This window comes from Leifsonia sp. TF02-11, from assembly GCF_017565305.1.
In the GTDB taxonomy this organism is placed as follows: Bacteria; Actinomycetota; Actinomycetes; order Actinomycetales; family Microbacteriaceae; genus Leifsonia.
Window position 1 is genome coordinate 555,775 of sequence record NZ_JAGEKP010000003.1, and the last position, 57,171, is coordinate 612,945.

Sequence of the window (57,171 nt, forward strand, 5' to 3'; positions counted from 1 at the left end):
TGTTCCGTCCTGATAGAGCAGCTGCTGGACGACGCCTAACCCCGTCTTGGCAGGAAGGCCTTTCGTGAGTTTGGCGAACTTGGTCGCGTCTCCGGTGAGCCATACCGTTCCATCCTCGAGGGTCCAGACGAGCATGGCGTCGTTGCGGAAGAGCGAGACCCACGCCGGCTTGCCGGGCAGGCTCCCGCCGATCCGCGTGAACTTGTTGATCACCTTGTTGATCGTGCTGTCGCCGGGGATGGCGAGGACGTTCGCGTTCTGTCTCCCTGCCGCCCACCAGTCGCCCGCCCTGTCCTCGATCACGTAGAGGGGATGGTTCGCGCCGCTCTGGGAAGCGATGCACCTCGCCGCGTCGGTGAAGGGCGAGCCGTCGTCCTTGAGCCCGCTCTGCGGTGCCAGCGTCGAGTTGACGTTGGTTCCCATCCCGAGCTCGGTCCCGCCATTGGCGCCGCCTCCGAGGACGGCGCCGGTTGCCGTGATGGCCAGAACGGTGCTCTGCGAGGCGTAGACGCCGGCGACCGGTACGTCGATCATCCACGGCGTCGGGTAGGAGAGCGCGCCGAGCTGTGCGCCGTTCATCGCCTGCCCTTGCGCGGTGCGACCGCCGATCGTGTACACGCCGCCGAACCGGGTGGCCAGGGTCGCGGTCGCTGTCGAGCCGTTCGCGGTCGCTGTGATGGTGGCGACCCTGTCGCCCATGCCGAAGGGCGGGATCGCGACGTGGAACAGTCCCACTCCGTCAGGCCCCGTCAGGATCATGATGCTCTGCACCGGCGTGAACGCGGTGTTGTTCCCCATTTTGTAGAGAGCGAACCCGGCGCCGGTGATGGTGATGGAGACATTCGTCGCCTTCGCGGGAGACACGGTGACGGGCACGGAGGTCGCGGTCGCGATGGCGGTTCGCGCTTGCCCGCTGGGCAGGCCCTTCGCCGCATCGAATCTGGTCGCGATCGACCATCCGCCGCCGACGATGCCCGTCAGCTGCGGAGGGATGAACACAGGTCCGCCCGGAACCGCGGACGCGGCGGCGGCGGGTGTCGATGTGACGGCGACGATTGCGGGCACCGCCCAGGCGGAGGCCCCGATGATCGCCCGCCGCGAGATCCCCTCCCGGGTGCCGGTGCGGCGCAGCTCCGCTTCTCGTTCACCCATTGCCTCATGCCCTTCGCCGGATGCGTGGAGATGCGGCGGGATCCCGCCGACTCGCTCGGCATCGTAATGCGTGCATTACGGTGTCGACGTCGTCCGCGGGTGAAAGAGGCCGGACTTCGCCAGGTGCTTAACCCGCTGGGTTCAGAGCAGGTTCGACGCTCCCTGGCCGACATAGAGTGTGTTCTTGAACTCGCGCGCCTCCTCGGCGGCGATGTCCCGATCGATGCCGGCGCGTACATCGCGCATCAGCTTGTGCAGCTCCTCGTGCTTGCCGGGGACGCGTGCGTGACCGGTGCTGTCCCACAGGTTCGAGACCGGGAGGGCCTCGCCCGCCTCGGCCGCGAGCGTCCACTCCTCGGTGGTGGCGACGGCAGCGAACTCGGAATCCATCGTGACCAGCACGCTGATGTGCAGGGCGTCCGCAGAGATCGAGCCGGCCGGGTTGACCAGGTCGAGCGTCCCCGTGGCGTCGGAGAGGAACTCGACCGTGAAACCGAGCGCCGCCGCATCCCGGGCGGTGCCCGCACAGCAGTGCTGGGTCATGTAGCCCGCGATCGCGACCGTGTCGATGCCCTCCGAGCGCAGCCACTGCTCCAGCTCGGTGCCGGCGAACGCCGAGACACCGGACTTGGTGACCAGAAGGTCGGGGGTGCGGTCGGCGACGGAGGAGTGCAGCGCGGCACCCTCCGAGCCCCGGGCGAAGACGGGCGAGCCCTCGTCTTCGATGTGCTGCACCAGCACGAGTTTCACGCCCTGGTCGGCCGCTGCATCCATCGCGACCTCGATGTTCGGGATGGACGTCATCAGATCCGGGTGGCAGATCTTCAGGTTGCCGGTGACGTACTCGTTCTGCACGTCGATCACGATGAGTGCACGCTTCATGACCGCACTCTAGCGCTGCGGGCACCCGTCCCGGCTGGCACGACATGACAATGAAATACGGCATCGACGCGAAGTAGGCTGGTGCGCGGCCTCCCGCCCACAAGGCGATGGATGCCGCGCAACGACGCACACCGCACGACCCCACGAGGATGGCGAACATGAGAGCCCTGTACAAGAGCGAGGCCGGCCCCGGGCTGGCCCTCGTCGAAGTCCCCGAGCCGCAGATCGGCCCGGAGGACGTCAAGATCCGGGTGCTCCGCACCGGCATCTGCGGAACCGATCTGCACATTCTGCGCTGGGACGACTGGGCGGCCTCCGCCGTCGCCGCGCCGCTGGTCCCCGGTCACGAGTTCTACGGCGAGGTCGTGGAGGTCGGCGACCTGGTGCACGACGTGGAGGTCGGCGACAAGGTCTCCGGCGAAGGCCACATCGTCTGCGGCACCTGCCGCAACTGTCGGGCGGGCCGCCGCCAGATGTGCATCCGCACGAAGGGTGTCGGCGTGCAGCGCGACGGCGCCTTCGCCGAGTATCTCGTGCTGCCGGCGACGAACGTGTGGGTGCACCACACCGGAATCGAGCCGGAGGTCGGCGCGCTGTTCGACCCGCTCGGCAACGCCGTGCACACGGCGCTGGCGTTCCCGGTGGTCGGGGAAGACGTGCTCGTCACCGGCTGCGGTCCCATCGGGTTGATGGCGATCGCCGTCGCCCGGCACGTCGGCGCCCGCTTCATCGTCGGCACCGACGTCAGCGCGCAGCGGCTGGAGTTGGCGAAGGGCATGGGCGCGGACTTCACCGTCGACGTCTCGAAGCACGACATTCGCGAGGCCCAGCGGGCGCTCGGCATGCGCGAGGGCTTCGACGTCGGCTTCGAGATGAGCGGCGCACCGACGGCGCTCCCCTCGATGATCGAGAACATGAACCACGGCGGCCGCATCGCGATGCTCGGGCTGCCCTCCCAGACCATCGCGATCGACTGGGGCATCGTCGTCACGCACATGCTCACCCTCAAGGGCATCTACGGCCGCGAGATGTTCGAGACCTGGAACGCGATGGGCGCGATGCTGCAGACCTCCAAGCCGCTGCACGACTCGATCGCCTCGATCGTGTCCGACCGTTTCCCTGCGCGCGACTGGGAGAAGGGGTTCGCCGCGGCAGCAGCGGCCGGCGGCGGCAAAGTCATCCTCGACTGGACGGAGCTCTGATGTACGGGACGTTTCGCGAGCACCTCGCAACGCAGCTGGCAGAGATCGAGGAGGCCGGGCTCACCAAGCGGGAGCGCAGCATCCACGGCCCGCAGGCGGCGCTGATCACCGCAGACGGCGCGGAGGTGCTGAACTTCTGCGCCAACAACTACCTGGGCCTCGCCGACCATCCCGTCCTCCGCGATGCGGCGAAGTCGGCGCTCGACGAGTGGGGCTACGGGATGGCGAGCGTGCGCTTCATCTGCGGAACGCAGGAGCAGCACCTCGAGTTGGAGCGCCGGGTCTCCGCGTTCCTCGGCACCGAGGCGACGATCCTGTTCTCGTCGTGCTTCGACGCCAACGGCGGCGTGTTCGAGACCCTGTTCTCGGCGGAGGACGCGATCGTCTCCGACGAGCTCAACCACGCGTCGATCATCGACGGCATCCGGCTGTCGAAGGCGCAGCGCTACCGCTACCGCAACCGCGACCTGGACGATCTGCGCGCCCAGCTCACCGCGGCACGCGATGCCGGAGCCCGGTACACGGTGATCGTCACCGACGGCGTGTTCTCGATGGACGGCTACATCGCGCCGCTCCGCGAGATCTGCGACCTCGCGGACGAGTTCGGCGCGCTGGTCTTCGTGGACGACTCGCACGCCGTCGGCTTCGTCGGCGAGCACGGCAGGGGGACGCCGGAGTTCTGCGGCGTCGCGGACCGCGTCGACATCTACACGGGCACGTTCGGCAAGGCGCTCGGCGGCGCGTCCGGCGGCTACGTGTCGTCGCGGAAGGAGATCGTCGACCTGCTGCGCCAGCGCGCCCGCCCGTACCTGTTCTCGAACACGCTCGCTCCGTCGATCGTGGCGGGCACGCTGGCCGCGCTCGACCTGTTGGAGCAGTCCGACGAGCTGCGCGCGCAGCTGCTGGGCAACGCGGTGCTGTTTCGCGAGCTCATGACGGAGGCCGGATTCGACCTCCTGCCCGGCGAGCACCCGATCGTGCCGGTGATGTTCGGCGACGCCGCGCTCACCGCCCGCATCGCGGACGAGATGCAGAAGCACGGCGTCTACGTCACCGCGTTCTCGTTCCCGGTGGTGCCGCGCGGCAAGGCACGCATCCGGGTGCAGCTGTCGGCGGCGCACACCGACGAGGAGATCCACCGCTGCGTCGACGCCTTCACCGCGGCACGGGAGGCCGTCGGCGCCTGAGATTCGTCACGAATGTCGCTTTTCGTGCCACGAATGTCGGCATTCGTCACGAATCTCGCTTTTCGTGCCACGAATGTCGGCATTCGTCACGAATGTCTTTCGTGCCCCGAAGGTCGAGATTCGTCACGAATCTCGCTTTTCGTGCCACGAATGTCGGCATTCGTCACGAATGTGGCGTCTCGGGCTTACTCGGCGTCGACGGCGGCGACTGCGCGGCGGCGCGTGAAGAACAGGAGTAGCTGGACCCCGAGGAAGGCCGCGAGCGCGCTGAGGTCGACGATCGTCACCGTGCCGGCGACGGCAGCCGCCTGAGTCAGCCCGCACGCGCGGGCGGTCTGGTCGGGCGTGCACAGGAAGCGGTCGTTCGACGGGATCGCGCCGGAGGCGAGCCAGCGCGGGATGAGCTGGTTGTAGGCGGTGGCGAGCCCCGGCTCGAGGGCTTGGGTGTGCGTCGCGTCCGGAACGGCCCAGTAGGTGACCTTCCAGCCGGCCTTCTCTGCGGCGGTCGCCGTGGCCTCCACCTGGGGCCGGAAGTGCGGGTCCAGTGCCCCGGCGACGAAGATGCCTGTCATCGGCTCGGGATACGTGGACGATGCCAGGATGTTCTCCGGCCAGGTGGCCTGGTACGCCGCCGCGCTGCCGCCGTAGTAGGTGTTCTGCGTGAACGTCGGCCGGTGCTCGCCCGGCTTGTCAGGCCCGGAGATGTCGACGACGTTGCCCCAGGTGCCCGGATGCTTCGCCCCGAGGTAGGCCGCGCACTCGCCGCCGTGCGAGTAGCCGGCGATCACCCAGTCCTCGCGGTCGCCGCTGGCGGGGAGGTTGGCGTGGATCCAGTCGGGCACGTCCTTCGACAGGTAGGTGTCGAGCTTGCCGCCGACGGTGTCGCTGCACGGCGGGTTCTTGTCGATCGCGCCGATCTGGTCGACGACGAGGATGAACGGGGCGTCGTCCAGGCGCTCGGCCCCGAGGCTGTGCAGGGCGTCGAGGGTCGCGCCCAGCGTCGGCCTCCCCGGCTGGCCCATCATCATCTCCACGACCGGGCGGGTTGTCGCGGGGTCGCGCAGCCACCCGGAGGGGACGAACAGGTGGGCGTCGCGCGCCGAGAAGCCGGAGGCGGTCGGCGGGATGTGCACGGTCAGTTGCGCGCCGTTCGCGAGGTTGTCCGGGGTGAGCGGCACGGCCTTACCCGCGATGGTCGCCGTCGCCAGCGTCGGTCGCAGCGTGAGGCCGGTGGCCGCGACCCCGGCCAGTCCGGTGACGACCGTGAGCGCGAGCGCGATGTTCCGGGAGCCGCCGCGGGACTGCAGCACATCGCCGAGGGCGAGGGGCAGGGCCAGCGACGCGAGCGCGATCGCGAACCAGCCGACTCCACCGAGGTCGGGTCGCGGCGCGAGCAGGCACCACAGCAGGACGAACACGAGCCCGGCGACCTGGCCGATCAACACCGCCTTGACCGTCAGTCCCGCGCGGAACCGCCACGCGCGCACGCCGAATCGCCAGGCCGGGTAGGCGGCGAGCAGGCCGAGTGCGAGTGTGAGCCAGGCGAGAGTCCCCACGCCCTCCACCCTAACCGGCCGGGCTATCCCCGATCGCCGCTGGGCACCCCCGCAACCGGGGGCCCACTCGACTCCCGCGCGATCATCCGCACCGGTGGAGCGTCCAGCCGCTCGACGCGTTCGCCGGCCCGCATCCGTGCGTAGGCCTCGAGGAGGGTTGTGGCGAGCGTCTCCGCATCGAACGTGACGGTGCTGAGGCGGGGCACGAAGTCGGCGCTCGCCGTGTGGTCGTCGGCGCCGACGACGGCGAGGTCGGCGGGAACGCGCAGACCCGCGTCTGTGAGCGCCCGGATCGCCGCCATGGCCAGGCCGTCGTCGGCCGCTGCGACCGCCGTCGGTGCTGCGGGGTCGTAGCGGATGCCGTGCGCCCAGTCACGCAGGGTGCGCGCGGAGGCGGCCGCGTGGGCGATGTCGAGGCGTACGCGCAGGCGGGCGGCGGCTTCCCGTGCTCCGGCGAGACGCTCTGCAGCGGCGGGGCTCGGCCCGGCCGGCGTCACGTAGACGATGTGCCGGTGGCCGAGTGCGGCGAGGTGTTCGATCGGGAGGCTGCCGAACGGGCGCTGCGGGATGACGAGCGACGGTGCGTAGTCGACCGCCATCGGGCCGTGCACGATGAGAGCGCGCACGCCGGCGAGGCGGAGCACCTCCGTGGCCGCCTCGTCGCACCGCTCGGCTTCGGCGAGCACGGCCTCCGGCCGCAGCTTCGCCCAGAGCTGGCCGGCCTCGGCGCCGGTCGACGCGGTGTCGGCGTGCCGGAGCGCGTCGGTGCCGTCGTCGACCGTGCGGCAGAGCAGGGCGTCGAACGTGCGCTCGACCGTCGCGCCGTGGTCGGACGTGGAGGCCGCGAGCAGTAGCCCGGCGACGGCCTCGCCGCTCGCGAGCGACCGGGCGGCGGTGTTCGGGGTGTAGCCGAGCAGCCGCGCGGCCTCGAGCACGCGGTGCCGGGTGTCGTCGGAGACCCGCGAGTTCGGCTTGTCGTTGAGCACGAACGAGACGGTGGCGCGGGAGACGCCGGCCGCGAGGGCGACATCGGCGCTCGTCGGGGCTTTGACGACCTGCGGCGTGAACATGGTGTCTTCAGTCTAGGTCGAGGCCGCCCAGGTGATTACGCGTGTTAGCAAAAACCGACCAATGGCTTGTATTCGAGAAGGGCCTGCCGTATGGTTACGCGTGTTAGCACGCAACGTCGCCTGCTCTGAAAGGACACCTCCCCGTGACAACGCCGTCTGATGACTTCCCCGAACAGCCCCGCCCGGTGCAGCCCACCCTCCCGCCGAACCTCTCCGGCGCGCCCGACAGCGTGGCGCTCGGTTCGACCCTGACCACCGCCGACTCGGCGTTCTCGGCAGCCCCCACCTCCGCGCTGTCGGCCCAGGCCCCGCAGAAGGTCAAGGTCCGCGGCAAGCTCCTCAAGCTCATGCTGTCGATGTCGGTCGCGAACCTCGCGATCTTCAGCATCTGGGGAGCGGTGCCCGGCATCCTCCTCCCGCTGCAGGTGCAGGGCATCGTCGGGGACGGCGCCAAGGCCGGGACGCTCGCGCTGGTGTCGACCATCGGCGCCTTCGCGGCCATGGTCGCGCAGCCGATCGCCGGCATGGTGTCCGACCGCACCCGCAGCCGCTTCGGGCGGCGCGCGCCCTGGATGGTCGGCGGCGCGCTCATCGGCGGGCTCGCGCTCCTCGGCATGGCTGCGGCCAACTCGATCGTTCAGATCGCCATCGCGTGGGTCATCGTCCAGATCGCGTACAACTTCGCGCAGGGCCCGCTGAGCGCCATCCTGCCCGACCGCGTCCCGAGCGCCGTCCGTGGCACGTTCGCCGCACTCAGCGGACTCGGCCTGATGCTCGGCGCCCTCGGCGGCCAGATCGCCGGAGCGGCCTTCGCCTCGTCCATCCCGACCGGTTACCTGGTTTTCGCGGGCGCCGCCCTCATCGTCATCGTGCTCTTCATCGTGCTCAATCCCGACAAGTCCAACAAGGGGGAGCCGAAGCCGCCGTTCAACTTCGTCGCCTTCCTGCGGACGTTCTGGGTCAGCCCGGTCAAGCACCCCGACTTCTTCTGGGGATTCACGGGCCGCCTCCTGCTGTTCGCCGGCTACTTCATGGTGACGGGCTTCCAGCTGTTCATCCTGCAGGACTACATCGGCCTCAAGGGCGGCGCCGTCGCGATGGTGCCGGTGCTCGGTCTGCTGAGCCTCGCCGGAACCCTCATCTCGACCCTCGTCGGCGGCCCCCTCTCCGACAAGATGGGACGTCGCAAGCCGCTCGTGATCATCGCCGGCGTCATCCTCGCCGTCTCGCTCCTGTTCCCGCTGGTGATGCCCACCGTGACCGGCATGATGATCTTCTCGTTCGTCTCCGGCCTCGGCTTCGGCGCGTACCAGTCGGTCGACACCGCTCTCATGAGCGAGGTGCTGCCGTCGAAGGACGACTTCGCCAAGGACCTCGGTGTGCTGAACATCGCAGCCACCCTGCCGCAGACGCTCGCCCCCGGAATCGCCGGTGCGATCGTCGTCGCGTTCGGCAACATCTACACCCCGCTGTTCCCGATCGGCATCGTGATCGCCCTCCTCGGCGCCTTCGCGGTCCTCCCGATCAAGTCCGTCCGCTAGGAGAATCACCCCATGACCGACATCACCACCGCCACCGACGTCTCCGACGAGTTCCTCGACGGCCTGCTGGGATCGCTCTCCCTCGAGCAGAAGGTGCGCCTGCTCACCGGTGCCTCGTTCTGGACCCTGCACGACGAGCCGCAGATCGGCCTCGACACGATCGTCGTCTCCGACGGCCCCGCGGGCGTCCGCGGGCAGCTGTGGGACGAGCGCGACTCCTCCGCGAGCCTGCCGTCGCCGACCTCCCTCGCCGCATCGTGGGACGTGGAGCGGGTGCACAGGCTCGGACAGCTCATCGCGGCGGAGGCGCGCCGTAAGGGCGTCGGCGTCGCCCTCGGCCCGACCGTCAACATCCAGCGCTCGCCGCGCGGTGGCCGCCACTTCGAGGCGTACAGCGAGGACCCGTGGCTCTCGGGCGTCGTCGGCACCGCGTTCGTCAAGGGCGTGCAGTCCTGCGGTGTCGGTGCGACGCCCAAGCACTACGTGGCGAACGACAGCGAGACCGACCGCATGACGGTCGACGTCCACGTGGACGAGCGCACCCTGCGCGAGGTCTACCTCGCTCCTTTCGAGCGCATGGTCATCGAGGGCGGCGCGTGGTTGGTGATGTCGTCGTACAACTCCGTCAACGGCGTGACGATGACCGAGAACGACCTGCTGCACTCCCCGCTGAAGGAGGAGTGGGGCTTCGACGGCGTCGTCGTCTCCGACTGGATGGGCGTGCGAGACACCGTCGCCGCCGGCCGCGCGGCGCAGGACCTCGCGATGCCCGGTCCGGAGGGCGTCTGGGGCGCCGCACTGGTGGAGGCCGTGCGCGCGGGTCAGGTCGACGAGGCCGCGATCGACGAGAAGGTGCGCCGCATCCTCCGTCTCGCCGGCCGCCTCGGCGCGCTCGAGGGCGTGGAGGCCGCTGCGCCGCTCGCGCAGCCGTGGCCGCAGGAGAGCATCGACGCGCTGCTGCGGGAGGCCGCTGCCGACGGCATGGTGCTCGTGCGCAACGACGGCGTGCTCCCCCTCGACGCGTCCGCGAATTCGTCCGTCGCCGTCGTCGGCGAGCACGCCCGCATCGCCCGCACCCAGGGCGGCGGTTCGGCGACGGTGTTCCCTGACCACGTCGTCACGCCGTACGACGGACTGGTGGAGACGTTCGGCGCCGACCGCGTCCGGTACGCGGCGGGCGTCAAGTCGTCCGAGTCGGTGCTGCCGATCGACGGCCGCGTCGCGACCGACCCGGTCACCGGTGAGCCCGGCCTGCACGTGCGCTTCCTGACCGAGGCGGGCGACGTTCTGCTCGACGAGCACCGCACGTCCGGCAAGCTCGCCTGGCTGGGCGACCCGATCCTCGGCGACACCGCCGTCGTGGAGGCCGTCACGTCGTTCACGGCGCCGGAGGACGGCGAGTACGCGGTCGGCTTCGCCGGTCTCGGCCTGTTCCGGTTCGAGGTGGACGGCGAGCTGAAGAGCGACGGCCTGTTCTTCCCCGAGGGCACTGATCCGTTCATGGCGTTTCTGAACCCGCCCAAGCAGTCGTTCCCTGTGCGGCTGAAGGCCGGTGAGAGCGTGGCGTTGCGTCTGGAGCACCGCCCGCAGCAGCAGGCCGGTCTCGCGGCCGTGATGTTCACCTTCGGCTACGAGGAGCCGTTCGCCGACCCCGAAGCCGAGCTGGAGCGCGCCGTCGAGCTGGCCGCGTCCTCCGACGTCGCCGTCGTGGTCGTCGGCACCACGGAGACCCTCGAGTCGGAGGGCTTCGACCGCGCGGGCCTGCGCCTGCCCGCCGGACAGGACGAGCTCGTTCGCCGCGTGCTGGCGGCCAACCCGCGCACGGTGGTCGTCGTGAACTCCGGCGGACCGGTCATCCTCCCGTGGCTGGAGGAGGCGCCCGCCGTGCTCCTCACCTGGTTCCCCGGGCAGGAGACCGGAGGCGCGCTCGCCGATGTGCTCTCGGGCGCACGCGAGCCGGGCGGCCGCATGCCGACCACGTGGGCGGCGAGCGAGGAGGACGTGCCGGTCTGGCAGGTCGAGCCGATCGACGGTGCGCTGTTCTACGACGAGAAGCTGAACGTCGGCTACCGCGAGTGGCTGCGTCGCGCGGCACTCGGCGGCCCGGCCGCGGCCATCCCGTTCGGCCACGGCCTCGGCTACACCGAGTGGGAGCTCGGCGAGGCGACCCTCGACGGGCTCACCGTGAGCGTGCCCGTCACCAACGTCGGCGCGCGTGCGGGCAAGCAGATCGTGCAGGTTTACCTGTCACGCGTCTCCGAGTCGTCGATCGAGCGACCCGTGCTGTGGCTCGCGGGCTACGCACTCGTCCGCGCGGAGGCCGGCGAGGCCGCTGTCGCGACCGTCGAGCTCGAGCCGCGATCGCTGCAGTACTGGTCGGTGGACGACCACGCGTGGCGCACCGAGCCCGGCGAGTACGCCGTGCAGGTGGGCACGTCCGTCGTGACGCTGGGGGAGCAGCTCCGGTTCACCGTGTGAATGCGGGCCGGGTTTCCGGCCGCCTGAACCCGCCCCCTCGACCGTGATCGCTCCGGTCGAGGGGGCGCACCATTTCCGCCGCGGGAGAGTGCCCTCTCCCGCGGCGTTGCTTTGTTCACAACTATGTTCTATGGTTTATTTAGTTCTGAACAAAGGAAGGCAATGGCGCTCTCATCCCCCTCGCGCACCGACGTCAATCGCACGGCGATCCTCGCTCACCTCGGAGCGCACGGACCGGCGTCGCGCGCGGACCTCGCAAGGCGGCTCAGCGTCTCGCCCGCCCTGATCACCCAGCTCTCCCGCGATCTGCTGGCCGACGGCCTCATCGAGGAGCTCGACCACGCGAGCTCGGGCGGAGGACGCCCCGCACGGATGCTGGGGCTCGTCTCGCGCACCGCGTCCTCCATCGGGGTCAAGGTCGCGCCCGACCACATCGCGTTCGTGGAGGTGGGCATCGACGGTTCGGTGCTGCGCTCCGCGACGGAGGCGTTCGACGCGGTCTCGCCGTTGGCCATCTCCGGACTGGTCGAGCGCGTCGGCGCGTTCATCGACTCCGGTGACGACAGCCGCGTCCTCGGCGTTGGAGTCGGACTGCCGGGCACCGTGCTCGAGCAGGGCGTCGGCGTCGTCGACTCCACGCAGCTGCGCTGGAACCAGGTCCCGCTCGGCGCGACCCTTCGTCGCGCCCTCGACCTCCCGGTGGTCGTCGAGAACAACGTCAACGCCCTGAGCGTCGCCGAGAAGCTCTTCGGCCAGGGGCGCGACTCCGAGGACTTCCTCGTCGTCACCATCGGCAACGGTGTCGGAGCCGGCGTCGTCGCGGGTGGATCGATCCTCCGCGGCTCGGCGGGGGGCGCAGGCGACATCGGTCACGTCCCCGTCGTCGAAGACGGCCCGCTCTGCCAGTGCGGCAATCACGGCTGCCTCGAGGCCGTCGTCGGCCAGGGCGCACTGCTCGCAGCGGGACGCGCCGCCGGGGTCCTCGACGCCGCCGACGGCATCGACCGGCTCCGCGCAGCAGCCGACTCCGGTGACGAGCGGGCGCAGCGGATCTACGCCGACGCCGGCCGGATCCTCGGCCGGGCGCTCGCCGGGGTCGTGAACGTCCTCGATCCCGCGCTGGTCGTCCTGCTCGGCGAGGGCGTCGAGGCTTGGGCGCACTGGGCCGCAACGTTCGAGCCCGCCCTCCGCGCGTCGCTCGTGCCGGGCAAACGCGGCGTCGCCGTGGTCGTCGAGAGCTGGCAGGACGACCGCTGGGCGCAGGGTGCGGCGGCGCTCGTGCTCGCGACGCCGTTCGACTCCGACGGGGTCGCCGGCGAGCAGGGGCGGCTGGTGCGCGAACGGCTCGTCTCGACCGCGGGGGCGCGCTGATGGTCATGTCGGACGTGCGGGCGGACGACGTCGCGGAACGCGGTCTCGGCGGCTCGAGACCCTCGCGCAAGCGCCCGGTCAAGCGGCGGCTGGCCTACGCTGGCACGGTCGCGGTCTTCCTACTGCCCAGCCTCATCCCGCTCCTGGCCTTCGTGATCGGACCGATGATCTCAGCGGCGTGGACGAGCCTCCACGAGTGGAACCTCATCGGAGACATGAAGTGGGTCGGGTTCGACAACTACGCCCACCTGATCTCCGACCCGGCCACCCAGCAGGCCTTCCTGCACACCGTCTACTACATCGTCGGCTACCTGCCCCTCGTGTACGTCGGCGGCCTCGCGCTCGCGCTGGCCCTCAACTCCAAGCTGAAGGGCCGCGCCTTCCTGCGCGGCATCTACTTCCTGCCGGTCGTCACCAGCTGGGTCGTCGTCGCCCTGGTCTGGCGGTGGCTGCTCAACCCGAGCGTCGGCGTCGTGAACTACCTGCTCAGCCTGGTCGGCATCCACGGTCCCGGCTGGTGGGCCGACCCGGCGTGGTCGATGCCGTCGATCATCCTCGCGTCGGCCTGGAAGGACCTCGGCTTCGTCATGGTCATCCTGCTGGCCGGCCTGCAGACCATCAACCCCGACCTCTACGAGGCGGCCGAGATCGACGGCGCGGGCTGGTGGAGACGACTGTTCAGCATCACCCTCCCGATGCTCTCCCCCTCGACGTTCTTCGTGATCGTGCTGTCGCTCATCAACGGGTTCCAGGTCTTCGACCAGGTCTACGTGATGACGGGAGGCGGGCCGAACAACTCCAGCCAGGTAGTGGTCCAGCAGGTCTACGACCTCACGTTCCGCTACGGGCAGGCGGGGATGGCCTCCGCGCTCTCGTGGCTGCTGTTCCTCGTCATCCTCGTGGTCACCCTCGTGCAGTTCTACGGCCAGAAGAAGTGGGTGAACTATGCGTAGCCCGCTCGCCAAGACGCTTCTCTACATCGCCGTCGGCGTCGGCGCGTTGGTGATGATCTTCCCCTTCGTCTGGACCGTCGTCACGTCGATCAGCCCGGGGGCGAGCCTCACGACCACCCCGAAGCTCATCCCGGACAACCCGTCGCTCGCTCCGTACGCGGAGCTCTTCCAGCGGGTCCCGTTCGCCCAGGTGATCGTCAACTCGGTGGTGATCGCCACGATCAGCACGGTGTTCCAGCTCGTGACCAGTGCGATGGCCGCCTATGTGTTCGCCCGGCTCCCGTTCCGCGGGCGCGGTGCGATCTTCCTGCTCTACCTCGCGACCATGATGATCCCGTTCCAGGTGCTCATCGTCCCGCTGTTCGTGGAGATGAAGTCGCTCGGGCTGATCAACACCTACGCCGGCGCCATCCTCCCTACGATCGCGTCCGCGTTCGGCGTCTTCCTGCTGCGCCAGGCGATCGGGACGGTGCCCTACGAACTCGATCAGGCGGCCACGCTCGACGGCGCCGGCCACTTCCGGGTGTTCTTCCAGATCGTCCTCCCGCTCGTGCGTCCCGCCCTCGCGACGCTCGCGGTGTTCGGGTTCCTGAACACCTGGAACAGCTTCCTCTGGCCGCTCATCATCCTGCGCGACCCGCTCATGCAGACGCTGCCCGTCGCGCTGTCGAGTCTCCAGGGCCAGTACTCCACGCAGTGGGACGTGCTGTTGGCCGGCTCGGTCATCAGCATCCTCCCGATGTTCGCCCTCTACGTCTTCGCCCAGAAGTACATCGTGCAGGGCGTCGCCGGCACCGGTCTCAAATAGGCCGCCCGCCCCGTCAATCCCATCTGTCACACAGTCACCACCCCCACCCGAAACACCGCATCGAAGGAGATCGCACTCACATGAAGAAGTCACTCGTCGCCGGCATCGCCGTCGCAGCGCTCGCCGCGGTCGGCCTGGCCGGCTGCTCGTCCTCCAGCGGGTCCGACGGCGGCAAGACCACCGTCACCTACTCCGACTTCATCTCGAACGGAGGCAACGAGAAGAACCTCCAGGCCATCGTCGCCGCCTTCGAGAAGGCCAACCCCGACATCACGGTCAAGGTCACCACCACCGACTACGCCAACTACTTCACCAAGCTGCAGACCGACCTCTCGGCCGGCACGCAGTCCGACGTCTTCGACGTCGACGCGGGCAGCTACGCCACCTACCAGGCGGATGGCGTGCTCGCGCCGCTGGACGGCGTCGACGCCGCCAAGTACCGCACGTCGGTGCTCGACACCTACCAGACCGACGGCAAGCAGTACGGCCTGCCGACGTCGTTCTCGAACGTGGTGCTGTTCTACAACAAGGACCTCTTCGACAAGGCGGGCGTCGCCTACCCGACGAAGGACTGGACGTGGGCCGACGAGAAGGCCGCGGCCCAGAAGCTCACCGACAAGGCCGCGGGAGTCTGGGGCGACTACCAGCCCGTGAGCTACAACGAGTACTACAAGGCGGTCCAGCAGGCCGGCGGCGAGTTCCTGAGCAGCGACGGCAAGAAGGCCGCCTTCGACGACGCGGCGGGCAAGAAGGCCGCCGACTGGATCGCGGGCAAGTCGGGAACGGTCATGCCGACCGCTGCCGACGGAGCCGGCACCCCCGACTTCGACAGCAACCTCTTCAAGTCGGGCAAGCTCGCCATGTGGCACACCGGCATCTGGATGTTCAGCACCCTGGGCACGCTGCCCTTCGGCTGGGACGTGCAGGTCGAGCCGGGTGACACCCAGAAGGCGAGCGCCACGTTCTCGAACGCGGTCGTCGTCTCGAAGGACGCCAAGAACAAGGCGGCGGCACAGAAGTGGGCCGACTACCTCACCAGCTCCAAGGAGATGGTGGACGTGCGCCTGAAGTCCGGATGGGAGATCCCCGCGATCAGTGACGACTCCCTGCTGAAGCCGTACCTCACGGCCGGCACACCGGCCAACCGCCAGGCCGTCTTCGACTCCCTCGACCACGTCGCCGCCGCTCCGCAGCTCGGCGCGAACTCGCAGAAGATCCAGGACGACGTGACGAACGCCCTCGGCGAGATCGCGGCCGGCAGGCAGACCACCTCGTCGGCCATCCCATCGACGGCCGACCAGGTCACCTCGCTGCTGAAGTGACGATCGTCCGGCCGCGCCGGGACCCCCACCCGCGCGCGGCCGGACCCACCATCCCCACCACGGAAGAACCCACGTGCATCGCTACACCGATTCCCCGCTCGCCGAGCACAGCAGGGCGTTGATCGCCCGCCTCCAGACCCCGGAGGGCGCCTACCCCGCCAGCCCGACGTTCTCGGCGTACACCGGCTACAGCTGGTTCCGCGACGGAGCGTTCATCGCCGACGGGATGTCGTCCGCGGGCGAGGCGGCCAGCGCGGAGCGGTTCTTCGACTGGTGCGCAGGCGTTCTCGACGCGCGGGCGGAGCAGATCAGCTGGATCGTCGCGGAGACCGCAGCGGGCCGGCCTCCGGCGGGCGCGCGGATGCTCCCCGCGCGCTTCACGTTCTCCGGAGCGGACGGCGACGACGAGTGGTGGGACTTCCAGCTCGACGGCTACGGCACCTGGCTCTGGGCCGTCGTCGAGCACGCCGCCCGGCACGGCGCCGACCCCGGCCGCTGGCTTCCGGCGATCGCCTCGACGGTCGACTACCTCGTCGCCTCGTGGGACCGCCCCTGCTACGACTGGTGGGAGGAGCACAGCGAGCACGTGCATGTCTCCACGCTCGCCTGCGTGGCCGCCGGGCTCGACGCGGTCGCCCGAGCCGGGCTGGTCGACGCGCGGCGGGCGGAGGAGGCGCTCGCCGCCTGCGCCGCCATCCGCACGCTGGTCGCCGACCGCGGGACGGGCTCCGGCCACCTCGTGAAGTGGCTCGGCAGCACCGCCGTCGACGGGAGCCTCGCCGCGGCACTGGCCCCGCTGGGCTTCGTCGCACCGGCCTCGCCCGAGGGTGCCGCCACCATCGACCTCCTCGAACGGCACCTCACCGTCGACGGCGGAACCCACCGCTACCTCGGCGACACGTTCTTCGGCGGTGGCCGGTGGCCGCTGCTCAGCTGCTTCCTCGGCCTGGCGCAGCTCGCAGCGGGGAATCGCGCCCGCGCCGTCGAGCTCTACGACTGGGCGGCCTCCACCGCGACGCCGCAGCTCGACCTCCCGGAGCAGGTGGGCGGCCACCTGATCGCCCCGCGCATGCGAGCGGAGTGGGTCGAGCGCTGGGGCAGCGTGGCGACACCGCTGCTCTGGAGCCACGCCATGCTGCTCCGCCTCGGGGTCGAGCTCGACCGCGACGCCGACTCCTCCCATTCAGCACCGACGACCACCTCCGTCCTGGAAGGACTCGCACGATGATCCGTCACCGGCCATCCGGCTCCGGTCACCCGTACTCCGTCGACACCGAACAGCGCTGGCCCGTCGTCCCCGAGGCGGGAGGCTCCGCCACGCTCGGCGTGCGCGCCGACGCCTCCGTCGACGGTGTCACAGTCGAATTCGAGCGGACTGCCGACGGCGGCGGCGCCGCAGAGACCGTGGAGCTCCCGCTCGAGCGGGTCGCGACGACCTCGCGCGGCCGCGTCACCGACGGGGGCCACCTCGCGTCGGCGCAGGCTCGACTCGCGCGGGCCGTCGGCGGCTGGCAGGTCACCTCGCCCGAGCTGACCTCCGGGGCCGAGTACCGCTACCGGTTCACCGCCCGGCATGAGGACGGCCGTCTCGAGCGCACGCGCTGGTTCGAGTTCCGCGCTGCGGTCTGGCGTCCGGCAGCCGACGCGATTGTCACCTCCGGCGACTCGCGCGTGGTCCTCGGCTCGGTCCGGGTCTTCGACGACGGCGCCCGGATCCACCGGGTGCGGTTCTCGCTGCGACTCGCGGAGGGCGAGCGCGTCACCGGGTTCGGCGAGCGCTACGACGCCCTCGACCACACCGGCACCGAGCTCGACTCGGTGGTGTTCGAGCAGTACAAGAGCCAGGGCGCCGAACGCAAGACCTACCTGCCGATGCCGTTCGCGCACGTCGTCGGCGGCTCCGGCTGGGGATTCCACGTCGACACCTCCCGCCGCGTCTGGTTCGACCTCGGCGCCGCCGACCCCGCGCTGATCGAGGTGGAGGCGCAGACCGGGCCGGACGGCGAGCTGACCGTCCGCTTCTTCGACGGCGACCCGACCGCGGTCCTCCGCGGTTTCCTCGACGGCGTCGGCCGCGCAGAGGAGCTTCCCGACTGGGTGTTCCGACTGTGGGCGAGCGGCAACGAATGGAACACCCAGGCCGAGGTCATGCGGCAGATGGACCTGCACCGCGAGCACGACATCCCCGTCGGCTCGGTGGTGATCGAGGCCTGGAGCGATGAGAGCACCTTCACGGCGTTCCGGGACGCCCGGTATGCGGTGAGCGAGGGCGGCGGCCCGCATCGACTGGCCGACTTCGACTTCCCCGCCGACGGTGCGTGGCCCGACCCGAAGGGGATGACAGACGAGCTGCACGCGCGCGACATCAAGCTGCACCTCTGGCAGATCCCGCTCATCAAGATGCGGCCGCATCCCGCGGGCCAGGCCGCAGCGGACGCGAGCGGCGCCATCCGCGAGGGCGTGCTGATCGAGGAACCGTCCCCGGGCGGAGGAACGCGGCCCTATCGCAACCGGGGCTGGTGGTTCCCGCTCGCCCTCATGCCCGACCTGACCGATGAGCGTGCGGCCGCGTGGTGGACCGAGAAGCGCCGCTACCTCGTCGAGGAGGTCGGTGTCGACGGGTTCAAGACCGACGGCGGCGAGCACGCCTGGGGCGATGAGCTCGTCTATCTCGACGGCCGCCGCGGCGACGAGAAGAACAACACGTTCCCTGTGGCGTACGCAGCCGCGTACGGCGAGCTGCTCCGCTCCTCCGGCAAGGCGCCCGTGACCTTCAGCCGCGCCGGGTTCACGGGATCCCAGGCCCACGGCGCCTTCTGGGCGGGCGACGAGAACTCGACCTGGGACGCGTTCCGCTGGTCGGTCAACGCCGGCCTCTCCGCCGCTGCGAGCGGCATCGTGTACTGGGGCTGGGACATCGCCGGGTTCTCCGGCGACATCCCCGACGCGGAGCTCTATCTGCGAGCCACCGCGGCGAGCGTGTTCATGCCGATCATGCAGTACCACTCGGAGTTCAACCACCACCGCACGCCCTCCCGCGACCGCACGCCGTGGAACATCGCAGTGCGCACCGGAGACGGGCAGGTGATCCCGGTCTTCCGCGAGCTGGTCCGGCTGCGCGAGCGGCTCGTTCCATACCTGGCGGCGTCGGCGGCGGAGACCGTCCGCACCGACCTCCCGCTCATGCGCCCGCTCTTCTTCGACCACCCGGCCGACCCCGCGGCCCTGAGCGGCACGAGCTGGATGCTCGGGAGGCACCTGCTCGTCGCCCCCGTGCTCGAGCCCGGCGTCCGCACCTGGCCGGTCACGCTGCCGGCGGGCGAGTGGATCGACGTCTGGACGGGTGACACGGTCGCGGGCGGCCGGACCGTCGAGGTGGAGGCTCCGCTTGAGCGCATCCCCGTCTTCGCCACGGCCGATGCGCCCGCCGAACTCCTGGCGCTGTTCCGCTGATGGGAGCGGCGCTCGACTCCTTCGACGCCTACACGCGGCGAGTGGCGGACTGGGCCGCGGCGGACGGCCGCGTGCTGGGTGTCGCTCTGCTGGGGTCGGGAGCCGACCGCTCCCGCATCGACGAGTGGTCGGATCACGACCTCCTGGTGCTGGCCGTCCCGGCCGCCGTCGAAGAATTGCGAGCGGATCTGTCCTGGCTTCCCGATGCGGACCGGCTCGCGGCGGTCGGTCACGAGTGGCACGACGGCGTCAAGGCCCTGTTCGACGACGGCCGGGTGTTGGAACTCGGGATCGCCGACCCGGCAGGCCTGCGCTCCTTCCCGCTCACCGCAGCGCTCGTGGTCTACGACGCGGGTCCCCTGGCGGACGGTCTCGCGGCTGCGCGCGCCGGCACGCGGACGCGGGAACGGACTAGGGAGGCCGACGCCGCGGCGGTCCTCCTGGTCGAGTTGGTCGTCGGCGTGGGACGCGTCCGTCGCGGCGAGCGGCTCAGCGGAGGTCAGGTCATCCGCAGCGAGGCGGCGCTCACCCTCGCCGACCTCATCGTCAGCAGGAGCGGCCGCGAGCATCCCGATCCGTTCGACGGGTGGCGCCGGTTCGAGAGCGTCCGCCCCGAGGCGGCTGTGCGTTTGGACGCGATCCTGGCGCGACCGGCCGAGGAGGCCGCCCGTGGCATCCTCGACCTCGCCGAGGAGCTCCTCGCTCCGGGCTGGGCGGAGTGGCCGGCGGCCGGCGTGAGCGCCGTGCGGCGCCGACTCTGGCCCTGAGTCGCCCGTGCGGCTTCCCGCTGTCGGACGCCGCGAGTACCGTCGCACCTGACGCGAAAGCGGAAAGCGAAGGGGGAGCAGATGACGACACTGCACAACCGCGAGGGGTCTGCGCTGCTCGTGATCGACGTCCAGAACGGGGTGATCGGCGGCGCCTACCGCCGTGACGAGGTCGTGGAGAACATCCGCACGCTGGTCGAACGCGCGCGGGGCGAGGGCGTGCCCGTGGTCTGGATCCAGCACTCCGACGAGAACGTCGAGTACGGCAGCGAGGCGTGGGAGTACGTCCCCGAGTTGACGCGCGACGACGGCGAGGCGCTCGTGCCGAAGCACTACGCCGATGCGTTCGAGGAGACGGAGCTCGAAGACGTGCTGGCCGCGGCCGGCGTCGGGCACCTCGTGGTGACGGGCTCGCAGACCGACGAGTGCATCCGCTCGACCATCCACGGCGGGACGGTCCGCGGCTACGATGTCACGCTGGTCGGCGACGCACACACCACGGAGGATCTCAGCGAGTGGGGAGCGCCGACGCCCGACCTGGTGATCGCCCACACCAACCTGTACTGGAGCAACCACCGGGCACCCGGGCGCACCGCGGAGGTCGTGGGAGCGAGCGAGGTCGCGTTCCGCTGAGGGTCACCGTCGAGGCGCCGATGGCAGCCCGGAGACGGCGACCACCTGAAGGGTGACCCGGGTCTCGTCCCCCTGCGTGCGCTCCACGCGGATGGGCATTCCCGGAAGGTCCACCGCGAACCAGAACACCAGCACGGCGTCGCCGCGCTGCACCGTGTAGCGCAGGCACGGCAGCGTCCCGAGCGGACCGGCCAGCTCGACCCGCTCGATCGCCGTGCTCTCGGCCGGGAACGCCGCGTGCTCCTGCAGCTCCAGCCACGTCGACCGCCCGCGCTCGACGGGTCCCGCGGCCGCGCCGCTCTCGTCGAGAGGAGTGTCCTCGATCCACGCCCCCTCCGCGTCGCCTGAGGCGAAGCGGATGGAGCCGAGCCCGTCGGCCGTCCGGACGATCGAGACGCGCCCGACCGGGCAGCCCACGCGGATCTCGGCGGCGGTGAACGGAGTGGGAGCGAGTCCGGGGGCGAGGATGTGCGGGTCGGTTCCGTCCATGGGTCAGGGGTACCACACAGCGCCCGTCTGATTGACTGTCGTGGTGTTCCCCTACGAGCAGCTGCGTCGCCGGCCCGACGTCGAGGCGCCGAACCTGTTCGCTGCCGACGCGGCCGACCGCCTGCTCGCCGACATCGCGGGTGACGCCGTGCTGCAGCCCGGTCTCGTCGTCATCGGCGACGCCTACGGGGCTCTCACGCTGGCGGCGGTCGCGCGCGGTGCCCGGGGCGTCCGCGTGCACCAGGATCCCTTGACCGCCGAGCGGGCCCTCGACGCCAACGCGGAGGTGCTGGGCCTCGGCGGCGGCTTCGAGCATCACGCACTCGACGCCGGTCTCGTCACGGGAGCGCGCGTCGTGCTGCTGCGGCTGCCGCGGAGCCTGGAAGCGCTCGCCGAGATCGCCGTGCTCGTCGCCGAGCACGCGCATCCCGAGGTCGTCGTCTACGCGGGCGGGATGCTGAAGCACATGACGCCCGCCATGAACGCGGTCTTCGGTGAGGTGTTCGGCGACGTGCAGGTCTCGTTGGCCCGGCAGAAGGCGCGCGTGCTCACGGTGCGCGAACCGCACCCGGGTGCGGCCACGGCGCTCGACCGCTGGCCGGAGCGCGCCTTCGACGACGAGACCGGCCTCCACGTCTGCGCCTTCGGCGCCGCGTTCGCGGGTGCGTCGGTCGACATCGGGACGCGCCTGCTGCTCTCGGTGCTCGACGAGGCGGTCCCGGAGGCCGTCACCGCGATCGACCTGGGCTGCGGTACCGGCGTGCTCGCCGGTGCGCTCGCGGTCCGGCGGCCCGGCGTGCGGGTCATCGCGACCGACCAGTCCGCCGCCGCCGTCGCCTCGGCCGCCGCCACCGCCACGGCCAACGGCGTCGCCGACCGGGTGCAGGTGGTGCGTGACGACGGCCTGTCCTCCCAGCCCGACGCCTCCGCCGATCTCATCATGCTCAACCCGCCGTTCCACATCGGCGGAGCGGTTCACACCGGCATCGCGCAGCGGATGTTCGCCGACGCGGCGCGCGTGCTCGCTCCCGGGGGCGAACTGTGGGCGGTGTGGAACTCGCACCTCGGGTATCGGCCGGCCCTGGAGCGCGTGGTCGGCCCGACCCGGCAGATCGCGCGCAACCCCAAGTTCACCGTCACGGCCTCCCGCCGTCGCTGACGCCGCTTCGGCGCCGAACTCAGCCGCGCGCTCCGGCGAGCACCTCCCGCACGCCGGAGGCGACGATGCCGTCGGCGCCGCGCTGCAACGCAGACGTGGCCGCCCCGATGTCGGGAACCACGTGCGCGAGCACCGGCCTGCCGTACGCTTTCACCGTCTTCCAGACTGCCGGGGATGCGGTGTAGTCGAGCCCCAGCGTCGTCCAGTGCGACTGCGTCGTCTCCAGGAGGTGCGGATCGGAGTGCAGATCGGCGGCGTAGTAGTAGCCCCAGGTGCGGTAGCCGCGTCGGGTCGCCTCCTGCGCCCACCCGGTCGCGGTGCAGTAGCCCTTCGCCACGAAGGTCGTCGCGGGCACGCGAGACATCATCGCGAAGAGTTCGGGATGGTAGTGCGCGGGAACGATCTTGGGGTCGACGTAGATGACCTGCGAGCCGGCGAACGCGGCGACGAGCTCCTCGAAGCGGAGGTACGGCTGCGCGGGCTGCGCCGGGTTCGTCGTCTGCGCCGCCGTGATCCGGTACTGCGAGACCTCCTGCCAGGTGTGATCGGCGGCGACGAACCCGGTCGTTCCCGATGTGCGGTCGAGGGTGGGGTCGTGGAGGCCGAACCAGACGCCGTCTTTCGTGCGGGCCAGCGAGATCTCCAACGCCTGGGCGCCGAGCTTCGCGGAGTTCGCGTAGCCGAGCATCGACATCTCCGGCCAGTCCCTGGAGCCTCCGCGATGCGCGACCGTCAGCGTCCCGGACGGGATCGATGAGCTCGTCGGCCATGCGACACCCCAGGCATATCCGCGGCCGGATCTGAAGTCACCCCGTCGGGGGTGGACGCGCGAGCCTGTGCGTCCCCTCTGGATGACTTCCTCCCTTCTCACTGTGGGCGCCGAGGTCGCAGCCCGGGCATAGGGCCGCGGAGCTAGCGTCGAGTCAGGAGAGGAGGATGCTGTGGCCTCTCTCCCGCGCCGCCGTCAACTGCTGCGCCACCGCAGTCCCTTCTCGGGATGGGGACTGCTCCGATCGCTGTGGAGCGCGCCGGCCATCGGGAGGCCGGTCGAGGCGCACGAGGTGCGGACGGAGCGCCTTCTCCTGCGCCCCTACCGGCCGTCGGACGAGGTGGATTGGCGGCTGATCGAAGACGACGAGACCGTGCGACGGGGTCTGGACTGGCCACTGCGCACCGCCCGGCAGGTGCGGCACCACCTGATCGACCGCACCGCCCACACCTCGCTCTCGCAGCCGGGCGACCTCCTGGTGCTCGCCGTCGAACTCCAGGGCCACGTGATCGGCGACGTCTCGTTGCACCTCCGCACGGTGGCGCTGGAGACCCGGGTCGCCGAGATCGGCTGGCTGCAGCTGTCCGCCGCGGGAGGTCACGGCTACGCCACGGAAGCCGCGCGCGCCATGCTCGACATCGCCTTCGGCGAGCTCGGCGCGTGCCTGGTGACGGCCGTGGTCGACCGCGCCAACCTCCCGTCCGCCCGTCTGGCCCTGCGGCTGGGGTTCCGCCACGCGGGTGCAACGCCTCGGTACGCCACCTACGTGATCACGGCGAGTGAGCACCTGTCCGTGCGGCCGGTCCGAGCGGCTTCAGAAGCGCCGGCCACGGGCCCGGAAACTGTCGAGAATCTCTGAGATCACACAGAAATCTTTCGGTTTCCGTCACATTTCTACCCAGTGACAACCGATTTCGTAGCGAAAAGGCTTGTCGTCAGGCCGCGGAGTTGCTAACGTCCCTCTGTCGCACACGCGACCCTAGCCAGGGAGAGCAATGACGCAGGACAATTCCCGGCCGGATTCCGTAGCACTCGGCAACGGAGCCGACCCTCACGGGGGCGAAGACAAACACGCGCTGCAGGCGGACGGGGTGAGCGCCGCCGGCTCCATCGTGATGGCTGTCGCGGGCAGTGCGCCCGCCTATTCGATCGCGGCGACGACCGCGACACTCGTCGGCGCCGCCGCACTCGGCGCACCGGCCGCACTGCTCTGGTGCGGCATCCCGATGCTCGGCATCGCGTGGGCGTTCCTCTATCTGGGGCGCGCCGATGTCAACGCAGGGGCTTCGTACTCCTGGGTCGCGCGTGCTCTGCACCCGATCCTGGGCTTCCTCTCGGGCTGGGCGCTCGTCATCTCGGCGACGATCTTCATGGTCGCGGGCGCGCTCCCCGCTGGAGCGATGACCGTCACCCTGTTCGCTCCGGACCAGGCCAACAACACGCTGCTCGTCACCGGGGTCGGGTCCATCTGGTTCCTCGTGATGGCGGCGTGTGTGCTCTTCGGCGTGCACGTGACGGCCCGGGCGCAGTGGATCATGTCGCTCATCGAGGTCGGCATCCTCGTGCTGTTCGCCGTGCTGATGATCGTCCACGCCTCGAGCGGTGCACACCGCGGCCCCTCCTTCTCGTGGGATTGGCTGGGCTTCAGCCACCTCACGGGCGCAGGAGTGTTCGTGTCCGCCGCGCTGGTCGCCGCGTTCTACTACTGGGGCTGGGACGTCTCGTCCAACCTCAACGAGGAGACCAAGGACGGCCACAAGAACGCCGGGTCCGCTGGCATCATCGGCGTGGTCATCGTCTTCCTGCTGTTCGAGATCTTCACCATCGCGACGATGGTGATCCTCCCGGCCAAGACGATCGAGAACAACAGTGCGAACGTCCTCTCGGTGCTCGGCGAGGCTGTCTGGCCGGGCATCGGCGGCAAGATCCTGGTGATCGCCGTCGCCCTGTCGACGATCGCCACGCTGGAGACCACGCTGATCCAGGTGACGCGGACGCTGTTCTCGATGGGCAGGGACAACACGATCCCGAAGATCTTCGGGACGCTTCACCCGCGCTGGCGGACGCCCGCCTTCGCCACGCTCATCGTCGTCGGCGTGTCCATCCTGCTGTTCATCGGATCGAACCTCGTCGGAGGCAGCATCGGCGACATCATGACGAACGCGATCGCCTCCATCGGCATCCAGATCGCCTTCTACTACACGCTGGCCGGCGTGGCGGTCGTGGTGGCCTACCGGCGGGTGCTGCTCAAATCGGCGAAGAACTTCATCCTGATCGGGCTCTGGCCGGCTGTCGGCGCCGTCTTCATGGGGTACATCTTCGTCGCGGGCATCTGGCAGAACTTCGCGTCGGCGGCGTGGGTCGTCAACATCCTCGGCGTCGGTCTGATCGTCGTCGGCATCGTGCCGCTGCTGCTCTTCTACCGCAAGGCGAAGGGCTACTACACGCGTCGCCCGCTCGAGCTCCCGGACGAGCTCGACGCGAAGGCGCCGGCCAACATCGACGACAGGGATCCCGCCACGCTCTGACGCCTCACGACCCGGCGCGACCGCCGAGCATCCGCCAACCCCCGGATGCCCGGCGGTCGCGTCATGTGCGGGCCCGCTGACTTCGACCGTGTGTAGGACGCCGCGTAGAGTATGGCTATGAGTTCGCGCGGAGCACGGGTCGTCCGCGGCTTCGTCGCCGCGGGGGTCGCCACCCTCGTGGCCGCGCTGTTCCACATGGCGGGCGGCGGCCAGGCGCCGAGCGCCCTCGCCCTCACGCTCAGTCTCGTGTTCTCCTCGCTGGGCAGCATCGCCCTGGTGGGCGCGCGGGTCGCCGCCTGGCGGCTGACCCTCTCGGTGCTGGTCAGCCAGTTCCTGTTCCACGCGCTGTTCACGCTGAGCCCGTCGGCGACCTTCAGTGGGATGCCGGCCGACGGCCACCTCCACGCGGGGATGCACCTGACCATGGTCGCCGGTTCGTCTTCCGCCACAGGGATGGCGATGCCGGCGATGATCGTGGGCGACAGCCCGTGGATGTGGCTCTCGCACGCCGCCGCCGCGATGCTCACCATCGCCGTTCTGCTGCACGGTGAGCGCTCGCTGCTGGCGGTCGCGCGGTTCGCGTTCTTCGTGCTCCGCAGGCTCGTCGACCGGGTCGCGGCCGTGCAGGCCGAGCCGATCCTCCGCATCGGCACGCCGGTCGCCGACGCGGTGCCGGCCGCGCGCCGGCTCGACACCGTGCTCGACGGGAGGCGGCGCCGTGGACCGCCTCCGGCGTTCGTCCCGGTCGGCTGAGCAGGCGCACGCCGCCGCCGTCCGGGGAATGCTCCCTCCCGTCGCCGCGCACCGCCCTGCGCCCGCAGCCGCGCCCGGCCGGGAGGATTCCGCCATCCCCTCACCCGGCACGCCTACGCGCGGCCGAGAATCGGACGAACCCATGAACAGCACCACCACGCGCAGCAGCCTGCGCTTCCGCACCACGGCCATCGCTGGCACGGCATCCCTCGCCGCGATCGCCCTCGCCCTCGCGGCGCCGCTCGCCGCCAGCGCGCACGTCCATGTCGACCCCGACCAGGCGGCGGTCGGCAGCTACGCCACGCTCACCTTCAAGGTGCCGACCGAGTCCGCCACGGCCGGCACGGTCAAGCTGGAGGTCGACCTCCCCACCGACACACCGCTCGGGTCGGTGTCGTACCAGCCGCTCGCAGGCTGGGAGACGCAGGTCGTCACCGAGAAGCTCGCCAAGCCCATCAAGACCGACGACGGAACGGTCACCGAGGCGCCGGTCAAGGTCGTCTGGACCGCCGAGCAGGGCGTGCAGATCGCACCGGGGCAGTTCCAGCAGTTCGTGATCTCGGCGGGTGCGATGCCCGACACCGGGAGCATCGTCCTGCCCACGCATCAGTACTACTCCGACGGCACGGTCGTGGACTGGGACGAGAAGACCCCGGCCTCGGGAGCTGAGCCCGAGCACCCGGCCCCCACGGTCTACATCACGGACGCGCCCCCGGCTTCCGGCGGCTCGACTCCCGGGCTGCTCGCGACACCGACCGCGGCCGCCCCGACGGCGCAGTCGGCCGCGTCGCCCGCTGCGGCCGCGACGGCGATCGGGCTCGGGATCGGCGGCCTTGTGCTCGGTGCCGCCGCGCTCGTCGTGTCGGTGCTCGCGCTGACGCGGCGCCCGCGGGCCGCCACCGTACCGGCGCCGTCCTCCCCGTCGGAAGGCAACAAGTGAGAATCCTCGACGACAGCGCCGCCCTCCGTCGCGGCATCGCGACCGCCGGCGTCGTTCTCGTGGCCGCCGCACTGGCGCTCGCCCCCACGGCGGCCGCCAGCGCGCACGACTACCTGGTCGAGACGTCGCCGGCGAGCGGCGCGACGCAGACGGAGCCGCTGACGCAGGTGAGCCTGACGTTCAACGACCGAGTGCTCGACCTGACCGGCGACGGCAAGTCGGCGATCCTCCAGGTGACCTCGGGCGGCCGCTACTTCGAGACCGGGTGCCCGACCATCCTCGACCGCAGCGTGACCGTTCCGGTGACGCTCGGCGCGGCGGGAACGTACACCGTGGACTGGCAGGCCGTCTCGGCCGACGGTCACACGGTCTCGGGGAGTTACGGCTTCGAGTACAAGCCGGCGTCGGGTTCGGCCCCGGCGTCGACCGGCTCGGCGTCGCCCACCTGCGGAGCGAAGGCGACCCCGGGACCCGCGGAGGCGACCCCGGAGGCCGCGGCCCCGACCCCCGGCGAGTCCGTGTCGACCTCGGCGCCGGTCTCCGCGCCGTCGTCCGGCGACAGCGGCCTCCCGCTCGTCATCGGGATCGGCATCGCGATCGTGGTCCTCGCCCTGATCGGCGTGCTCATCGTGATCCTCACCGCGCGCCGCAAGCCCCCGGCGCCGCAGGATCCCACCTCGCAGGCCCCCACCTCGCAGGACTGATCCTCGAAGGGCACGTCGTTGTCGCTTTCCTCCGCGAAAAGTGACAACGACGTGCCCTTCGGCGTTCAGGCGCGAAGGGGAGGAGGGTCACAGACCGTCGTCGCGGCGGCGCTTTCTGTTGCTCGGCGCCTCCAGCAGGGAGAGCCAGAACAGCAGCGTCAGCAGCCCGAAGATGATCAGCGCCAGCGCGAGGTCGGTCCACTCGAAGGGGATGAACGTGCCGTCGATCGACATCACCAGCACCGTCTCGACGATGCCGAAGAACAGGAAGAACAGGCCGAGCAGCGTGCGGGTCAGCCGGACGCGTCCGCGTCGGTGCACCTCCACCCGCCGGAGTTCCACCATGAGGGTCAGGAGGAGCAGCGGGAGCACCTGCGCGAGCGTCGCAGCGGTTGCGCTGTCGAGAAGCACCACGCGCGCGTCCATCGGGTCGACCATGGTCTTCAGGCTAGCCGCAGACTAGCTTGGGACGCATGGGCCGCAGGGCGTGCTGCGCCACCCGGAATACCTCTCGCCAAACCAAAGTTGAGCCTAGTAGACTCAACTTTGTCACAGGACTTCGAAAGGAACAGCGGAGAATGGCGAACATGCAAGGCGCCCCCTCCACGCAGGAGGAGGCCAAGAGCGCCCTCGAACAGTACGGCATCAACCTCACCGAGATCGCGAAGAGCGGCAAGCTCGACCCGGTGATCGGGCGTGACGCCGAGATCCGGCGCGTCAGCCAAGTGCTGACCCGGCGCACCAAGAACAACCCCGTGCTCATCGGCGAGCCCGGCGTCGGCAAGACCGCCGTCGTGGAGGGTCTCGCCCAGCGGATCGTCGCCGGCGACGTCGCCGACTCCCTCAAGGGCAAGCAGCTCGTGTCTCTCGACCTGTCCGCCCTGGTCGCCGGTGCGATGTACCGCGGCCAGTTCGAGGAGCGGCTGAAGGCCGTCCTCAAGGAGATCAATGACGCGGAGGGCGAGATCATCACCTTCGTCGACGAGCTGCACATTCTCATGGGGGCCGGCGGCGGGGAGGGGTCCGTCGCGGCCTCCAACATGCTGAAGCCCATGCTGGCCCGCGGCGAGCTGCGCCTGATCGGTGCGACCACGCTCAACGAGTACCGCGAGTTCATCGAGAAGGACGCCGCGCTCGAGCGCCGGTTCCAGCAGGTCTACGTCGGCGAGCCGAGCGTGGAGGACACGGTCGCGATCCTGCGCGGGCTGAAGGGCCGGTACGAGGCGCACCACGGCGTCACCATCGAAGACTCCGCTCTGGTGGCCGCGGCCTCCCTGTCCAACCGGTACATCACCGCTCGGCAGCTGCCCGACAAGGCGATCGACCTCATCGACGAAGCCGCCAGCCGGCTGAAGATGGAGATCGACTCGGCTCCGGTGGAGATCGACACCCTCCAGCGGCAGGTGGAGCGCATGAAGCTCGAGGAGTTCGCGCTCAAGAAGGAGAAGGACGAGGCCAGCAAGGAACGCCTCGAGCAGCTCCGCCAGCGCCTGCGCGAGCAGGAGGACGAACTGGAGGCGCTGCAGGAGCGCTGGCGCGCAGAGAAGGCGTCTCTCAACCGGGTCGGCGAGCTGCGCTCGCAGCTCGACGAGGCCAAGACCCGGCGCGACCTCGCGCTGCGCGACGGCCGCTACCAGGAGGCCTCCCGCATCGAGTACGAGACGATCCCGGGCATCGAGCGCGAGCTGGCGGAGGCCGAGCAGGCCGAGCAGAACCCCGACCACCCGCGGATGGTGAACGAGCAGGTCACCGCCGACGACATCGCGGCGGTCGTCGCCGCGTGGACCGGCATCCCGGTGGACCGGCTCACCCAGGGCGAGACGGAGAAGCTGCTGCACCTGGAGCACGAGCTCGGGCGACGCATCATCGGCCAGAAGAAGGCCGTGCAGGCGGTCGCCGACGCCGTGCGCCGCACGCGCGCCGGCATCTCCGACCCCGGCCGCCCGACGGGCTCGTTCCTGTTCCTCGGGCCGACGGGCGTGGGCAAGACCGAGCTCGCGAAGGCGCTCGCGGCGTTCCTGTTCGACGACGAGAAGGCGATGGTGCGCATCGACATGAGCGAGTACGGGGAGAAGTTCTCCGTCTCGCGGCTCGTCGGCGCCCCTCCCGGCTATGTCGGTTACGAGCAGGGTGGTCAGCTGACGGAGGCCGTACGCCGGCGTCCATACTCGGTCATCCTCCTCGACGAGGTCGAGAAGGCGCACCCCGAGGTGTTCGACGTGCTCCTGCAGGTGCTCGACGACGGCCGGCTCACCGACGGCCAGGGCCGCACGGTCGACTTCCGCAACACCATCCTCATCCTGACGTCGAACCTCGGCAGCAACTTCCTGGTCGACCCGACGCTGAACGAGACGGAGCGCGAGGAGGCCGTGCTGCAGTTGGTGCGGCAGGCGTTCAAGCCGGAGTTCGTCAACCGCCTCGACGACATCGTCGTGTTCTCCGCCCTCAGCCAGGAGGAGCTCGGCGAGATCGTCGAGTTGAACATCGACCGCCTGATGCGGCGGCTGGAGGAGCGCCGGCTGGAGTTGGCCGTCACCCCGGACGCCCGACGCTGGCTGGCCGAGCGCGGCTACGACCCGATCTACGGCGCGCGTCCGCTGCGCCGCCTGATGCAGCGCGAGATCGAGGACCGGCTGGCCACCGAGCTGCTCGCGGGCGAGATCCGCGACGGCGACCAGGTGCGCGTCGACCTCGACCCCTCCGGAGATCGCCTCAGCGTCACCCCCGTCCGCGAGTAGCGGCCGGCTACTGACGGGACGGGAAGATGCCCTGGGTGGCGATGATGTAGTTCAGCACCAGGTAGGGCTGCATGTTGTTGTGGGGGAGGGAACCGCCGGCGGCGGCGATGGCGTCGGGCGCGAGCGCGACGCTCGGCCCGGTGCCGTACGCGTTCTCCGGGGTCCGGCCGACCCGCGGCCGGGCGAAGGTCGCGCCCGTGGGGTCGGTCGTCGCTCCCGTGGCGGACGACACCTGAAGCTGGTGGGTGTGCGGTGGCATCTCGCTCTGGGTCAGAGCGACGGCCTCAACGCCGCCCTGCTGGCCCAGCGGGAACTGAGCGCCGTCCGCGCCGAGCACGGTCATGCCTTGCAGGTTCGGCAGGGCGAACGTCGTCTTGCCGTTGCCGCCGTAGTTGGCGCCGAGCAGCGAGAACAGCGCGACGTTCTGCGAGATCGGCAGGAGCTGCCCTTGGCAGAACGCCCATCCCTTCGGTGCGAAGTTGAACGGGACGAGTCGGATCTCGGCAAGGAAGGGATCGGTCATGGTGGTCTCAGTTCTGCGTCGGGAAGATGCCCTGGAGGGCGATGACGTACTGCACGACGAGGTACGGGGCCGTGTTCTGGTGCGCCTGACTTCCGCCGGCCGGTGCCACGCTGCTCGCGGCCATCGCGCCGGCGGCCTTCGTCGAATAGGCGGCTTTGCCCGGCTGGGCCAGCACGGTCGAGGACGTCGGGGTCCCCACCGTCGCCGCAGACGCGACCGCGGCGGGATGCAGGTGCGCCGGCATCTCGGGCACCGTCAGGGTGTGTGCGTACTCGCCCCCGATCTCGCCGAGGGTGTGGCCGTTGCCGACGCCGACCGGCACCCGTCCCTGTAGGTTCGGCAGTGCGAAGGTGACACGGCCGTCGCCGCCGAAGGTGGTTCCCAGCAGCGAGAAGAGCGCCTGGTTCTGGTTGATCGGCAGGAACTGGCCGTTGCACAGCGCCCAGCCCTTGGGGGCGAAGGCGAAGCTGACGAGTCTGATCTCCGACAGGAAGGGTTCGCTCACGGGTTGTCCTCGGGTCAGGTCGGGCTGGGGAAGACGCCGAACAGGGAGATGATGAAGTTCATCGCCAGGTAGGGCTGCCGGTTCTCGTGCGGCTGCGCACCGCCCTGCGAAGCGATCTGCTGCGAGGCGAGCGTGGTGTCCGGTGCGGCCGTGGTGTACGGCGCGTCGGCCCAGGCGCCGGGATACGCGCCGTTCGCGCTCGACGTCGTCGCACCGGAGCCTGCAGTGACGGGGTGCGAGTGCGTCGGCAGCTGGTTCGTCGAGAGGACGACCGAGTCCACTCCGCCGGTCTCGGCGATCTGGAACGCGGGGCCGGGGCCGGTTCCGGCGTCAACGGGGAAACGGGCGTTGAGGTTCGGCAACGCGAAGGTGTCCAGACCATCGCCGCCGTAGGTGGTGCCGATCAGGTTGAACAGGGCGTCGTTCTGCGAGATCGGCAGCAGCTGGCCGTTGCACAGCGCCCATCCCGCCGGGGCGAAGTCGCCCGCGAACATGCGGATCTCTCCGATGTAGCCGTTGCTCATCGTTCCTCCTCGTCGACCACCATGAACACGGCCTCCAGGGTCAGTGCGTCCGCGGTGCGGCCGGTGGGCACCAGGAACACCGCTTCCGCGATGCCGGCACCGCTGAGTTCGTAGGTCTGCTGCTGCAGCGTGCTGTCCGGCGCGGCCGTGAACTGCAGGGAGTAGCCGAGCCAGCCGTTGGCGCGCTGCGCGGGGCTCACCGTGGCGAGCCGGAGGCGGTGCCGTGAGCCGTCCTCGGCTGCCGCCTCGAAAGTCTGCCCGGCGGCGGCCACCCAGCGGTCGTACGCGGTCATCCGTCCACCTCCGTCGCCATCAGCAGATAGCCGAACTGCTCGGAGACGACGGAGAAGCCGTGCCGCTCGTACAGGCGGCGCGCGCCGACGTTCAGCCCCCAGACCGACAGCGTCACGTGGCCGTCGGCCGCCACGAGGTCCGCGATCACGCGCGAGGCGATGCCGCGTCCGCGGTACTCCGCCAGGACGGCGATGTCGACGAGGTGCGCGCAGGAGCCGTCACGGTCGACCGTGAGGGTCCCGGCCGGTTCGCCGTCGTCGAGGATGATCGAGGTCTCGGCGTGCGGGTGACGGTCGCGGCGCTCGGAGGTGTGCGCGCGGTACTGCAGGGCGAGCAGCGGGTCGAGGTCGGCGGCCGGTATGCCGGGGAACTCCCCGCTGCGGGCGTCGAGGAACACGCGGCGCAGGAAGGCGTCGTCAGCGGGGACGGCCGGCCTCAGCTCGACGGTGCGCAGCGCCATCACGCCGTCCGACTCACCACGGCCTGCATCGCGCGAGTCAGCCCGCGCGGGCCGATCGCGCTCAGGAACAGGGTCACCTGCGGGGCGCCGGACCGGCGCAGCGTGTAGATGCCGTCGGAGGCTGTGAACCCGGAGGTCGTGAACAGCAGCAGGAAACGGTTCTCGTCACCCGGGGCGCTGTCGGCGATGTCCTCGACCGCGGAGAGGACGAGGTCGATGGTGCGGTCGCTCGCGCCGCCTCCACTCTCGGTGGCGCGGAAGGTGCGGCCGACGGCGGGCGTGAAGAGCGAGCGCACCGCGTCCACGGTTGCGCTCGCAGCGTTGTCACGGACGGAAGGGGCGATGCCCGCGACCCCACGCGCAATCGCGGGAGCGGCGGGCAGGCCGGCAGCGGCGGCGATGCCGAGTCCGCCCAGCGCGGAAGCCATGACGGCGCGGCGCGACACTTCGGGCAACGGGGTGTCCTTCCTGGAGCGGCCGCGCAGCGGGTCGGGTCGCGCGCAGCCTGGTGCGAGCTTAGGGCATCGTCGCGGGCCGGCTCTGGCCCGCAGAGAGGGGACATCGGGGGTCGTCGGCGCGCCGATACCATCGGAAAGCCGCGTCCCGACACGCGACCACCGTTTCCCGCGCGCGCCCACGCGTGCGGCAGCCCGCGAGGAGCCCGATCCCGTGATGCCGACCTCGACCGAGCGCCGCCTCCCACTCATCGCCGCAGGTGCGGTCGTCGCGCTTGTGGCAGCGCTGTTCGGTGGGGCGCTGCCGGCTCAGGCGGCCGGTACCCTCACCGTCACGTCGTTCTCGGACAGCGACCCCAACGGCGCTTGCTCGCAGCCGAGCGTCGTGGTGCAGGGCTCCCCGGCGACCCTGCGCAACGCTCTCTGCGTGGCGAACAACCTCGGCGGCGCCCAGACCGTGAGCGTCCAGGCGGGCACGTACACGCTGTCGCCTGGTCTGGGCGCCCTGGTGGTCGGCACGACCGCCGGCTCGAACATCACCATCGCCGGTCAGGGCAAGCCGACCATCGTCGGGGACGGCCAGCACCAGGTGTTCCTCGTCGACCCCACTCCGGTCGGCGGAGTGACGGCGACCATCGACGGCCTGAAGATCACCGGCGGCGTCGACAACGTCTTCGGAGGGGGTGCGCTGCTGGGCGGCTCGCCCGATCCGGCCGCTCCGGACACGCTCGTCGTCACGAACTCCGAGTTCAGCGGCAACAAGGCCAACACGCTCGCGGGCAACGCCAACCCGGGCGGAGCGATCCAGTTCGTCGGGGGCTCGCTCACCGTGACGAACTCGCTGTTCTCGGGCAACGACGCCGGTGCAGGCTCGGGCGGCGCGATCTTCTATCAGAGCGTCGGCTCCGCTACCGGTCAGTCGCTGTCCATCTCCGGGAGCACCTTCTCGGGCAACTCGGCGAAGGCGACGAACGCGACAGGAGGTGCGGCCGTCGCGGTGAGCGACCCGGGTGGACGGGCAGCGCCCTCCATCACCGGCAGCACCTTCACCGCCAACACCGTCACCGCCGGGTCCGGCCTCTTCCGCGGCGCCGGACTGTGGCTGGACGGCGGCGCGCTCACGGTCAGCGGGTCCACCTTCACCGGCAACCAGAACAGCACGGGAGGCGGTTCGGCGATCGGCGTGACCGGCGGAACGCTGACCGCGCAGTACAACCGCATCACCGGCAACTCCGGAACCGCGGTGGCGAACCTCGGCGGCACGGTCACCGCGGCGTCCAACTGGTGGGGATGCGGGGGCGCGCCGGGCGCGCCGGGGTGCGACACCGTCTCGGGGACGGTCGCGTCTGCGCCGTACCTCACCCTGACCGCGGCTGCGGCACAGTCGCCGATCACGCTGCCGACCTCCAGCACCGCGGTCACCGCCTCGATCCTGGTCGACTCGTCGGGCACGGCCGTTCCGCTGGCCCAGCTCGGCGCGCTCAGCGGCCTCGCCGTCACCTGGATGGCGGTCGGCGGCTCCGCGGCCGTGTCGCCGTCGACCTCTCCGCTGTCGACCGGGCAGGTCACCACGACCATGACCGCCGGCCAGCCGGGCTCGGTGACGGTCGCGGCCAGACTCGACCAGGCGTTGGTCACCGTTCCCGTGCTCGTCTACGCACCGCCGGCGATCAGCGGGCCGACGGCGCTGACGGGCGTCGTCGGACTTCCGCAGTCGTCCGTCGTGACGACGACGGGCTACCCGAAGCCGAGCCTCAGCCTCACGGGAACCCCGCCCACTGGACTGACCTTCGTCGACAACGGCGACGGCACGGCCACCCTCTCGGGAACGCCCACCGGTCCGGCCGGCGACTATTCGTTGACGGTGACGGCCGTCAACGCGGCGGGCACGGCCACGAAGACCATCCCGTACACGCTGAACCAGACGCCCGCGTTCTCCAGCGCGTCGTCGGCTCAGTTCGCCGTCGGCTCCGCGGGATCCTTCACCGTGACCACGACCGGCCGGCCGACGCCGTCGCCGATCTCGCTCACGGGAACGCTGCCCGCTGGACTGCACTTCACCGACAACGGCGACGGCACGGCGACGATCGCCGGCACCCCGGCGGCCGGCGCGGGCGGCATCGTGACCGTCGCCCTCGGCGCTTCCAATGGTGTCGGCACCCCGGTGACGCAGTCCTTCACCCTCACCGTGCTCGAAGCGCCGAGGTTCACCAGCAGTGCTCAGACGAACGCGCTGGTCGGAACAGCCTTCTCGTTCCCGGTCACCACGGCCCACGCCTATCCCGTTCCGGCCCTGTCGGTGAGCGGCACGCTGCCCTCCGGCGTCACCTTCGTCGACAACGGAGACGGGACGGCGACGATCTCCGGCACTCCGACCGGTGGCGGCGGTACGTACCTCCTCACCCTCGCAGCGGCCTCCAGCGCCGCCACCACCTACATGTCGCTGACCCTCGTGGTGGCCGCCAAGCCCGTGATCACGCTCGCGCCGGCCGACCTCACCGTCGGCGACGGAGGGACGGCGGCGTTCACCGCCTCGGCGACGGGCTATCCCGCGCCGACCGTGCAGTGGGTCCGTTCGACCGACGGGGGAGCGACCTACACGGCGATCCCCGGGGCGACCGCGACGACGCTGAGCTTCACGGCCGCCCTGGCGGACAACGGCTACCGCTACGCCGCACAGTTCGACAACGCGTCCGGCACCGTGACGACGGTGCCGGCGGTGCTCACCGTCACCCTGACACCGACGATCACCAGCGCCGCCGCGGCCGAGTTCACGACCGGTTCCGCCGGAGCGTTCACCGTCACCACGAGCGGCTCGCCGGCCCCGGCCCTGAGCACGACGACGACGCTTCCCTCGTGGCTGACGTTCACCGACAACGGGAACGGCACCGCGACGATCGCCGGCACCCCCGCCGCAGGCGCCGGGGGCACATACCCGATCGCGATCACGGCGGCGAACGGCTCGCTCCCGGACGCGACCCAGTCGTTCGTACTGACGGTGCTGCAGCCGTCGGTGTTCACGAGCGCGGCGGCCACCACGTTCACCGCCGGAGCCTCCGGCTCGTTCACGGTCACGACGACGCCCGGTTTCCCGGCGGCCCGGGCGCTGAGCGTGTCGGGAGCCCTGCCGAGCGGTGTGCGCTTCATCGACAACGGTGACGGCACAGCGGTCTTCACCGGAACCCCTGCTGCCGGCAGCGGCGGCGTCTACAGCGTCACCGTCTCGGCGGCGAACGCACCGGCGCCGACGGCATCGCAGCCCTTCACGCTGACGGTCGAGGAGGCAGGCGCGATCACCAGCCCGGCCACGCTCGCCGTCGAGCGCGGCGTCGACGTGGACTTCACGGTCACCACCGCTCACGCCTACCCGGCGGTCGGGGCGATCACGATGACCGGCGCCCTGCCCGGTGGTCTGACCTTCACCGACCACGGCAACGGAACGGCGACGATCTCGGGCCGCACCGTCGACACGGCGGGCACGAGCACGGTCACCCTGACCGCGGGCGCCGCCGGTCAGACCCTCAGCATCGTGGTCGCGGACGTCGCACCGCTGTCGCTGCCGCTCGTGCCTCCGGCCCCGGATGGCGCGCTGCCCGGTGTTCCGGCGTCGCCGCAGGCGGGTCAGACCGTCGTCCTGACGGCGGGCGGCTTCGCACCGGAATCGCCGGTGACCTTCGGCATCTACTCGTCGCCGGTCGTCCTGGCGGTGGTGAATGCCGACGTCAACGGCACCGCATCGGCGACCATCGTCATCCCGGCCGGCTACACGGGCGCCCACTCGCTGGTCGCGATCGGAACCGCTCCGGACGGCAGCGACCGCGTGCTGCGCACCGACTTCGTGCTGCCGGGCGGCAGCGCGGGCGGAGGCCAGGGCGGCGGCTCAGGAACCTCGAACGGCTCCGGAGGGTCGGCCGCGGCCTCCACGGGCTCGGGCGACGGGCTCGCCGACACCGGCAGCGACGTCGGCACCGCGGCGCTGTTCGCGCTCCTGCTGCTCGCGGCCGGTGGGCTGCTGGTGGTGCGGAGGAGGGCCCGGCGGGCGTAAGGAGCCGGCGCACAACCGGGAAAGCGTAGGCTCGGCCTCATGCTTGCCACCGTGATCCACGGCGAACGCGACGTTCGCCTCGAGGAAGTCCCCGATCCCGTCCTGTCCACCGGCGGCGACGCCATCGTGCGGGTTGTCGCGGCCTGCGTGTGCGGCTCCGACCTGTGGCCGTACCGCGGCGTCACGCCCACCAGGAGCCCGCGCCGAATCGGTCACGAGTTCGTCGGCGTCGTGGAGGAGGTCGGGCCGGACGTGCGCACCATCGCCGTCGGCGACTTCGTCATCGCACCCTTCTACGACTGCGACATGACCTGCCTCAACTGCCGGAACGGCGTCAGCACTTCGTGCCTCCACGGCGGCGCCTGGGGCGCGGACGACCAGCTCGGCGGCTTCGCCGACGGTGGCCAGGGGCAGAAGGTGCGCGTGCCGCACGCCGACGGCTCGCTCGTGGCGACGCCCGAGTATCCCGCCGACGACCTCATCCCGAGCCTGCTCACCCTCTCCGACGTCATGGGCACCGGCCACCACGCCGCCCTGTCGGCGGGCGTGACGGAGGGCAGCACGGTCGTCGTGGTCGGCGACGGGGCGGTCGGCCTGTGCGCCGTACTCGCGTCCGCGCGCCTGGGCGCTTCGCGCATCGTGGCGATGTCGCGGCACGAGTCCCGGCAGGCGCTCGCGCGCGAGTTCGGCGCGACCGAGATCGTGGCCGAGCGCGGCGATGCCGGCGTCGCCGCGGTCAAGGAGCTGTTCGACGGCATCGGCCCGGACTGCGTCCTGGAGGCGGTCGGCACGAAGGAGTCCATGGACCAGGCGATCCGCTCGGCTCGCCCCGGCGGCATGGTCGGCTACGTCGGCGTGCCGAACGGCGGCGCCGAGCTGCCGATCCGCACTCTGTTCAACACGAACGTCGGCGTGAACGGCGGCGTCGCGCCGGTGCGCAACTACGTGGAGGAGCTGCTGCAGGACGTCTGGTCCGGCGCCATCCAGCCCGGCCGCGTCTTCGACCTCGAGCTGCCGCTCTCCGACATCGCGGAGGCCTACGCCGCCATGGACTCCCGCCGCGCCATCAAGACCCTGGTCCGCCCCTAGCCAGAACGCCGAAGGGCACGTCGTTGTCCCCCTCGCCGAGCGAGGGGGACAACAACGTGCCCTTCGGCGTATTTCAGGAGTTGACGACGAGGAGGTCGTCGAGGGCGTTGCGGGTGCGCGGAGCGAGCTCGCGCTCACGCAGCGGCGCGGGGAGGGCGTCCACATCGCCGAGCATGCCGACCGCGGTCACCGAGACCGGGGCGAAGCGCTGGTCGAGGTCGAACGCGGCGCGCAGGCCCTCGGCGTCGAAGCCGCCCATCTGGTGGGTGTGCAGGCCCTCGTGGTGCGCCTGCACGCTGAAGTGGGCGACCGCCTGGCCGACGTCGTAGGTGGCCCAGCGACGCTCGTTGCCTTCGGTGTCGACGACCTCGGCGAGGGCGACGACGAGAGCGCCGGCCGCGCCGGCCCACACCTGGTTGAAGCCCATCAGGTTCGCGACGATCGTGTCGAATGCCGCGGTGCCGCGCCGGGCGACGATGAACCGCCACGGCTGGGAGTTGTTGGCGGACGGCGACCAGCGCGCGGCTTCGAGGGCGGCGGTGAGCTTGGTCTCGTCGATCACGGCCTCGGTGTCGAATGCGCGGGGGCTCCAGCGCTCGGCCAGGACCGGGAGCAAGGGCAGGGAGGTGTCGGCGGTGCGGGTTGTGGTGTCGATCAGCGACATGGGTGGATTCTCCTCGACGTGGTTAGGGGTGCTCGAGGCTCCATTGCCCGGCTATATCCATGAGAACACATGGATATGCGCGACTATTCCAGACGGCTCACAGCCAGTCTTTGCGTTTGAACGTGATGTACAACCCCCCGCACCCGACGACCATCAGCAACGTGGAGGTCCAGAGGCCGCCCATCGTGTTGAACCCGGGATACGGAAGGTTCTGGCCGTAGAAGCCGGTCACCGCCGCCGGGATGGCGATGATCGCCGCCCAGCTGGTCACCTTCTTCATGATCACGTTGAGCCGGTTGCCCTCCATCGCGATCTGGGTGTCCGAGAGCGCCGTGACCAGGTCCCGCAGCGAGTCGGCCCATTCGACGTGGTGCACGCCCCGGTCGTAGAGACCTTGGAACAGCGGGAACAGCGGGGCGCTGACGCAGTCGGCCTCCCGCCGCAGCAGCGCGTCGACCGCGTCGCGCAGCGGCAGCAGGCAGCGGCGCAGTCGCGAGGCCGACTTGCGCAGCCGGTAGACGCGGTTCTGGATGGCCGCCGGCTTCGCGCCCGACCCCAGCAGCACGTCCTCGATGTCGTCGAGCTCGTCGTCGAGTGCCGACAGCGCCTCTCCGGACTCCGCCAGCAGCTCGTCGAGCACGATCCAGAGCAGCCAGCCGACGCCCTGGTCGCGGTGCCGCTTCTCGGTGTCGAGCCTGGCGCGCAGCCGTACGGTATCGAATCCGCCGTCGTGGTCGAGGATGAGCAGCCGAGGCAGCACGTAGATGTGGAGGTCGGCCACCACCAGCTGGAAGGTCGGCTCCTCCAGTTGCACCCGGTGCGCCGAGAGTCGCACATGCTCTCCCGCCACAAGCGGCAGATGGCCGCTCGACGCGGACGCCGGAGGGTGGAGCAGTTCGGGAGCGCCGAGGTGCTCGGCCAGCTCGGAGAGCTGCAGGCGATCGGGATCGCTGATCTCGAGGTAGCCGAACGCCGTGCTCGTCTGCAGCTTCTCGAGCAGTTCGCCCAGCGTTCCGAACTCCGCGCGCTCGTCCCCGTCGAAGAGTGCTCCCCGAACGTGGAGCGACTCCTGCACCTGTTGCGACACGCGACCTCCCTTGATGCGACGCTCCAACCTACGGCCTGCCGTGCTGGGACGCGGCAGAGAGCACATGATGAATCTCTCAGAGTCGCGGTGCGCTTCCATCGGCACGCTGCGATGCCTAGGCTGGCCTCACCCGACGAGGAGGAGCCCCGATGACCGATGCGATCGACCCCGCAGTCCCGCCCTCGGGCACCGGGTGCGTCGAGTGCGACGCCACCGGTTCCTGGTGGGTGCACCTGCGGCGGTGCGCCGAGTGCGGTCACGTCGGCTGTTGCGACGACTCGCTCTCGCGGCACGCGCGGGCGCACGCGGCGGAGACCGGTCACCCTGTCATCCAGAGCTTCGAGCCGGGCGAGGAGTGGTTCTGGGACTACACCCGCGACGCGTACATCGACGGGCCGCGGCTGGCGCCGCCGGAGAGTCACCCGGAGTCGCAGACGGTTCCCGGACCGCGTGAGCGGGTGCCGGCCGACTGGCAGCAGATCCTGCAGAGCCGCTACGGCACCAGGTCCTGATACTGCGGCAGCGAGCCGTCGAGCACCGGCACGTTCAGCGTCTCCCTCACGGTGCTCGTCTCGAACGTCACGAACGCCAGGGAGCCCGGCTTCGCGCCGAGCCCCTCGAACGTGACCGACTGGCCGCCCGACGTGCCGAGCTGCACCGACTCGGCGGGCTTGACGGTCACGGTCTCGGTGCCGGAGTCGGTGCTGATGCGCACGTCTTCCTTCGACTCGCCCTGGTTGACGAGGGTCGCCACGAGTCCGGTCGTGCCGGAGGGGTCGGAGGTGAGGAGTACGGCGTTGCCGATGAAGATCGCGCCGATGTCGCCGTTGACGCCGTCGGCCGTCTCCTGGATGTACTTGGTGTCCTGCGGGGCGATGAGATCGCAGCCGGCGAGGAGGCCGAGGATCGCGACTCCCACGATCGCGGCGGCCGCGCGACGTCGCGCGACGGTGCGGCGGGTCGTTCGACGGGTGGAGCGCTCGAGTGCGGTCACGGCGTCAGCATAGCCTCCGGGCGCGACGCACAGTAGAGGTGTTTCGAGGGGTCCGTGAGGGTACTCCGGGTATGAACGCTGTGTGACGGCCGTGTAAAACTTCGTAACTTTTCAGAGAGCGTTCTCACCCGTGTTTCGGGGTACACGCGCTCGGTCGATCGCGACGCGCCACTCCCGGGATTCCGATTGCGGATTTAGCGCCTCACCTGGTCTTTGACCGGTTCGGTACCGAAGGGTATGCCGTGTCGGCGTGTCTGCGGACATGTCCCCCGAATGCAGATGGGGGCCAAACCGTCAAGTGCGTTCCACCCCCACTTGCGGGCCGTGTTGCGGACCCGTAGAACTGTGAAAACCCGAACCGACCAGATCCCCGCCGTCGTGGATGCCACCCCCCATTCCCTCAGTGAGAGGTCTGCCTCGTGTTCATCTTCCTGCTGCAACTCCGGCACATGCTCGGCGGCCATCCGGAGTTCTACCTGTTCGCCATCTACTCCGCCCTGATCTGGGTCATCTGGATCGTGAAGGTCCTGATGTCCCGCCGGTATCGCCCCTTCACCGAGGAGTTCCACGGCACGACCAGCGTCGTCGTGCCGGTCGTGGACGAGCCGCTCGACCTGTTCCGCGACGTGCTGGGCCGCATGGTCGAGCAGAAGCCGGGCGAGATCATCGTCGTCATCAACGGCGCCCCCAACCCGGAGCTGGCCGAGGTGTGCGAGGAGTTCGCGCCGCTGGTGCGCTGGGTGCACACGCCCATCCCCGGCAAGCGGAATGCGGTGATGATCGGGACGAAGATGTCCACGGGCGAGATCACCGTGCTCGTCGATTCGGACACCGTGTGGACGCAGGACACGCTCAGCGAGCTCGTCAAGCCGTTCGCCGATCAGCGCGTGGGCGGCGTCACCACCAAGCAGCGGATCCTGGAGCCGGAGCGCTCGTGGATCACGCGGTGGGCGGACTGGCTGGAGAACTCCCGGGCCCTGTACTCGATGCCGGCGCAGAGCGTCGTGGGTCAGATCGGCTGCCTGCCCGGCCGCACGATCGCGTTCCGCCGCTCGATCCTGATGCGGGTCATGGACAAGTTCATGACCGAGAAGTTCCTCGGGGTGTTCCTGGAGGTCTCCGACGACCGCACCCTCACGAACCTCACGCTCAAGGAGGGCTACCGCACGGTGTACCAGCACACCAGCCTCGTCTACACGGACGCCCCGCTGAAGGTGAAGAAGCTGTTCAAGCAGCAGTTGCGCTGGGCGCGCGGCAGCCAGTACAACACCCTGCGCATGCTGCCGTGGATGCTCGGCCACGCACCGGTCCTGTCGTTCTTCTTCGTGATGGACATCCTGCTGCCGTTCATCCTCGCCGGCGTGCTCGGCGGCTGGGTGTACCGCTCGATCACGGGCGAGGGTTACAACTTCTACGAGGGCTTCCTGAAGTCCTACGGGATCCAGGGCGGCATCGTCACCGTCGTGGCCCTGATGGTCGCCTCCTCGGTCATCAGCATGTCGATCCGTCAGATCCGGCACCTGTCCGAGAAGCCGACCGACTTCTTCCGCCTTCCGGTGTTCATCATCGTGTCGACGTTCTTCCTCATGCCGATCCGGCTCATCGGCTTCTTCCGCATGGCGCACGCCAGCGGGTGGGGCACCAGGGCCGGGGCGTACGCGGGAGGCCCTGGCGAGATCAGTTCGGAGGACGAGATCGCGTCCTTCGGTTCGACCACGATGCCGTCCGACACCGTACCCATCGCCGGTCTGCCGGACGCGGTGGGCGGTGTGAGCTCGACCACAGCGCTGGCCACGGCCACGCGACCCGCGACCGCCGTCGCCACGCGCGCCGAAGCCAAGACGCAGGCGAAGACCTCCGCGAAGAAGTCCGGCACGCCGGCGCGCCGCAAGCGCAATCCCCTCGCCGCCATCCCGTACCTGATCGGAATCGCGATCCTGACCCTGGAGGCCCTGTTCCTTGTCTAGCCCGACCTCTACCCTCAGCAGCCGCGCCCACTCCTGGTGGGCCCAGTCGAAGTCGCGGTCGCAGGCGACCGCCGCCTCGTTCATCGCCCTCGCGCTGGTCCTCGTCGGCATCTCCACCTATGTCTGGGTGTCGCCGACGGGAGCGCCCCTCCGCGATGCGGTCGCCGACGCGACGCAGACCATCACCCCGTTCGCCGCCCAGAACGCCGAGCTCAAGCGCAACCTGAACCGCGCCACGCAGACCATCGCCTCGCAGAAGGGCAAGCTGACCGCGATTCAGTCCCAGGCGCTGGCCGCCCAGGCCGGCTCCGCCAAGCAGCTCGCCGCAGCCCAGCAGAAGGCGCTCGCCGCCCAGAACGAGGTCGCGAGCCTCAAGGCGCAGCTCGCCGCGGCCCAGGCGAAAGCGGGCAGCTCGTCCCGCGCCGGCGCATCGGGCAAGCCGGCGTCGAACTCCGGGTCGAACGGCAACGGGGCCACCCCCGTGACCGCGCCCGCCCGTGCCGACCTCGTGAACCCGTCGTCGCGGTACTTCGGCATGTACACCGACCAGGCGCCCTTCAACTGGGCGACCTTCGACTCCACGAGCTCGAAGATCGGCGTCTCCCCGAACCTGGTCGGGTACTTCCAGGGCTGGGACCAGACGTTCCGCGGCGATGCCGTCACCCGGGCGTGGAAGCAGGGCCGGATGCCGATGATGACCTGGGAGTCGCGACCGATCACCTCAAGCAACGACTCCAACGTCGCCCCCGACTACTCCTTGCCGAAGATCATCGGCGGCGACTTCGACGCCTACCTGCACCAGTACGCGAAGGACATCGTGGCCACCGGCCTCCCGCTCGCCCTGCGGCTCGACCACGAGATGAACGGCATCTGGTACCCGTGGTCAGAGAACGACGGCGCGGGCAAGTCGATCAACGGGAACAGCCAGGGCGACTACGTGAAGATGTGGCGGCACGTGCACGACATCTTCCAGCAGGAGGGCGCGAACGACCTGGTGGTCTGGGTGTGGGCCCCGAACATCGTGAACAACCTCCCCGCCTCGCACAAGGCTGCGGGCTACCTCGAGAACCTGTACCCGGGCGACCAGTACGTCGACTGGGTCGGCCTCTCCGGCTACCTGCGGCCCCCGTTCAAGCCGGACAACGATTTCAGCTTCGACTACACGTTCAAGCCGAGCCTGGACAAGCTCCGGAGCATCACGAAGAAGCCGATCATCCTCGCCGAGGTCGGGGCGTCGGAGACCGAAGGCCACAAGGCGGCCTGGATCACCTCGTTCTTCAACGGCCTCGCCAAACCCGAGAACGCCGACATCATCGGCTTCTCGTGGTTCAACCTCGCCGTGACCAGCTACGTGGAGGGCGTGCGCGCCACCAACGACTGGCGCATCGACTCCCGGGCGGACACGCTGTCGGCGTTCATCGCCGGCCTCACCAGACCGGAAGACGACTTCACGCTCACTCCGGCCCCCTAGATCCCATCCCCGTCCACTCAGCACGGAAGGAACGCACATGACCTCCACCCCGTCCACCAAGAAGCCGAAGGAGCAGCCGGCCCCGCGCATCAGCGTGATCGGCACCGGCTACCTCGGAGCCACGCACGCCGCGGCCATGGCCGAGCTCGGCTTCGACGTCATCGGCGTCGACACCGACCCGCACAAGGTCGCGGAGCTCACGGAGGGCCGCGCGCCCTTCTTCGAGCCGGGTCTGCCCGAACTCATCCGCAGCAACGTCGCCGCAGGTCGGCTGCGGTTCACGACCGACATCGCGGAGGCCGTCGCGGTCTCCGACGTGCACTTCATCTGCGTCGGCACCCCGCAGCAGTCCGGTTCGTTCGCCGCGAACCTGAGTTATGTGGAGGCTGCGGCGCGCGGCATCGCCGCCCACCTCACCCACGACGCCCTGATCGTCGGAAAGTCGACCGTCCCCGTCGGAACCGGCGCCCGCCTGCGCGCGATCGTGGCGGAGGCCGCGCCGGCCGAGGTGGACGTCGAGCTCGTCTGGAACCCCGAGTTCCTGCGCGAGGGCAAGGCGGTCGACGACACGCTGCGCCCCGACCGGCTCGTCTTCGGCGGCACGTCGGAGCGGTCGGAGGCCCTCCTCCGCCGCGTCTACGCCCGGCCGATCGCCGACGGCACGCCTGTGCTGGTGGCCGACCTGCCGACCGCCGAGCTGGTGAAGGTGAGCGCCAACGCCTTCCTCGCCACCAAGATCTCGTTCATCAACGCGATCGCCGAGGTGTGCGATGCCGCCGGCGCTGACGTCTCCCTCCTGGCGGACGCGCTCGGCCACGACGCGCGCATCGGGCGGCAGTTCCTCAACGCGGGCCTGGGCTTCGGCGGCGGGTGCCTCCCGAAGGACATCCGGGCGCTCATGCACCGCTCGAACGAGCTCGGCGCGCACGCCGCCGTCGGCCTCCTGCAGCAGGTGGACGAGATCAACATGGGCCGTCGGCAGCGCGTCATCGACCTGGCGCTCGAGGCGCTGGGCGGCTCCGTGCTCAACCGCCGGATCGGCGTGCTCGGCGCCGCCTTCAAGCCGCACACCGACGATGTGCGCGACTCGCCGGCGCTCAACGTGGCCGCGGCGCTGCACCTGCGCGGCGCCCAGGTGGTCGTCTACGACCCGCAGGCGCGCGGCACCGCCCAGCGGCTCTTCCCGACTCTCGGCTACGCGGAGTCGATGGAGGATGCCGTCGATGGCGCCGACCTGACGGTCGTCCTCACCGAGTGGGACGAGTTCACCGGGGCGGACCCCGCGCGACTGGGCGCACTGGCGAGCGGCAGCACGGTCATCGACGCGCGCAACTGCCTCGATGCAGCCACCTGGAACGCCGCGGGCTGGACCGTCCTCGGCATGGGCCGGGTGCCGGAGAGCGCGCGCCTCGTCCCCGACGCCCTCCCCGTCCCCATCCACTGACGCACACCGACCTCCTACCTTCGGGGCGAGGCGAACAGAGAAAGCGAGCAAGAGATGAGCAGTTACGTTACGAAGGCGGTGATCCCGGCGGCCGGACTGGGCACCCGGTTCCTGCCGGCGACCAAGGCCATGCCCAAGGAGATGCTTCCGGTCGTCGACAAGCCGGCAATCCAGTACGTCGTCGAGGAGGCTGTCGCCAGCGGTCTCAACGACGTGCTGATGATCACCGGCCGCAACAAGAACGCGCTCGAGAACCACTTCGACCGCAACGCCGAGCTCGAGGACACCCTCGTGCGCAAGGGCGACACCGACAAGCTGCGCAAGGTGAGCTACTCGACGTCGCTCGCCGACCTCCACTACACGCGCCAGGGCGACCCCAAGGGCCTCGGCCACGCGGTGCTCCGAGCCAAAGCGCACATCGGCCACGAGCCGTTCGCCGTTCTGCTCGGCGACGACATCATCGACGAGCGCGATCCGCTGCTGACCCGCATGCTCGAGGTCCAGCACGCGCTCAACACGACGGTCGTCGCGCTGATGGAGGTGCCGCCGGAGAGCATCCACCTGTACGGCGCAGCTGCGATCGTCGAGACCGACCAGGAGGACGTGGTGCGCATCACGGGACTGGTCGAGAAGCCCAGCCGCGAGAACGCGCCGTCGAACTACGCGGTGATCGGCCGCTACGTGCTGCGCCCCGAGATCTTCGACATCCTCGAGAAGACGGCACCGGGCAAGGGTGGCGAGATCCAGCTGACCGACGCCCTGGAGGGACTCGCCACGGCTCCGGCATGGACGGGCGGCGTGCACGGGGTCGTCTTCCGCGGCCGCCGCTACGACACCGGGGACCGGCTGGACTACCTCAAGGCGATCGTGCAGCTCGCCGTCGCGCGCGACGACCTCGGCCCCGACCTGCTGCCCTGGCTGCGCGAGTTCGCCGAGAACGCGGGGCCCGCCGACACCGGAAGCATCCCGGCGCTGCCACTCCCGATCGAACCGGCCGCCCGGCAGCTGCTGCAGATCGCCGGAGCCTGATCCGCGCTGGGCGGACCGGCGGTCTACTCCGGTCGACCGTCCGTGTCCGCCCAGATCGGCTCGCACAGCGCCGCGACCGCGTCGCAGGCGGCCTCCAGGGTCGCGGGGTCGGTACCCGCCTGCGCGATGACGCCGTCGAGTTCGCGGAGCCCGGCCCCATTCCTCACCGGCGGACTCGACCCTATCGTGCCTGCTCAGTGCAGCCCGAGCCGCTTGAGCGCGTGCTTCTCGCTCTCGCCGCGCTCGGTCTCGACCTCGTCGACGGCGATCGGGATGCTGGGTCCGACCGCCAGCCAGACGAAGCCGTCTCTGTGCACCAGCGGCACCAGGTCGGTCGTCCCGTCGCGCAGCAGCGTGCGGACGCGTTTGAGGAAGGCGTAGCCCTCCGACGGCAGGGTGACGTAGGTCTTCCTGCGGTAGTGGACGACGTGGGCTACGGTCTTGGCGCTCAGCCCGGCCACCTCCGCGTCGGGAAACGGCTCGGCTGTGGGCACTGCGGCGTCCTTCGTGTCGGTCATGCCACGAACGGTACGCCGGGTGCGTTAGCGTCGACAGATGCCCGTCGCCGAACCCGCGCTCCTCGATCGGCTCGCAGCCCGCGGCTGGCCGGCCCTCGAGGCCGAACAGCTGGGAGGCTGGACCCTGCGCGCCTCCCACGGCGTCACCAACCGCGCGAACTCGGTGCTCGCCTCCGCGGAGCCGCCCGACCTCGACGACGCGATCGGCCGGGCCGAGGTCTGGTACGCCGAACGCGGCCTCCCCGCCGTGTTCCAGGTCAGCCCGGCTTCGCCGGCCGGGCTCGCGACCGCGCTCGGGAGACGCCGGTACCGCGAGCATTCGCAGACGGACATCCTCGTCGCCGACCGCGCGGCGGTCGCGGCGGTCGCGCCTTCGCCGTCCTCGATCGACGTGGCGGAGGCACCCCCTCCCGGCTGGCTCGACACCTGGTGGGAGGTCGACGGTCGCGGCGGCGACCGCGAGCGCGAGGTCGTCACGCGCATCCTCTCGGGCGGGCCCGCCCTGTACGCGTGGTCCGGTGACCCTGCCGCACCCGACGCGGTCGCCCGGCTCGCACTGGTCGGTGAGTGGGGCGGCCTCTACGCGGTCGCCACCCTCCCGCAGACGCGCAGGCGCGGGCTGGCCCGCAGCCTTGCGGGCGCGCTCGCCGTCGCTGCGTCAGACCACGACGTCGAGAAGCTCTGGCTGCAGGTGCTCGTCGACAACACGGCCGCGCACGCGCTGTACGCCGAGCTCGGCTTCGTGCGGGCCTCCGGCTACGCGTACTGGGAGCAGGTACGGCTGGCACGACCCTGTTAAACCACGATGCCGGGCGGTGTGGATACTAGGGTTACTCCACACTGCCCGGCATGCGTTTCGGGGTTATCACCGGTGGATTATTCGGGTTCCTCCGACGACTCTTAGAGACTAGCAAACTTGTCGGCCATATGGAGGACATTTTTGTACCCCGATGTGTCCCCAATCTGAGGGGCTTCCCTGGCGCCCGTGCCGGAGCCGCGTCCGCGTCAGGCCGACAGCTCGCCGATCAGCGCCGCCACGAAGTCGTCGATGTCCTGCTCGGTCGTGTCGAACGAGCACATCCAGCGCACCTCGTTGCGCGACGTATCCCAGTCGTAGAAGCGGAAGTGCTCGCGCAGCCGGTCGGCGACGCCGGCGGGGAGGGTCGCGAAGACACCGTTCGCCTCGGTGGCCTGGCTGAAGCCGACGCCGCGGATGCTGCCGTCGGCGATTCCGGCCTCCAGCGCGCCGCGCAGGCGGGCGGCCATGGCGTTGGCGTGCGAGGCCGAACGCAGATAGAGGTCGTCGCTGAGCAGTGCGATGAGCTGTGCGGAGATGAACCGCATCTTCGAAGCGAGCTGCATGTTCAGCTTGCGCAGGTAGAGCAGCCCCTCGGAGGAGGCCGGGTTGAGCACGACGACGGCCTCGCCGTACAGCATGCCGTTCTTGGTCCCGCCGAAGCTCAGCACGTCGACGCCGGCGTCCGTGGTGAACGCGCGCAGGGGCACCCCGAGGGTCGCGGCCGCGTTCGAGATGCGGGCGCCGTCCATGTGCAGCTTCATGCCGCGCGCGTGCACGTGGTCCGCGATCGCGCGGATCTCCTCGACGGTGTAGGCGGTGCCGACCTCGGTGGTCTGTGTGATGGACACGACGAGCGGCTGCGCCCGGTGCTCGTCGCCCCAGCCCCACGCCTCCCGGTCGATCAGCTCGGGGGTCAGCTTGCCGTCGGGGGTCTCGACGGGGAGCAGCTTGAGACCGCCCACCTTCTCGGGCGCGCCCGCCTCGTCCGTGTTGATGTGCGCCGTCTTCGCGCAGACGACGGCGCCCCAGCGCGGCACCATCGACTGCAGCCCGACCACGTTGGCACCCGTCCCGTTGAACACGGGGAACACCTGGACGCCCTCGCCGAAGTGCTCGGCGAACACCTCGTGGAGGCGCTCGGTGTAGACGTCCTCCCCGTACGAGATCTGGTGGCCGTCGTTGGCCGCGGCGATCGCGTCGAGGATCTCGGGGTGCACGCCTGCGTAGTTGTCGGAGGCGAAGCCGCGCAGGCTCAGGTCATGCAGTTGAAGCGTCACGTGTCCATCCTAGATTCCGTAGAAGTGTGCAGAGATTCGTCACGAATGTCGCTTTTCGTGCCACGAATGTCGACATTCGTGACGAATGTCAGAGCGGGATCCGCACGCCGTTGACGTCTGCCGGGTCGGCGTTCCAGAGGCCCACGACCTCAGCGCCCAGCCGCTCCTCGAGCCCGGCCAGCGTCTTGACGACGAAGACGACCGCGGCCGATTGAGGCGCCTGCTTGGCGAGCCCCTGTGCCACGGCGCGGGTCCAGGCGTCCGCGGCCGCCTTGGCGGCGGCGTAGTTCGCGCCCCCGGCGTACGGCGCGTCCACAGCGGAGGACGACACGATCGCCAGCCGGCCGGCCGGGGATGCGACCAGGTCGTCGTAGAACACCCGGGTCGTGTTGCGCAGCGTGCGGAAGCCGCGCTCCAGGGACTCCCAGTCCTCGTCGCTCTGGCCGGCGATCCCCCCGCCCCCGCGCCAGCCTCCGACCAAGTGCACCAGCCCGTCGACGCGGCCGAACTTCAGGTGGATGCGCATGGCGAGCTCCGCCACCGCGTCCCGGTCGGCCAGATCGCACACGCGGGTGTCCACTCCCGGAACGACGGCGGCGAGCGCATCGAGCGCCTCCTGGCGCGTCCCGACGGCGAGGACCGTCGCGCCCGCCGTCACGAGCGCCCGTGCGACAGCCTCGCCCGATGCGCTCGTCGCACCGGCGATCAGGACCAGCCGGCCGGCGAGCCCACCCTCACCGGCCGCCATCGACGGCGTCGGCCCGGTCTCTTCGGGTGAGAACCGGGCCGGCGCCGAACCCTCGTGATCCGTCACGCGTCGTCCGTGGTGCCGGTGATCCCCGAGGTCGACTCGATGACGGCGGCCATCTTCTTGTTGAGCGCCTCGTAGAACATCGACAGCGGGAACTCGTCGTCCAGGACCGCGTCGGTGTAGCCCTTCGGCGCACCGGAGAGGATCTCGTCCGACAGCCCTCGTGCCCAGTTGGAAGCCGGGTGCGGGGTGAGCGTCTCGGTGAGCATCGCGTACGCCGCGAGCCAGTGCGCCACCTTCGGGCGGTCGATCGAGCGCCAGTACAGCTCGTTGATCCGGTCGCTGAGCGCGACGACCACATCGGGGACGGCATCCCAGTCGATCGTCAGCTGCGTGTCGGTCCAGTGCAGCACGTCGTGCTGGTGCATCCACGCGAACAGCAGCTGGCCGCCGAGTCCGTCGTAGTTGCGCACCCGGCTGCCGGTGATGGCGAAACGGAAGATGCGGTCGAAGATCACCGCGTACTGCACGAGCTTCGCGTGGTCCCGGATCTCGCGCTGTGCAGCAGACAGCTCGGAGTCGGGGAAGGCCCCGAGCTCGCGCTGCAGCCGCACCGACTCGCGGAACGCGGTCAGGTCGCAGCGGAGCTCCTCGAGCGAATAGAGGAAGAACGGCATCCGCTGCTTGATCATGAACGGGTCGAACGGCAGGTCCCCGCGCATGTGGCTGCGGTCGTGGATGATGTCCCACATCACGAAGGTCTCCTCCGTGAGGTGCTGGTCGTCCAGCATCCGCGCCGCGTCCTCCGGCAGCTCCAGCTTGGTGATCTCGGCGGCGGCGCGCACCACCCGCCGGTAGCGGGCGGCCTCGCGGTCCTGGAAGATCGCTCCCCACGTGAACTGCGGGATCTCGCGCATCGCGACGGTCTCGGGGAACAGGACAGCGGAGTTGGTGTCGTAGCCCGGGGTGAAGTCCACGAACCGCAGGGCGACGAACAGCTTGTTGCCGTAGTCGCCGGCCTCCAGGGCCGCGACGAACTCGGGCCAGATGACTTCGACGAGCACGGCCTCGACGAGGCGGTTCGTGCTGCCGTTCTGCGTGTACATCGGGAACACCACGAGGTGACCGAGCCCGTCGACACGGTGCTGCTGCGGCTGGAACTCGTTCAGTGCGTCGAGGAAGTCGGGCACGCCGAAGCCCTCGTCCGCCCACCGGGCGAAGTCGCGGCGCAGCGCCTCGAGGTAGGCGGCGTCATGAGGGAAGAACGGTGCGAGCTCGGCGACGGACGCCACGATCGTGGCGGTGAACTCGGCGGCGGCCCGCTTGTCGGACTCGTGCTCGACGGAGCCGTCCTTGACCTGGAGCGACTGGAGGCCGGTGGCCGCGTCCTTGAGCCGCAGCCACGCGGGGTGCGTCGCGACCTCGCGGACCGAGCGGCCGTCCTCGACGACCTCGGGCTCCCCGACAATGGCTCCTGCAGTGAACTGCGGGACGAATTGAGACATGACGAACCTCCCGTCGTGCGATCGGCCGCGGTCGCGGCGGTGCGATGGGCGCGCCCGTGCACGCCCTGCTTCCGAGCCTAACCGCGCAGACCGGACGATTTCTTGACACTTTCGGCGGAAACGTGCGCGCGACGGCGATCCTGCGCACGAAACCGTCGTGCGGAGCGTCGCTAGAGTGCTGTCGTGACTTCCGCCGCAGACGTCCAGCAGGCCCTCGCCGCCGTCGCTGACCCGGACGACGCCGTCTTCCTGCAGCGCTTCTTCAAGACGGGCCCTGGCGAGTACGGCGAAGGCGACGTGTTCATCGGCGTGCGTGTGCCGCAGACGAGGACGGTCGCGAAACGGTTCGCGGGCCTTCCGCTGCCCGAGGTGCGGCTGCTTCTCGACAGCCCCGTGCACGAGCACCGACTGGCCGGTCTTGTCATCTTGAATGCGGCCTTCGCGCGGGCGAGCAGCGCGCGTCATCGCGACGATTCGGAGCGTTCCCGGCTGGTCGACTTCTACGTCGAGGCGGTTCGCGACGGGCGGGTGAACAACTGGGACCTCGTCGACTCGTCTGCCGAGTACGTGCTCGGCGCCTACCTGGTGGACCGTCCGCGCGACCTGCTCGACGAACTCGCCTCCAGTCCGGTGCTCTGGGAACGCAGGGTCGCCGTCCTGTCGACGTTCGCCTTCCTCAAGGTCGGCGATGCCTCCACGACGCTGGCGCTCGCCGCCCGGTTACTGGACGATCCGGAGGATCTGATGCACAAAGCGGTCGGCTGGATGCTGCGCGAGACCGGCAAGCGCGTCGACCGGGAACTGCTCCTCGGCTTCCTCGACGACCATGCCGCCCGGATGCCGCGCACCATGCTTGCGTACGCCACCGAGCACCTCGACGCGGATACCCGCGCCGCGTATCGAGCCGTGCCGAGAGAGCGGCGCGGCGCCGCCCGGTCGGGTTCAGCCGTCGCCGAGTCGTAGCGTCGGCGAGCCGGGGAAAGGAGCGAGCCGGGGGACCCAGGCCGGGCGTCCGAGCTCATACCTGCCCGCCCGGATCGATGTCGCCCCGCCACGACCCCGTTTCGACGGGCTGGTCTTCGATGTACTCCTTGAAGTTGCGCAGGTCCTTCTTGACCGCGTGATCATCGACGCCGAGCGCGGCGCCGATCTTCTCGAGCGCGTCGCCCGGCGTCCAATCGAACTGAACGGTCACGCGCGTGGAGGTGTCGGAGAGCCGGTGGAACGTCACCACCCCGGCGTGCGAGACATCGCCGGCCACGCTCTTCCACGCGACACGCTCGTCCGGATGCTGCTCGGTTATGACCGTGTCGAACTCGCGGGTGGCGCCGCCGATCGTGACGCGCCAATGGTTGGTGGTGTCGTCGATCTGGCGGATCTCGTCGACCTCCTCCAGGAAGTGCGGGAAGCTCTCGAACTGCGTCCACTGGTTGTAGGCGGTCGTCACGGGGACGTCGACGTCGATGCTCTCGGTCACTGCGGCCATGATTCGACTCCTTTTCGTCACTGACTACTGATTCGTCGGCGACGCTAGGCGCGCCCCGGCGGCCGATCGAGGGGTCGACAGCGGCGCAGATTGGTGGGACAGGCCTCCTAGAAGCCGGCCCGACCCGAGCGGTAGGCGCGCGGAGTCATCCCGAAGTGGTGGGCGAACTGACGACTGAATCGGGCGGCGTCGGTGTAGCCCCAACGAGCCGCGATCTCCGCGATCCTGAAGCCGGCGAGGGCGGAGTCGGCGAGGTCGCGCTTGCAGTTCTCCAGGCGCCGCGCGCGTATCCAGGCCGCGGCCGTCGTCTCGTGGGTTTCGAAGAGGGCGTGGAGTTTGCGCGGCGAGACGAAGTGCTTCGCGGCGATCTCGGTGACCGTCAGGCCGGGGCGGTGCAGGTGGGCGTCGATGTATTCGAGGATCGACGCGAGCAGCCCATCGCCCGAGTCGGAACCTGCGGCGGTCTCCATGGTGGTCTCGGCCAGCGCGGCGGAGACCAGGTCGATCATTCCTCGCACCACCCGGGAGCCGACGGCTTCGTCGATGGAGTTGAGCGAGCCGACGAGCTGTCGCGCGAACGGCTGGACGAGCTGGACGATCGGGCGACCCCGGTCGAGTGCGACGCCCGAGAGGTCCTCGAGCGTGGACGAGGGGAGGCCGAGCTCCTGCGCAGGAGCGAGGAAGGTGAGCGCTTCGGTGCCGAGGTTCTCCGTGAGGCACGGAGAATCGAGGCTGTACACCGACATGTCGCCCGGCCGCAGAACCGCCGTGTGGTCGTGCTGGGTGAAGCGGGTCTCGCCGGCGAGCTGGATGTGCACCATCTGGAGACCTCGGCCGGCGCTGGTTCCGGTTCCGTTTCCGCTGGTCTCGAGCGTGTGGGCGGAGCACACCGCCGTGGCGATCCCGTACCCGCCCAAATTCCGCGACGCGAACGCCGAGGCGAAGGTCACCGGGTTGGTCGTGCGGACGGTGATCGGCCACGGCTCGTTGCTGAACTGCTCGCGGTACCCGTCGAACCGGGTGTTGTGACGTGGGATGTCCTCCATGAAAACCTCCGAGCCCTCGTGACCCCCGCACGCCGCGCGGCCGGTGATCACACGATTCTACTGAAATATCAAGGTGTAGATTTATATAGCAGAGATCCGCATCGGCCACAAGCATTCCCGGGTGGTCCTCGGGTGGGCCTCAGGCGGTCGGGCCGGCACGCGAGCGACCTGGGATGATGGAGGAATGGCGAGAACCGTTCGTGGCGCGCGTGTGCTGATCACCGGCGCGGCCTCAGGCATGGGGCGGCTCTACGCGGAGCGCGCCGTGCGTGAAGGCGCCAAAGCCGTCGTGCTGTGGGATCGGGACGCCGCCGGACTCACCCGGCTCACCGACCGACTCCGGGCGGAGGTGCTGACCGGACGCACCGCGACGGCCTGGGGCGCACCGGCGGGGTCCCCGAGTTCGGCGAACGGGAGATCGGGAACGAGCATCCACCCCTACGCCCTCGACCTCGGCGAGCTCGGCGGCATCGCGCAGGCCGCCCAGTCGGTGCGCAAGGAGCTCGGCGGCATCGACGTGCTGATCAACAACGCCGGGATCGTGCGCGGCAAGTACTTCTGGGAGCACGACAACGGAGACGACACCCGCGCCACGATGCAGGTCAACGCGCTGGCGCCGATGTACACGACCCGTGAGTTCCTGCCCGCGATGATCGCGAGCTCCCGCGAAGCGCGCATCGTCAACATCGCCTCGGCTGCCGGCACGCTCGCCAACCCGCGGATGAGCGTCTACGCGGCCAGCAAATGGGCCGTGATCGGGTGGAGCGACAGCCTCCGCATCGAGCTCGAGCAGCAGGGCTTCGGGCATGTGAAGGTCACGACTGTCGCGCCGAGCTACATCGACACCGGGATGTTCGAGGGGGCGCGCGGCCCTCTCCTCACCCCCGTGCTGACCCCGGAGTACGTGGTCGACCGCGTCTGGAAGGCGATGCTCTCGGGCAAGCCGATGCTGATGCTCCCGTGGTCCGTCGGGTTGGCGAAGACGCTCAAGGGGGTCCTTCCCGTGCGGGTGTGGGACGTGCTGGCAGACCGCGTCTTCGGTGTCTACACCTCGATGGACGAGTTCACGGGCCGCGGGTAGCGGCCTGACGCCTCCGGGCAGGCGCGCTCCGGCGTGCCGAAATTGTCGTTTCGTGCACGCGTGCCGAGGCTGACTTGTATTTGCGTGCACGCTCCTCGCGAATCGCGCCGCACGGCCTCCGCGGGCCACCAGTCTGTTCGAGCGGGCCGAGACCAGCCCGCTCTGTCGGAAGGCTGGAAATGAAACGTATCGGTAAGCGGCTCACTGCAGGTCTGGCGTTCGCGGTCGCCAGCGGCTTCACACTCGGCGGGATCATCGCCATCACCCCGGGAGCGTCGGCGTCGGCGGAGTTGCCAGACCCCTCCGCGATCGAATGGCAGGCCAGGACCGGCCTGTTCAACGGGGCGTACAGCAATGTCCGTCTCGACGTCGAGCGCCTCGAGCGCGTGCACGAGGGCATGACGACTCCCAAGCTCCGAAACAGCGCCGGTCAGCCGATCGACGGAGTCCCGCACTTCTTCCTCGGCAAAGACCCGAAGACCGGCGCCTTCCTTCCCGAAAGCATTCTGATGTGCATCGACATGCTGCATGTCATCTACCGGGTCCCCGACGGTTCGGAGTACTTCGACCTGGCGACTCTGGTCCCTGGGGAGACCGCCGTCGGGATCTCACACACGCTGAACGCGGGACTCCAGCTGGCGAAGGGCGCAGGGCTGCGGATCGCTACGGACGGAACACAGCCGTTGACGTTCACGACGGACGCGGCGTCGGACATCATGCTCGCCGCGCAACTCAAGGCCTGGCACCTGTTCGCCCGTGACAACATCGCCCAGCCGCTCCCGCGACTGGAGTTGCGCGACTTCTCCGTCGACAAGCGCATCACGCCGGCGGGAGGCGGCGAGCGGGTGACGATCGAGAACTTCGATCTCACGGACCGATTCGCAGAGATCGACGAGCTCGTCCGGCGGTACGCCCAAGCTCCGGCCTTCTCGACGACCCCCATCCAGTTGGACGGCACCACCACGACAGTGACCGATCCCCTGGCGTTGAGCGGGTTCGAGCTCGAGGTCGACCCCGCGACGTCGTCGTCCGGCTACGACCGCTATGTCACAGTGGCGACGACATCGGGGAAGATCGAGATCACGCGGGTCAGGCCGCTCGACCGACCGCTCACCATCGGGTTCCGCAAGAAGTTCGCGCACGGGCTCGGAGCGGACGGGGTCGCGTCGGGTGTCCGTGCGGCGAACGATCAGATCAAAACCGTGCTCGCCAACGTGTACACCACGGAGTTCTCCCTCCCGATCGAACCGGACGACGGATCGGTGACGGTGCGCAAGAGCGACGCGTCGGGGAACGCGCTGGACGACGCCGAGTTCACGATGTACGACTCCACGGGGTCGACCGTCGCCCACGACGCCTGGGGCCGTCCGCTCGTCGGACGCACGGGGGCAGGCGGGCACGGCGTTCTGCGGTTCGCCGACGTCCCGGCGGGCCGTTACATCCTCGTCGAGACGCGCGCCCCCGACGGATACCAGCTGGACCCGACTCCGCGTGAGATCACGGTCACTCCCGGAGCGCAGGTCGCGGCAGCGGGAGGGAAGCCGATCGTCAACACTCGGCTGACCAGCGATCTCGAGATCCACAAGTCGAACGGCGTCACGGTGTTGCGACCGGGCGAGGTCACCACCTACGAGATCGTCGTCGCCAATCGGTCGGCGTACACGCAGCCCGTCGACGCCGTCATCGAAGACGTACTCCCGGA

53 protein-coding genes (2 of these 53 cut by a window edge) are annotated in these 57,171 nt (G+C 70.0%); 30 read left to right on the forward strand and 23 right to left on the reverse strand.

What is annotated here, in order from left to right:
- Both JNB50_RS04980 and JNB50_RS04985 read right to left on the reverse strand, forming a co-directional pair.
- Positions 1-1,152: the 5' portion of a hypothetical protein gene (locus tag JNB50_RS04980; protein ID WP_208038971.1), read on the reverse strand. The gene continues 540 nt to the left of window position 1, outside the view; only the first 1,152 of its 1,692 coding nucleotides appear in the window; it begins with the start codon at positions 1,150-1,152; the stop codon falls past the left edge of the window.
- Positions 1,153-1,293: 141 nt separating this feature from the next.
- Positions 1,294-2,034 carry a cysteine hydrolase family protein gene (locus tag JNB50_RS04985; protein WP_208038972.1) on the reverse strand — a complete coding sequence of 247 codons (741 nt, stop codon included), beginning with the start codon at positions 2,032-2,034 and terminating at the stop codon, positions 1,294-1,296.
- A 158-nt stretch (positions 2,035-2,192) separates the two neighbouring features.
- Between JNB50_RS04985 and tdh the strand changes: the two genes are divergently transcribed.
- Both tdh and JNB50_RS04995 read left to right on the forward strand, forming a co-directional pair.
- Positions 2,193-3,236 (forward strand): L-threonine 3-dehydrogenase, encoded by a 1,044-nt coding sequence (gene tdh / locus JNB50_RS04990; protein ID WP_208038973.1) that lies wholly within the window; start codon positions 2,193-2,195, stop codon positions 3,234-3,236.
- A complete protein-coding gene (locus tag JNB50_RS04995; RefSeq protein WP_208038974.1) occupies positions 3,236-4,423 on the forward strand; it encodes a glycine C-acetyltransferase in 1,188 nt (395 codons plus the stop codon). Before tdh ends, JNB50_RS04995 begins: the two co-directional genes overlap by 1 nt.
- A gap of 185 nt (positions 4,424-4,608) precedes the next feature.
- On the opposite strand, the gene JNB50_RS05000 is transcribed toward JNB50_RS04995, so the two are convergent.
- On the reverse strand, positions 4,609-5,979 hold the full coding sequence (locus JNB50_RS05000; protein WP_208038975.1) for an esterase family protein: 1,371 nt from the start codon (positions 5,977-5,979) through the stop codon (positions 4,609-4,611).
- A gap of 23 nt (positions 5,980-6,002) precedes the next feature.
- Positions 6,003-7,049, reverse strand: a complete 1,047-nt coding sequence (locus tag JNB50_RS05005) for a LacI family DNA-binding transcriptional regulator (RefSeq protein ID WP_208038976.1) — start codon at positions 7,047-7,049, stop codon at positions 6,003-6,005.
- Between the two features lie 143 nt (positions 7,050-7,192).
- Here JNB50_RS05005 and JNB50_RS05010 point away from each other — a divergent pair, with 143 nt between their 5' ends.
- From JNB50_RS05010 to JNB50_RS05055, 10 genes are all read left to right on the forward strand, one after another.
- Positions 7,193-8,590: an MFS transporter gene (locus JNB50_RS05010; protein ID WP_307794600.1), complete on the forward strand. Its 1,398-nt coding sequence runs from the start codon at positions 7,193-7,195 to the stop codon at positions 8,588-8,590.
- A 12-nt stretch (positions 8,591-8,602) separates the two neighbouring features.
- On the forward strand, positions 8,603-11,068 hold the full coding sequence (locus tag JNB50_RS05015; protein ID WP_208038977.1) for a beta-glucosidase: 2,466 nt from the start codon (positions 8,603-8,605) through the stop codon (positions 11,066-11,068).
- Between the two features lie 162 nt (positions 11,069-11,230).
- Positions 11,231-12,439, forward strand: a complete 1,209-nt coding sequence (locus JNB50_RS05020; protein ID WP_208038978.1) for an ROK family transcriptional regulator — start codon at positions 11,231-11,233, stop codon at positions 12,437-12,439.
- A complete protein-coding gene (locus JNB50_RS05025; protein ID WP_243767957.1) occupies positions 12,439-13,392 on the forward strand; it encodes a carbohydrate ABC transporter permease in 954 nt (317 codons plus the stop codon). Before JNB50_RS05020 ends, JNB50_RS05025 begins: the two co-directional genes overlap by 1 nt.
- Complete coding sequence (locus JNB50_RS05030; protein ID WP_208038979.1) at positions 13,385-14,200, forward strand: carbohydrate ABC transporter permease; 816 nt, start codon at positions 13,385-13,387, stop codon at positions 14,198-14,200. Before JNB50_RS05025 ends, JNB50_RS05030 begins: the two co-directional genes overlap by 8 nt.
- Before the next feature lie 80 nt (positions 14,201-14,280).
- Entirely contained in the window at positions 14,281-15,522 is a 1,242-nt protein-coding gene (locus tag JNB50_RS05035; RefSeq protein ID WP_208038980.1) for a sugar ABC transporter substrate-binding protein, read from the forward strand.
- 73 nt (positions 15,523-15,595) lie between these two features.
- Entirely contained in the window at positions 15,596-16,750 is a 1,155-nt protein-coding gene (locus JNB50_RS05040; protein ID WP_208038981.1) for a glycoside hydrolase family 15 protein, read from the forward strand.
- Positions 16,747-18,975, forward strand: coding sequence for a TIM-barrel domain-containing protein (locus tag JNB50_RS05045; RefSeq protein ID WP_208038982.1), 2,229 nt, complete (start codon positions 16,747-16,749; stop codon positions 18,973-18,975). The genes JNB50_RS05040 and JNB50_RS05045 overlap by 4 nt, the downstream gene beginning before the upstream one ends.
- On the forward strand, positions 18,975-19,742 hold the full coding sequence (locus JNB50_RS05050) for a hypothetical protein (protein WP_208038983.1): 768 nt from the start codon (positions 18,975-18,977) through the stop codon (positions 19,740-19,742). Before JNB50_RS05045 ends, JNB50_RS05050 begins: the two co-directional genes overlap by 1 nt.
- Positions 19,743-19,823: 81 nt before the next feature.
- The gene (locus JNB50_RS05055) at positions 19,824-20,375 is read left to right on the forward strand and encodes an isochorismatase family protein (protein WP_208038984.1); all 552 of its coding nucleotides are present in this window, start codon (positions 19,824-19,826) and stop codon (positions 20,373-20,375) included.
- Between the two features lie 3 nt (positions 20,376-20,378).
- Here JNB50_RS05055 and JNB50_RS05060 read toward each other — a convergent pair whose 3' ends face one another.
- Positions 20,379-20,864, reverse strand: coding sequence for a hypothetical protein (locus tag JNB50_RS05060; RefSeq protein ID WP_208038985.1), 486 nt, complete (start codon positions 20,862-20,864; stop codon positions 20,379-20,381).
- A gap of 40 nt (positions 20,865-20,904) precedes the next feature.
- Between JNB50_RS05060 and JNB50_RS05065 the strand changes: the two genes are divergently transcribed.
- Positions 20,905-22,023 carry a methyltransferase gene (locus JNB50_RS05065; RefSeq protein WP_208038986.1) on the forward strand — a complete coding sequence of 373 codons (1,119 nt, stop codon included), beginning with the start codon at positions 20,905-20,907 and terminating at the stop codon, positions 22,021-22,023.
- 19 nt (positions 22,024-22,042) lie between these two features.
- Here JNB50_RS05065 and JNB50_RS05070 read toward each other — a convergent pair whose 3' ends face one another.
- On the reverse strand, positions 22,043-22,894 hold the full coding sequence (locus tag JNB50_RS05070; RefSeq protein WP_307794601.1) for a glycerophosphodiester phosphodiesterase family protein: 852 nt from the start codon (positions 22,892-22,894) through the stop codon (positions 22,043-22,045).
- A 70-nt stretch (positions 22,895-22,964) separates the two neighbouring features.
- On the opposite strand from JNB50_RS05070, the gene JNB50_RS05075 reads away from it, so the two are divergent.
- From JNB50_RS05075 to JNB50_RS05095, 5 genes are all read left to right on the forward strand, one after another.
- Entirely contained in the window at positions 22,965-23,651 is a 687-nt protein-coding gene (locus tag JNB50_RS05075) for a GNAT family N-acetyltransferase (protein WP_208038988.1), read from the forward strand.
- A 136-nt stretch (positions 23,652-23,787) separates the two neighbouring features.
- A complete protein-coding gene (locus JNB50_RS05080; protein WP_208038990.1) occupies positions 23,788-25,320 on the forward strand; it encodes an APC family permease in 1,533 nt (510 codons plus the stop codon).
- A gap of 117 nt (positions 25,321-25,437) precedes the next feature.
- Positions 25,438-26,073: a hypothetical protein gene (locus JNB50_RS05085; protein ID WP_208038991.1), complete on the forward strand. Its 636-nt coding sequence runs from the start codon at positions 25,438-25,440 to the stop codon at positions 26,071-26,073.
- Positions 26,074-26,215: 142 nt separating this feature from the next.
- Complete coding sequence (locus tag JNB50_RS05090; protein WP_208038992.1) at positions 26,216-27,013, forward strand: YcnI family protein; 798 nt, start codon at positions 26,216-26,218, stop codon at positions 27,011-27,013.
- Entirely contained in the window at positions 27,010-27,717 is a 708-nt protein-coding gene (locus JNB50_RS05095) for a copper resistance protein CopC (protein WP_307794602.1), read from the forward strand. The genes JNB50_RS05090 and JNB50_RS05095 overlap by 4 nt, the downstream gene beginning before the upstream one ends.
- Before the next feature lie 87 nt (positions 27,718-27,804).
- On the opposite strand, the gene JNB50_RS05100 is transcribed toward JNB50_RS05095, so the two are convergent.
- Entirely contained in the window at positions 27,805-28,155 is a 351-nt protein-coding gene (locus tag JNB50_RS05100) for a hypothetical protein (protein ID WP_208038993.1), read from the reverse strand.
- A gap of 140 nt (positions 28,156-28,295) precedes the next feature.
- Between JNB50_RS05100 and JNB50_RS05105 the strand changes: the two genes are divergently transcribed.
- Positions 28,296-30,455 carry an ATP-dependent Clp protease ATP-binding subunit gene (locus JNB50_RS05105; protein WP_208038995.1) on the forward strand — a complete coding sequence of 720 codons (2,160 nt, stop codon included), beginning with the start codon at positions 28,296-28,298 and terminating at the stop codon, positions 30,453-30,455.
- 7 nt (positions 30,456-30,462) lie between these two features.
- Here the strand turns inward: JNB50_RS05105 and JNB50_RS05110 are convergent, their stop codons facing one another.
- The 6 genes from JNB50_RS05110 to JNB50_RS05135 are packed head-to-tail and all read right to left on the reverse strand — an operon-like array spanning position 30,463 to position 33,207.
- Entirely contained in the window at positions 30,463-30,978 is a 516-nt protein-coding gene (locus tag JNB50_RS05110; protein WP_208038996.1) for a phage tail protein, read from the reverse strand.
- A gap of 7 nt (positions 30,979-30,985) precedes the next feature.
- Positions 30,986-31,483 carry a phage tail protein gene (locus tag JNB50_RS05115; protein WP_208038997.1) on the reverse strand — a complete coding sequence of 166 codons (498 nt, stop codon included), beginning with the start codon at positions 31,481-31,483 and terminating at the stop codon, positions 30,986-30,988.
- A 14-nt stretch (positions 31,484-31,497) separates the two neighbouring features.
- Positions 31,498-32,007 (reverse strand): phage tail protein, encoded by a 510-nt coding sequence (locus JNB50_RS05120; RefSeq protein ID WP_208038998.1) that lies wholly within the window; start codon positions 32,005-32,007, stop codon positions 31,498-31,500.
- Entirely contained in the window at positions 32,004-32,300 is a 297-nt protein-coding gene (locus tag JNB50_RS05125) for a hypothetical protein (protein ID WP_208038999.1), read from the reverse strand. The genes JNB50_RS05120 and JNB50_RS05125 overlap by 4 nt, the downstream gene beginning before the upstream one ends.
- Entirely contained in the window at positions 32,297-32,761 is a 465-nt protein-coding gene (locus JNB50_RS05130) for a GNAT family N-acetyltransferase (RefSeq protein ID WP_208039000.1), read from the reverse strand. Before JNB50_RS05130 ends, JNB50_RS05125 begins: the two co-directional genes overlap by 4 nt.
- Positions 32,761-33,207 carry a hypothetical protein gene (locus JNB50_RS05135; protein WP_374222245.1) on the reverse strand — a complete coding sequence of 149 codons (447 nt, stop codon included), beginning with the start codon at positions 33,205-33,207 and terminating at the stop codon, positions 32,761-32,763. Before JNB50_RS05135 ends, JNB50_RS05130 begins: the two co-directional genes overlap by 1 nt.
- A 226-nt stretch (positions 33,208-33,433) precedes the next feature.
- Here JNB50_RS05135 and JNB50_RS05140 point away from each other — a divergent pair, with 226 nt between their 5' ends.
- Positions 33,434-37,261, forward strand: coding sequence for an S-layer family protein (locus JNB50_RS05140; protein WP_208039003.1), 3,828 nt, complete (start codon positions 33,434-33,436; stop codon positions 37,259-37,261).
- Between the two features lie 39 nt (positions 37,262-37,300).
- Positions 37,301-38,350: a zinc-dependent alcohol dehydrogenase family protein gene (locus JNB50_RS05145; protein ID WP_208039005.1), complete on the forward strand. Its 1,050-nt coding sequence runs from the start codon at positions 37,301-37,303 to the stop codon at positions 38,348-38,350.
- 73 nt (positions 38,351-38,423) lie between these two features.
- Here JNB50_RS05145 and JNB50_RS05150 read toward each other — a convergent pair whose 3' ends face one another.
- Positions 38,424-39,014, reverse strand: a complete 591-nt coding sequence (locus JNB50_RS05150) for a nitroreductase family protein (RefSeq protein ID WP_208039007.1) — start codon at positions 39,012-39,014, stop codon at positions 38,424-38,426.
- A 97-nt stretch (positions 39,015-39,111) separates the two neighbouring features.
- A complete protein-coding gene (locus JNB50_RS05155; RefSeq protein WP_208039008.1) occupies positions 39,112-40,101 on the reverse strand; it encodes a CorA family divalent cation transporter in 990 nt (329 codons plus the stop codon).
- A gap of 149 nt (positions 40,102-40,250) precedes the next feature.
- Between JNB50_RS05155 and JNB50_RS05160 the strand changes: the two genes are divergently transcribed.
- Positions 40,251-40,613 carry a UBP-type zinc finger domain-containing protein gene (locus tag JNB50_RS05160; RefSeq protein ID WP_208039009.1) on the forward strand — a complete coding sequence of 121 codons (363 nt, stop codon included), beginning with the start codon at positions 40,251-40,253 and terminating at the stop codon, positions 40,611-40,613.
- Here the strand turns inward: JNB50_RS05160 and JNB50_RS05165 are convergent.
- A complete protein-coding gene (locus JNB50_RS05165; RefSeq protein ID WP_208039011.1) occupies positions 40,595-41,095 on the reverse strand; it encodes a hypothetical protein in 501 nt (166 codons plus the stop codon). The genes JNB50_RS05160 and JNB50_RS05165 overlap by 19 nt on opposite strands.
- Positions 41,096-41,514: 419 nt before the next feature.
- Between JNB50_RS05165 and JNB50_RS05170 the strand changes: the two genes are divergently transcribed.
- The 4 genes from JNB50_RS05170 to galU are packed head-to-tail and all read left to right on the forward strand — an operon-like array spanning position 41,515 to position 47,006.
- Positions 41,515-43,062 carry a glycosyltransferase family 2 protein gene (locus JNB50_RS05170; protein WP_208039012.1) on the forward strand — a complete coding sequence of 516 codons (1,548 nt, stop codon included), beginning with the start codon at positions 41,515-41,517 and terminating at the stop codon, positions 43,060-43,062.
- A complete protein-coding gene (locus JNB50_RS05175) occupies positions 43,055-44,533 on the forward strand; it encodes a glycoside hydrolase family 26 protein (RefSeq protein WP_208039014.1) in 1,479 nt (492 codons plus the stop codon). The genes JNB50_RS05170 and JNB50_RS05175 overlap by 8 nt, the downstream gene beginning before the upstream one ends.
- 37 nt (positions 44,534-44,570) lie before the next feature.
- Positions 44,571-45,977, forward strand: coding sequence for a UDP-glucose/GDP-mannose dehydrogenase family protein (locus tag JNB50_RS05180; RefSeq protein ID WP_208039015.1), 1,407 nt, complete (start codon positions 44,571-44,573; stop codon positions 45,975-45,977).
- Positions 45,978-46,031: 54 nt separating this feature from the next.
- Positions 46,032-47,006: a UTP--glucose-1-phosphate uridylyltransferase GalU gene (gene galU, locus JNB50_RS05185; RefSeq protein WP_243767960.1), complete on the forward strand. Its 975-nt coding sequence runs from the start codon at positions 46,032-46,034 to the stop codon at positions 47,004-47,006.
- 23 nt (positions 47,007-47,029) lie between these two features.
- Here galU and JNB50_RS05190 read toward each other — a convergent pair whose 3' ends face one another.
- Complete coding sequence (locus JNB50_RS05190) at positions 47,030-47,173, reverse strand: hypothetical protein (protein ID WP_208039016.1); 144 nt, start codon at positions 47,171-47,173, stop codon at positions 47,030-47,032.
- Positions 47,174-47,200: 27 nt separating this feature from the next.
- Complete coding sequence (locus tag JNB50_RS05195; protein ID WP_208039017.1) at positions 47,201-47,524, reverse strand: hypothetical protein; 324 nt, start codon at positions 47,522-47,524, stop codon at positions 47,201-47,203.
- Positions 47,525-47,561: 37 nt separating this feature from the next.
- Here JNB50_RS05195 and JNB50_RS05200 point away from each other — a divergent pair, with 37 nt between their 5' ends.
- Positions 47,562-48,323: a GNAT family N-acetyltransferase gene (locus JNB50_RS05200; RefSeq protein WP_208039018.1), complete on the forward strand. Its 762-nt coding sequence runs from the start codon at positions 47,562-47,564 to the stop codon at positions 48,321-48,323.
- Positions 48,324-48,529: 206 nt separating this feature from the next.
- Here JNB50_RS05200 and JNB50_RS05205 read toward each other — a convergent pair whose 3' ends face one another.
- The 3 genes from JNB50_RS05205 to JNB50_RS05215 all read right to left on the reverse strand — a co-directional run bounded on the left by JNB50_RS05205 (position 48,530) and on the right by JNB50_RS05215 (position 51,856).
- Positions 48,530-49,600 (reverse strand): low specificity L-threonine aldolase, encoded by a 1,071-nt coding sequence (locus JNB50_RS05205; RefSeq protein ID WP_208039019.1) that lies wholly within the window; start codon positions 49,598-49,600, stop codon positions 48,530-48,532.
- An 88-nt stretch (positions 49,601-49,688) separates the two neighbouring features.
- The gene (locus tag JNB50_RS05210) at positions 49,689-50,348 is read right to left on the reverse strand and encodes an SDR family oxidoreductase (protein ID WP_208039184.1); all 660 of its coding nucleotides are present in this window, start codon (positions 50,346-50,348) and stop codon (positions 49,689-49,691) included.
- Positions 50,349-50,410: 62 nt separating this feature from the next.
- Complete coding sequence (locus tag JNB50_RS05215; protein ID WP_208039020.1) at positions 50,411-51,856, reverse strand: DUF6421 family protein; 1,446 nt, start codon at positions 51,854-51,856, stop codon at positions 50,411-50,413.
- A 183-nt stretch (positions 51,857-52,039) separates the two neighbouring features.
- On the opposite strand from JNB50_RS05215, the gene JNB50_RS05220 reads away from it, so the two are divergent.
- On the forward strand, positions 52,040-52,819 hold the full coding sequence (locus tag JNB50_RS05220) for a DNA alkylation repair protein (protein ID WP_208039021.1): 780 nt from the start codon (positions 52,040-52,042) through the stop codon (positions 52,817-52,819).
- A gap of 55 nt (positions 52,820-52,874) precedes the next feature.
- Here JNB50_RS05220 and JNB50_RS05225 read toward each other — a convergent pair whose 3' ends face one another.
- Both JNB50_RS05225 and JNB50_RS05230 read right to left on the reverse strand, forming a co-directional pair.
- On the reverse strand, positions 52,875-53,342 hold the full coding sequence (locus JNB50_RS05225; RefSeq protein ID WP_208039023.1) for an SRPBCC family protein: 468 nt from the start codon (positions 53,340-53,342) through the stop codon (positions 52,875-52,877).
- Between the two features lie 107 nt (positions 53,343-53,449).
- The gene (locus JNB50_RS05230; RefSeq protein WP_208039025.1) at positions 53,450-54,388 is read right to left on the reverse strand and encodes a helix-turn-helix domain-containing protein; all 939 of its coding nucleotides are present in this window, start codon (positions 54,386-54,388) and stop codon (positions 53,450-53,452) included.
- Positions 54,389-54,572: 184 nt separating this feature from the next.
- Between JNB50_RS05230 and JNB50_RS05235 the strand changes: the two genes are divergently transcribed.
- On the forward strand, positions 54,573-55,469 hold the full coding sequence (locus JNB50_RS05235; RefSeq protein ID WP_208039026.1) for an SDR family oxidoreductase: 897 nt from the start codon (positions 54,573-54,575) through the stop codon (positions 55,467-55,469).
- 179 nt (positions 55,470-55,648) lie between these two features.
- Positions 55,649-57,171 carry the 5' portion of a SpaA isopeptide-forming pilin-related protein gene (locus tag JNB50_RS05240; protein ID WP_208039028.1) on the forward strand. 1,291 nt of this gene lie beyond the right edge of the window, so only the first 1,523 of its 2,814 coding nucleotides appear in the window; the start codon lies at positions 55,649-55,651; its stop codon lies beyond the right edge, outside the window.

Coding starts and splice junctions, on each gene's coding strand:
- JNB50_RS05145 (WP_208039005.1), top strand. CDS start 37,301: ATGCTTGCCACCGTGATCCACGGCGAACGCGACGTTCGCCTCGAGGAA.
- JNB50_RS05230 (WP_208039025.1), bottom strand. CDS start 54,388: ATGGAGGACATCCCACGTCACAACACCCGGTTCGACGGGTACCGCGAG.
- JNB50_RS05215 (WP_208039020.1), bottom strand. CDS start 51,856: ATGTCTCAATTCGTCCCGCAGTTCACTGCAGGAGCCATTGTCGGGGAG.
- JNB50_RS05055 (WP_208038984.1), top strand. CDS start 19,824: ATGACGACACTGCACAACCGCGAGGGGTCTGCGCTGCTCGTGATCGAC.
- JNB50_RS05130 (WP_208039000.1), bottom strand. CDS start 32,761: ATGGCGCTGCGCACCGTCGAGCTGAGGCCGGCCGTCCCCGCTGACGAC.
- JNB50_RS05100 (WP_208038993.1), bottom strand. CDS start 28,155: ATGGTCGACCCGATGGACGCGCGCGTGGTGCTTCTCGACAGCGCAACC.
- JNB50_RS05090 (WP_208038992.1), top strand. CDS start 26,216: ATGAACAGCACCACCACGCGCAGCAGCCTGCGCTTCCGCACCACGGCC.
- JNB50_RS05235 (WP_208039026.1), top strand. CDS start 54,573: ATGGCGAGAACCGTTCGTGGCGCGCGTGTGCTGATCACCGGCGCGGCC.
- JNB50_RS05050 (WP_208038983.1), top strand. CDS start 18,975: ATGGGAGCGGCGCTCGACTCCTTCGACGCCTACACGCGGCGAGTGGCG.
- JNB50_RS05060 (WP_208038985.1), bottom strand. CDS start 20,864: ATGGACGGAACCGACCCGCACATCCTCGCCCCCGGACTCGCTCCCACT.
- JNB50_RS05020 (WP_208038978.1), top strand. CDS start 11,231: ATGGCGCTCTCATCCCCCTCGCGCACCGACGTCAATCGCACGGCGATC.
- galU (WP_243767960.1), top strand. CDS start 46,032: ATGAGCAGTTACGTTACGAAGGCGGTGATCCCGGCGGCCGGACTGGGC.
- JNB50_RS05035 (WP_208038980.1), top strand. CDS start 14,281: ATGAAGAAGTCACTCGTCGCCGGCATCGCCGTCGCAGCGCTCGCCGCG.
- JNB50_RS04995 (WP_208038974.1), top strand. CDS start 3,236: ATGTACGGGACGTTTCGCGAGCACCTCGCAACGCAGCTGGCAGAGATC.
- JNB50_RS05015 (WP_208038977.1), top strand. CDS start 8,603: ATGACCGACATCACCACCGCCACCGACGTCTCCGACGAGTTCCTCGAC.
- JNB50_RS05160 (WP_208039009.1), top strand. CDS start 40,251: ATGACCGATGCGATCGACCCCGCAGTCCCGCCCTCGGGCACCGGGTGC.
- JNB50_RS05105 (WP_208038995.1), top strand. CDS start 28,296: ATGGCGAACATGCAAGGCGCCCCCTCCACGCAGGAGGAGGCCAAGAGC.
- JNB50_RS05210 (WP_208039184.1), bottom strand. CDS start 50,348: ATGGCGGCCGGTGAGGGTGGGCTCGCCGGCCGGCTGGTCCTGATCGCC.
- JNB50_RS05110 (WP_208038996.1), bottom strand. CDS start 30,978: ATGACCGATCCCTTCCTTGCCGAGATCCGACTCGTCCCGTTCAACTTC.
- JNB50_RS05200 (WP_208039018.1), top strand. CDS start 47,562: ATGCCCGTCGCCGAACCCGCGCTCCTCGATCGGCTCGCAGCCCGCGGC.
- tdh (WP_208038973.1), top strand. CDS start 2,193: ATGAGAGCCCTGTACAAGAGCGAGGCCGGCCCCGGGCTGGCCCTCGTC.
- JNB50_RS04985 (WP_208038972.1), bottom strand. CDS start 2,034: ATGAAGCGTGCACTCATCGTGATCGACGTGCAGAACGAGTACGTCACC.
- JNB50_RS05045 (WP_208038982.1), top strand. CDS start 16,747: ATGATCCGTCACCGGCCATCCGGCTCCGGTCACCCGTACTCCGTCGAC.
- JNB50_RS05150 (WP_208039007.1), bottom strand. CDS start 39,014: ATGTCGCTGATCGACACCACAACCCGCACCGCCGACACCTCCCTGCCC.
- JNB50_RS05195 (WP_208039017.1), bottom strand. CDS start 47,524: ATGACCGACACGAAGGACGCCGCAGTGCCCACAGCCGAGCCGTTTCCC.
- JNB50_RS05005 (WP_208038976.1), bottom strand. CDS start 7,049: ATGTTCACGCCGCAGGTCGTCAAAGCCCCGACGAGCGCCGATGTCGCC.
- JNB50_RS05140 (WP_208039003.1), top strand. CDS start 33,434: ATGCCGACCTCGACCGAGCGCCGCCTCCCACTCATCGCCGCAGGTGCG.
- JNB50_RS05030 (WP_208038979.1), top strand. CDS start 13,385: ATGCGTAGCCCGCTCGCCAAGACGCTTCTCTACATCGCCGTCGGCGTC.
- JNB50_RS05125 (WP_208038999.1), bottom strand. CDS start 32,300: ATGACCGCGTACGACCGCTGGGTGGCCGCCGCCGGGCAGACTTTCGAG.
- JNB50_RS05180 (WP_208039015.1), top strand. CDS start 44,571: ATGACCTCCACCCCGTCCACCAAGAAGCCGAAGGAGCAGCCGGCCCCG.
- JNB50_RS05225 (WP_208039023.1), bottom strand. CDS start 53,342: ATGGCCGCAGTGACCGAGAGCATCGACGTCGACGTCCCCGTGACGACC.
- JNB50_RS05120 (WP_208038998.1), bottom strand. CDS start 32,007: ATGAGCAACGGCTACATCGGAGAGATCCGCATGTTCGCGGGCGACTTC.
- JNB50_RS05025 (WP_243767957.1), top strand. CDS start 12,439: ATGGTCATGTCGGACGTGCGGGCGGACGACGTCGCGGAACGCGGTCTC.
- JNB50_RS05080 (WP_208038990.1), top strand. CDS start 23,788: ATGACGCAGGACAATTCCCGGCCGGATTCCGTAGCACTCGGCAACGGA.
- JNB50_RS05085 (WP_208038991.1), top strand. CDS start 25,438: ATGAGTTCGCGCGGAGCACGGGTCGTCCGCGGCTTCGTCGCCGCGGGG.